This window comes from Polaromonas sp. YR568, assembly GCF_943372955.1.
In the GTDB taxonomy this organism is placed as follows: Bacteria; Pseudomonadota; Gammaproteobacteria; order Burkholderiales; family Burkholderiaceae_C; genus Polaromonas.
The window spans coordinates 730,356-786,370 of sequence record NZ_CALSAL010000002.1 but is presented as its reverse complement, the minus strand read 5'-3'; the positions used below and the strand labels follow the sequence as shown (position 1 = coordinate 786,370).

Below are 56,015 nucleotides of genomic sequence, written 5' to 3'. Positions count from 1 at the left end.
TGGGCGGCATGTCACTGCACAACGGCAAGATTTCCGAGATGCGCACTGGTGAAGGCAAGACGCTGACCGCCACGCTGCCGGTTTACCTCAACGCACTGACGGGCAAGGGCGTCCATGTGGTCACCGTCAACGACTACCTGGCCAGCCGTGACGCCCGGTGGATGGGCAAGCTCTACAACTTTCTCGGGCTGACAGTCGGCATCAACCTTCCCAATCTGTCGCGTGAGGAAAAGCAGGCCGCCTACAAATCCGACATCACTTACGGCACCAACAACGAGTTCGGCTTTGACTACCTGCGCGACAACATGGTGTACGAGGTGGCTGACCGCGTACAGCGCGGCCTGAACTACGCCATCGTCGACGAGGTGGACTCCATCCTGATCGACGAGGCGCGCACGCCCCTCATCATCAGCGGACAGGCGGAAGACCACACCGAGATGTACCTGGCCATGAACAAGGTGGTCCCCTTGCTCACCCGCCAGGAAGGCGAAGCCGATCCCCGCACCGGCGAAGGCGTGACCAAGCCGGGTGACTACACGATTGACGAGAAATCGCACCAGGTCTTCCTCACCGAGCAGGGCCACGAGAACGCCGAGCGCCTGCTCTTTAGCCTCGGCCTGATCGCCGAGGGCGCCACGCTCTATGACCCAGCCAACATCTCGCTGATGCATCACCTGTATGCCGCATTGCGGGCCAACCTGCTGTACCACCGCGACCAGCACTATGTGGTGCAGGAGGGTGAGGTGGTCATCGTTGACGAGTTCACCGGACGCCTGATGTCGGGCCGCCGCTGGAGCGATGGTTTGCACCAGGCCGTCGAGGCCAAGGAAGGCGTGCAGATTCAGGCTGAGAACCAGACGCTGGCCTCCATCACCTTCCAGAACTACTTCCGCCTCTACGGCAAGCTGGCCGGCATGACCGGTACAGCCGACACCGAGGCGTACGAGTTCCAGGAGATCTATGGTCTCGAAACCACCGTCATCCCGCCGAACCGCGTCAGCCGGCGCGACGACCAGCTGGACCGTGTGTATAAAACCACCCGCGAGAAATACGAAGCCGCCATCAAGGACATCCGCGAGTGCTATGAGCGCGGCCAGCCCGTGCTGGTGGGCACCACGTCGATTGAGAACTCCGAGATCATCGATCAGCTGCTGAACAAGGAAAACCTGCCGCACCAGGTGCTCAACGCCAAGCAGCACGCGCGCGAAGCAGACATCGTCGCGCAGGCGGGCCGGCCCAAGATGATCACCATCGCCACCAACATGGCCGGCCGCGGTACCGACATCGTGCTCGGCGGCAATGTGGAGAAACTGGTCGAGGCGGTCGAGGCTGACGAATCCCTCGACGCAGCGGCCAAGCAGGCAGAGATTGCGCGCCTGCGCGCCAACTGGCAGCAGGAGCACGAACAGGTGACGGCACTGGGCGGTCTGCGCATCATCGCGACCGAGCGACATGAGTCCCGCCGCATCGACAACCAGCTGCGTGGCCGCTCCGGCCGGCAGGGTGACCCGGGCTCGTCGCGTTTCTACCTGAGCCTTGACGATCCGCTGATGCGCATCTTCGCGGGCGACCGCGTCAAGTCCATCATGGAACGCCTGAAGATGCCCGATGGCGAGGCCATCGAAGCCGGCATCGTGACGCGCAGCATCGAGTCCGCGCAGCGCAAGGTGGAAGCGCGCAACTTCGACATCCGCAAGCAGCTGCTGGAATACGACGACGTTGCGAACGACCAGCGCAAGGTGATCTACCAGCAGCGCAACGACATCATGGACGCGACCAACCTGCAGGCCCAGATCGCTTCGTTGCGGGAAGGCTGCTTCACCGACCTGACGCGCCAGTACGTCCCCGTCGAGAGTGTGGAAGAACAGTGGGACCTGGCTGGACTGGAAGCCGTGCTGCGCGACGAGTGGCAGATCGACCTGGCCCTGCGCCAGGAGCTCGAGAGCGCCACTGCGATGACGGATGAAGACATCCTCGAGAAAGTCGTCGCAGCAGCCCATGCGGCTTTTGCCGACAAGGTGGAGAAGATTGGCGAGGAGAACTTCACCGCGTTCGAGCGTATCGTGCTGTTGCAAAGCATCGACAGCCACTGGCGTGAGCACCTGAGCGCACTGGATTACCTGCGGCAGGGCATTCATCTGCGCGGTTACGCCCAGAAGCAGCCGAAGCAGGAATACAAACGCGAGGCCTTCGAACTTTTCGGCCAGTTGCTGGACAGCGTGAAGAACGAGGTCACCAAGGTGCTGATGACGGTGAAGGTGCAGTCCGGCGAGCAGCTGGAGCAGGCTGCCGAAGAGATGGAAAGTCGCGCCGAGAACATTGCCAATGTGACCTACACCGCGCCGACGGAAACCGGCGAGGTCGAAACCACGGTGGACGAGGACACCCGGCGCACGACTCTGGCCGCATCGATGGCAGCAGCCGGTGCTGTTGGTGTGAGTGGTGGGGTTGTGCCCCGCGCTGGGCGCAACGATCCCTGCCCGTGTGGTTCGGGCAAAAAGTACAAGAATTGCCACGGCCGCCTGAGCTGAGTCTGCGCGATTCGCCCAAGGGGTTGGGCTGAGGCCTGCCCCGTTTTTCTGTGGGGTTCGCCCCGATTCGTGGAGTCAAGACGATGCCTGTCAATTTGGTCGCAACGCCCGCCGCAGCCCTTTTCCCCGTGCCGGGTGTTCGGTGGGGCATCACCGAGGCGGGCATCCGCAAGGCCAACCGCAAGGACCTCGCCGTGATGCTGCTGGACGAGGGCGCCAGCGTCGGTGCCGTCTTCACACAGAACCGCTTTTGCGCGGCGCCAGTGCAGATCTGCCGCGAGCATCTCGCCAAAAACAGCGGTCAGAGTCTGGGCATCCGGGCGATGCTGATCAACACGGGCAATGCCAACGCGGGCACCGGCGACGACGGCCTGCACCGCGCCCAGTCCAGCTGCATTGCGCTGGCGCGCCTGCTGGAGCTCTCGCCCGAGCAGATCCTGCCTTTCTCGACTGGCGTGATCATGGAGCCTCTGCCGCACGACCGCATTGCCGCAGGCCTGCCAGCCGCGCTCGCCGATGCGCGCGCTGACAACTGGGCCGCCGCAGCCGAAGCCATCATGACGACCGATACAGTCGCCAAGGCCTTCTCGGCGCGCGTGAAGATCGGGGATGCTACCGTTACCGTCACCGGCATCAGCAAGGGCGCGGGCATGATTCGTCCCAACATGGCCACCATGCTGGGCTTCATGGCGACTGACGCCTGCGTGGCGCAGCCGCTCATGGCGCAGCTGGCACGGGAGCTGGCCGAGGGCTCATTCAACCGTGTCACAGTCGATGGCGACACCTCCACCAACGATTCCTTTGTGGTGGTGGCCACCAACCAGGCAAAGCATGCGCCGGTGACCTCGCTGGACAGCCCTGAGGGTCAGGCGCTGCGCAAGGCCATGCTGGACATTGCCCGTCAGCTCGCCCAGGCCATCGTGCGTGACGGTGAAGGTGCGACCAAATTCATCACCGTGACGGTTGAAGGCGGTAAGACCGGCGAGGAATGCCGTCAGGTCGCCTATGCGATTGCCCACTCGCCGTTGGTCAAGACCGCGTTTTTTGCCAGCGACCCGAACCTGGGCCGCATTCTGGCCGCTGTGGGCTACGCGGGCATTGCCGACCTGGACCAGACCCGGATTGATCTGTACCTCGACGATGTGCTGGTGGCCAAGAACGGCGGGCGGCATGTGGATTACGTCGAGGCCGACGGCCAGCGCGTGATGAAGCAAAGCGAGATCACGGTGCGCGTGGTGCTGGGTCGCGGCGCGGCCACCGACACGGTCTGGACCTGCGACTTCTCGTACGACTACGTCAAGATCAATGCGGACTACCGCAGCTGAACCGTGAAAACAAACGGCGCCAGTATTTGCCCATCCACCACGCACACCATCCAGCCCCATGAATGAGCATTTTGAACGCCTCCTGAACCGGGCCGAGTCCCTCATGGCCCGGATTGAGCTGGTGCTGCCGCAGCCGCTGACTGCTCCTGACTGGACTACAGCCGTGGCCTGGCGCTATCGCAAGCGCAGCTCGGGCCACGGCACGCTGGAGCCAGTGAAGCATCTGGGTGCGATGCGGCTTGGCGACCTGAAGGAAATTGAAGACCAGAAAGAAAAAATCCGCCGCAACACCGAGCAGTTCGTCAATGGCAAGCCGGCCAACAACGTGCTGCTGACCGGCGCACGGGGCACGGGCAAATCGTCTTTGATCAAGGCCTGCCTGAACGAGTATTCGCCTCGCGGTCTGCGGCTGATTGAGGTGGACAAGGCCGACCTGACCGACCTGCCCGACATTGTGGATGTGGTGTCCAGCCAGCCTGAAAAATTCATCGTCTTTTGTGACGACCTGAGTTTTGAAGAAGGTGAGCCGGGCTACAAGGCGCTCAAGTCCATCCTTGATGGATCGGTGGCTGCTGCCACGCCCAACGTGTTGATCTACGCCACCAGCAACCGGCGCCACCTGCTGCCCGAGTACATGACGGAGAACCTCACGTACACGCACAGCGAGGATGGTGAGGTGCATCCGGGCGAAGTGGTGGAGGAGAAGATTTCTCTCTCCGAGCGGTTTGGCCTGTGGGTGAGCTTTTACCCTTTCAGCCAGGAGGAATACCTGACCATCGTCGCCCAGTGGCTCTCGTCGTTCGGTGTGAGCCAGGAGGCGATTGCGGTTGCGAAGCCTGCGTCCCTCGTCTGGGCTCTGGAGCGTGGCTCGCGCAGCGGCCGCGTGGCCTACCAGTTCGCCCGCGACTTTGCGGGCCGCGATGGCGCGGCCACGGCGGTGGCGACCCAGGTTATTCTGCCCTATGAGCGTGGCAGCGCGTCGGCCGCCGTGCCCTCCGATCAGGCGCCAGACCACTCCACATGAGCGTGCTGGTCGCTGACGGTGAGCAGCCGCGCGAGGGCGGTGCCGACCGCAAGGTGGTCGATGTGGCTGTGGGCGTGCTGATTCGGCCCAATGGCGAATTTCTGCTGACCTCACGCCCACCCGGCAAGGTGTACGAAGGCTACTGGGAGTTCCCGGGCGGTAAGCTGGAGCCCGGTGAAACCGTCGAGCAGGCCTTGCGCCGGGAGCTGCAGGAAGAGATCGGCATCACCATCGGCACGGCCCATCCCTGGAAAGTCGAGCTGGTCGATTACCCCCACGCGCTGGTGCGGCTCAATTTCTGCAAGGTTTTTGCCTGGACCGGGGAGTTACAGATGCATGAGGGTCAGGCGTTTGCATGGCAGACATTGCCTGTTGAAGTAAATCCGGTTTTACCGGGCACTGTACCGGTGCTGGGGTGGTTTGCAGAGGAACGTGGCAGCGCTGACCTTAAGCGCTGAATTCCCATCTTTTAGTGGCAGCCATCACGGCATTGGGGTAGGGCGATTTGCCGCGCGAGCCGTTGTAGCGGCCCAGACCCATGAAAAGGTCACCGCGTTCCCGATCAAGATAATGCCGCAGGATCACGCAGCCAAAGCGCAGGTTGGTCTGCATGTGAAACAGTTTGCTCGGGTCTCCGTCACCGATCACGCGGGTCCAGAAGGGCATCACCTGCATATAGCCGCGGGCGCCGACCACGCTGACCGCAAATTTGCGGAAGTTGCTTTCCACCTGGATCAGGCCCAGCACCAGTGTGGTGTCGAGTCCGGCGCGCTTGCTCTCGTACCAGACGGTCTGCAGGAATTCCTTACGCACCTGCCATTCGGGTTTCTTCGGCCGGAGCCGGTCGCTCATCGCCCCCAGCCAGCGCAAATACGCCAGCCGGCTTTCAGTGTCGCGGAATTCAGGAATCGGTGGTGCCTGGTTGGCGATGGCCGAGCTCAGCGCGGTGCGCACCGAGTCGACCAGCGGTTCCTCCAGTTGACCACCGGCCATCGCCTGCCCGGGCATCCACAGTGGCGTGGCCCCACAAGCAGCCGAGACCAGCCAGCTCCTGCGGGAAACCCCGCTTCGCGCTTCTGCGGGGCCAGTGGCTACGGCTGGCAGGGTGACACGCGTCATGGCCGCTTCACAGGCCCAGTTTTCCCTTGAGACAGGTCAGCGCCGAGGCGGCATCGATGGGGGTGGATGCAGCCTCGCGGCGATGCTGGTATTCCATCTTCCCTTCCTTGAGGCCGCGGTCGCCGATGGTCACGCGGTGTGGCACACCGATGAGCTCCCAGTCGGCAAACATGGCCCCGGGGCGCTCATTGCGGTCGTCGAGAATCACATCGACGCCGGCAGCGCGCAGCTCGCCGTAGAGTTTTTCGGCGGCGGCCTTGACCTCGGGGAAGCGGTCGGGGCTGATCGGGCACAGCACCACGGTAAACGGCGCGATGGCGTCGGGCCAGATGATGCCTCGCTCGTCGTGGTTCTGTTCAATCGCCGCCGCAGGTAGGCGGGTGATGCCGATGCCGTAGCAGCCCATTTCCATGAATTGGGGCTTACCGTTCTCACCCAGAAAGGTGGCGTTCATGGCCTGGCTGTACTTGGTGCCGAGATAGAACACATGGCCCACCTCGATGCCGCGCTCAATCGCCAGCACGCCTTTGCCGTCCGGTGACAGGTCACCAGCCACGACATTGCGCAGGTCGGCAATCAGGTCAGGCTCTGGCAGGTCGCGGCCCCAGTTGACGCCGGTGATGTGAAAGTCCACTTCGTTGGCACCGCAGACCCAGTCGGCCATCACGGCGACCTCGCGGTCCACCACCAGTTTCACCGGCTTTTTCAAATGGAGCGGGCCGAGGTAGCCAGGCTTGCAGCCGAAGTGATCTTCAATCTCCGGCAAGGTGGCAAAACGGAAACCCGCCAGACCGGGCACCTTGCCCACCTTGACTTCATTCATGTCGTGGTCACCGCGCAGCAGCAGCAGCCAGACCTGTGTCTTGTTGGCCTTGCCGGTCTCATCCGTCGTATCAGTGGCCAACACCAGCGACTTGACCGTATTCGATAGGGGCAGTCCGAGGAGTTCAGCCACCTCTGCGCAGGTCGCCTTGCTGGGTGTCGGCGTTTTCGCCATGGCCTGTGTTGCAGCGGGTCGGGCGCCCTGCGGTGGCAGAGCCTCGGCTTTTTCCATGTTGGCGGCGTAGTCGCTGCCGGGGCAGTACACGATGGCGTCTTCACCGGTGGCGGCGATCACCTGGAACTCTTCGCTCAGATCGCCGCCGATGGCACCGCTGTCGGCGGCCACAGCGCGGTAGGTCAGGCCAAAACGGTCGAAGATCCGGCGGTAGGCGGCAGCCATCACCTGGTAGCTGGCTTTGGCGCCGGCCTGGTCACGGTCGAAGCTGTAGGCGTCCTTCATGATGAACTCGCGACCACGCATCAGGCCAAAGCGCGGACGGCGTTCATCGCGGAACTTGGTCTGGATCTGGTACAGGTTCTTCGGTAACTGTTTGTAGCTCTTGATGTCCTGGCGCATCACGTCGGTGATGACTTCTTCGCTGGTAGGCTGCACCACGAAGTCGCGGCCATGGCGGTCCTGGATGCGGAGCAGCTCCGGGCCCATTTTTTCAAAGCGCCCGGTTTCCTGCCAGAGCTCTGCGGGCTGGATCACCGGCATCGTCATTTCAATGGCGCCTGCGCGGTTCATCTCGTCGCGCACGATGGCTTCTACCTTGCGGATGACCCGCAGGCCCATGGGCATGTAGTTGTAAATGCCGGCGCCCAGCTTCTTGATCATGCCGGCCCGCATCATCAGCTGGTGGCTGACCACTTCGGCGTCGGCCGGGGCTTCCTTGAGGGTGGAAATGAGGAACTGGGAAGCTTTCATGGGGCGATATTCGAGACGGCAGGAGGGTTTTGGGGGCGTTCGCCCGGGGTGCGCTTGGCTCTGAGCATTCTGCTGTGCATAATGGACTCAGTTTAAAAAATTTGAGGTTTGATTATGCTTGACCGGGACGGCTTTCGGCCCAACGTCGGCATCATCTTGCTCAACCAGCGAAGTCAGGTATTTTGGGGCAAACGTATCCGTACCCACTCGTGGCAGTTTCCGCAGGGTGGCATTGATCGGGGCGAAAATCCCGAGCAGGCCATGTACCGCGAGCTGCATGAAGAGGTGGGGTTGTTGCCGCAGCATGTGAATGTGCTGGCCCGAACCCGTGACTGGTTGCGCTATGAGGTGCCTGACCGGTTTATTCGCCGTGATGCACGCGGACACTACAAAGGCCAGAAACAGATCTGGTTCCTGTTGCAACTGGTCGGTCACGACTGGGACCTGAACCTGCGCGCCACAGACCACCCCGAGTTCGATGCCTGGCGATGGAACGACTACTGGGTTCCTCTGGATGTGGTGGTCGAGTTCAAACGCGGCGTTTACGAGATGGCGCTGACGGAGTTGGCCCGCTACGTGCCGCGCGCGGACCCACGTGCAGACTCTCGACTGGATGCGCGTCCTGACCATCGCAACCGCTACCTGCGCGGTGGTTTGCACCAGCGCGATCTGGCGCACGGCCAAGTGTCGCACCGCGGCCTGGATGGCGAATCGCGCGGGCAGGGGCCGATTGAAACCTCCTCAAACCACGGCCGGGCCGGGGCTTTTTTCGAGCTGCCTCCCGGAGCCACTTTTGAACCCGATCCACAGACCAGTCTGAATGCGGATGTCCCCGCACCCAAACCATGAAAATCAAACTGGCCTCCCTTGCCGCATGCGTGTGGCTTGCCTGCATGACGGGCGCCGCATTCGCGCAGCCCACATCAGACGACCCGGAATGGAAGGAGTCGGAGGCGCCACCGCCGCCCGCCTTCGACATGGGTAAAGTGTTGCCCTTTGACGTGTCGATCAACTCCGCGCTGACTTATGGTGTGGACCCTGCGTCCATCACCATTTCACCCAGTGACGGTATCGTGCGTTACGTGGTGGTGGCCACCAGTGCCAGTGGCGCCCGCAACGTGATGTACGAGGCCATCCGCTGCGCCACTGGTGAATTCAAGACCTACGCCCGCTACACACCGGACAACAAATGGGTTCCGGTGGCCAAAGCCGAGTGGCGCTCGATGTTTGACAACATGCCGTCAAGGCATCCCTTGCGTTTCGCACGCGTTGCGGCTTGCGACAACGCCGCACCTGTTTCCACTGTGGCGCAGATGGTGTACCGTCTGAAGAACCCGGCCTTGGTCAATAGCCGCTAGCGGCGGCACCGCTCGGTCGCCGTGACCGGCGGCTGACCGGATTCTTGCAGGCTCAGCAACTGAGCAATTTAGCAACTGAGTAGTTCAGCGACTGAGAACCAGATTGGTCCGGTGAACCATCTCCGGCTCACCCGTGTAGCCCAGCAGTTTTTCAAACTCGGACGAGGCCTTGCGGCAAATCATCCGGGCTTCTGCGCTCGAGTAATTGGCCAGTCCGCGGGCGATCTCGGTGCCTTCGGTGTCGAGCACGGCAATCACATCGCCGCGCGAGAATTCGCCCTGAACGCTCATCATGCCGATGGGCAGCAGGCTCTTGCCTTCATCGCGCACCTTGGTGGCGGCGCCGGCGTCCACCGTCACCGAGCCGCGCATCTGCAGGTGATCGGCCATCCACTGCTTGCGGGCCTGGTTTTTCTGGGTTTGCGCCACCAGCAGGGTGCCGATGGCCTCGCCTTGCGTCAGCCGCACCAGCGCCTGCGGCTCGCGTCCCCAGGCAATCACCGTGGAGGCGCCTGAACCAGCCGCACGTTTGGCGGCCAGGATCTTGGTGATCATGCCGCCCTTGCCGATGCTGGAGCCTGCTCCGCCCGCCATGGCTTCCAGTGCCGGATCGCCCGCCTCGGCTTCATGTACAAACTGTGCGGCGCTGTCCTTGCGGGGGTCGGCGGTGTAGAGGCCGCGCTGGTCGGTGAGGATCACCAGCGCATCGGCCTCGACCAGGTTGGCGACGAGTGCGCCCAGGGTGTCGTTGTCACCAAACTTGATCTCGTCGTTGACGACGGTATCGTTCTCATTGATGACCGGCACCACGCCCAGCTGCAGCAGCGCAAGCAGGGTAGAGCGTGCATTGAGGTAGCGCTCGCGGTCGGCGAGATCGGCGTGTGTCAACAGCACCTGCGCGCTGCCGATGCCGTTTTCACGCAGCTTGGTTTCATACACCTGCACCAGACCCATCTGACCAACTGCCGCTGCCGCCTGCAGTTCATGGATTGCCTTGGGGCGCGCGCTCCAGCCCAGGCGTTTCATGCCTTCGGCGATGGCACCGCTGCTGACCATGATGACTTCGCGGCCGTCCTTGACCAGCGCTGCCAGCTGCTCGCACCACAAGCCGATGGCGTTGGCATCCAGCCCTCGCCCTTCATTGGTGACCAGGCTGGATCCGACCTTCACCACAATGCGTCTGGCGTTGCGCAGAACTGTCGAAGCAGTGGGGTCTTGCATGTCGGTAGGTCTCTGGCCGAAAAAGAAGATGACGGGTTGTTTGGCTCGCTGGGTCCTGGCGCCGGGGCGCCAACAGAAGTCGAACGGTCAGGTTTCTGGCGGTAGTTCGATGAAACGCGGGTCGACTTCTTCCACCACCTGTTCACTCTTCTGGACTTCCTTGACATGCTGATAAATCGTCTTGACCAGCTGCTCGCAGCCCTCGCGTGTCAGTGCCGAGATTTCGAACACAGGGCCCTTGAACTTGAAGCGCTTGACGAAATCCTTGACCACGGCCGCGCGCTGGTCTGCATCAATCATGTCCAGCTTGTTCAGCACCAGCCAGCGCGGCTTTTTGTAAAGGGCTTCGTCGTATTTCTTCAGTTCACCGACGATGGCCTTGGCTTGCGCGACCGGGTCCACGCCCTCGTCGAACGGGGCCAGATCGACAATGTGCAACAGCAGCCGGGTGCGCTGCAGGTGGCGCAGGAACTGGTGGCCGAGACCGGCGCCTTCCGAGGCGCCCTCGATCAGTCCGGGAAGGTCAGCCACGACGAAGCTCTGTTCCGGGCCGACGCGCACCACACCCAGATTGGGGTGCAACGTGGTGAAGGGATAGTCGGCGATGCGCGGGCGCGCATTTGAGACAGCTGAAATAAAAGTGGATTTACCGGCATTGGGCATGCCCAGCAGGCCCACGTCTGCCAGCACCTTGAGTTCGAGCTTCAGGCTTTTGCGCTCGCCGGGCCATCCGGGTGTCTTGCTGCGGGGGGCCCGGTTGGTCGAGCTTTTGAAGCGCAGGTTGCCAAAACCGCCATCACCGCCTTTGGCGATCAGCACCTGTTCGCCCGGAACCAGCAGCTCATAGAGCACTTCGCCGGTTTCCGCGTCCGTCAGGATGGTGCCAACCGGCATCTTGAGAATGACGTCATCGCCCTTGGCGCCGAACATGTCGGAACCCATGCCGTGCTCGCCGTTGCGGGCTTCATGCCGGCGCGAAAACCGGAAGTCGACCAGGGTGTTCAGGTTGACGTCGGCCACGGCATAGACATGCCCGCCTCTTCCACCATCGCCACCGTTGGGTCCGCCGAATTCCTTGTACTTCTCGTGGCTGAAGGAGACGCAGCCGCTCCCGCCATCGCCAGCGGCGATGTCAATAAAGGCTTCGTCAACAAATTTCATGGTGTGGAGCCGTCGGCAGGACGTTGTTTACCGGAAAGTTTACAAACAAAAAAGCCCCGACATGTCGGGGCTTCGCTTCAGTCCTGATGACTGGTCGAAGTGATGTGCCTGCGCCCGTTCAGGCGGGAGTCACGCTCACGGTGTGCTTGTTCAGCGCACCCTTGACGGCAAAAGAGACCTGACCGTCCACCAGTGCGAACAGGGTGTGGTCCTTGCCGATGCCGACGTTGTCGCCAGGATGGAACTTGGTGCCGCGCTGGCGCACGATAATGCTGCCTGCGTTGATGACTTCACCGCCAAATTTCTTGACGCCGAGCATTTTGGGCTGCGAATCGCGCCCGTTTCGCGTAGAGCCGCCGCCTTTTTTCTGTGCCATTTCTCGTTACTCCTGGTACTTTGCTGCTGAACCAGTTCAACCGGCGATGGCGCCGATTTGCAGTTCAGTGAAGTTTTGCCGGTGACCTTGGCGCTTCTGGTAGTGCTTGCGACGACGCATTTTGAAAATGCGCACTTTGTCGTGCCTGCCGTGAGCCAGCACAGTGGCTGTAACAGTTGCGCCGGAAACCAAGGGCGTACCCACCGTGATAGAGCTGCCTTCTCCGACAGCCAGAACCTGGTCGATAACGATCTCTTGGCCTACGTCCGCAGCAATCTGTTCTACTTTAATTTTTTCTCCAGCAGCAACCTTGTATTGTTTGCCACCGGTTTTTATGACCGCGTACATGTAAGACCTCGTGAATTGAGTTCTGCAGACGAATTTCCGCAGAGCCTTGTAGTCTAGCATATTGGGTCCGAATTGGCCAGTCCGGGCGCCCGCGCCCACTGCCGGTGTGGTCTGGCTGCTGCGTTTTGCCTTCGGTCGACCCCATCCAGGACTTTACTGGACGGGGGGTCGGCTGGGGCCATCCAAGGCGCTGCGACGGGTTTTGCACCTGCTTTTCTATAATCAGGGCCGAACTCTCCGTCTGGATGCCCTTTTTGTCTGCCAATTCATCAAGCACCGCCGCTGCCCTCGCCCTGATTGCCGACGACATGCGGGGAATGGACGCCGTGATCGATCTCCGGTTGAAGTCCGAGGTGCCACTGGTCAGTCAGGTCTCCCAGTACATCGTGGCGGCGGGCGGCAAGCGACTGAGGCCGGCTCTCCTGCTCCTGATGTGCGGGGTTCTGGGTTACCGCGGCGAGCAGCGCTTCAATCTGGCCGCCGTGGTCGAGTTCATCCACACCGCCACACTGTTGCATGACGACGTTGTGGACGAGTCCACCCTGCGTCGCGGGCGAGCCACCGCCAATGAGGCTTTTGGCAACCCTGCCAGCGTTCTGGTGGGTGATTTCCTTTATTCGCGTGCCTTCCAAATGATGGTCGAGGTGGGCGACATGCGGGTCATGCAAACGCTGGCCGAAGCCACGAATGTGATTGCCGAGGGGGAGGTGCTGCAGCTGATGAACATGCACGACGCCGGCCTGTCCGAGGCGGATTATTTGCGTGTGATCCGTTCCAAAACGGCCCGGTTGTTTGAAGCTAGCGCGCGTCTGGCCGCTTTGCTGGCAGGATCTTCGGCGCCCGTCGAGCAATGCTGCGCCGACTATGGGCAGGCGCTGGGAACGGCATTTCAGGTGATTGACGATGTGCTGGACTACGACGGCGATGTGTCCGAAATGGGAAAAAACCTGGGCGACGACCTCCGTGAGGGCAAGGCCACGCTGCCATTGATCATTGCCATGCAGCGCGGCACGCCGGAGCAGCAGGAGATCATCCGGGAGGCCATTGAAACCGGGGGGACAGACCGCATGCCGGAAATCATCACCATCGTGCAGCAGACCGGTGCGCTCGGAGCGACCCGGGACGCCGCTGCACAGGAGGCCACGCGCGCGCTTGAGGCCTTGCAAGTGTTGCCCCAAAACCAGTACAGTATTGCCCTGCGCGATTTGGCCTCACAACTGCTGGAGAGGCGGTCTTAGGGGTCTTGTGTGTTCTGGGTGTCCTAGGGCCTTGGTAAGTCGTAGGTCAACAGTTCAATCGAATCAGTGACCGGCCGGTACGCCAATCGTCTTAACGGCCAACATGTGCAGCGTCTGACCTTGCAGGGTCGGATCATCGGGGTGTAGCTTAGCCTGGTAGAGCGCTACGTTCGGGACGTAGAGGCCGGAGGTTCGAATCCTCTCACCCCGACCAGATTGCACAGCGTCAGGGCCCGTGGTGGCCGCTTTGACTCCGACGGTGCGGATATTTTTTGTTGACGGCTTTCACACCTGCGGCTGGTGTCGGGTCAGTTTCGATTTACACCGCTTGCCCGATAGGCGATGATGGCGCTTTGAGTCAACGCTTTCACCATGGCTGCTGTCGATACCGCGATCAATCAATCTCCCGCCATAGCGCTGCCTGGCCTCGGACGAGCGCTGGTGGTGGCAGGAAAGCTGGGGCAAAAGGCCGCCGAAGACATTTTTCGTAAAGCCCAGACCGGGCGGACCAGCTTCATTGCCGAGTTGACCGGCTCGGGCGCGGTGTCCGCGTTTGATCTGGCGCACACCATGTCCAGTGCGTTTGCCGCACCCGTGCTGGACCTCGAAGCCATCGACGTTCAGCGTCTGCCCAAGGGGCTGCTGGACAACAAGATCTGTACCACTTACCGCATCGTGGTGCTGAGCAAGCGTAACAACCGGCTGATCGTGGCGACGGCAGACCCGTCCGACCAGGAGGCCGCCGAGAAAATCAAGTTCTCGACGCAGATGGGCGTCGACTGGGTGATTGCGGAATACGACAAGCTCTCCAAACTGGTGGAGGCGGCCAACACCACGGCCGCTGAAGCCATGGAAAGCATCATCGGTGACGACTTCGAGTTCGATGAGTCCGCGACGGACGCTTCGCCTGACGACGGTGATGCGGCAGTTTCCGAGGTTGAAGACGCGCCCGTCGTCAAGTTCCTCCAGAAAATGCTGCTTGATGCGTTTAGCATGCGCGCGTCGGATCTGCATTTCGAGCCGTTTGAGCACACCTACCGCGTGCGCTTCCGTGTGGACGGTGAACTGCGCGAGATCGCGTCGCCGCCGGTGGCGATCAAGGACAAGCTGGCCGCACGCATCAAGGTCATTTCCAAGCTTGATATTTCCGAGAAACGCGTGCCGCAGGACGGCAAGATGAAGCTCAAGGTCGGACCAGACCGCGTGATCGATTTCCGTGTCAGCACCCTGCCCACGATGTACGGCGAGAAGATCGTGATCCGTATCCTGGACCCGAGCAGCGCCAAGCTGGGTATCGATGCGTTGGGCTACGAGCCTGCCGAAAAAGAACGGCTGCTCGCCGCCATCCAGAGGCCTTACGGCATGGTGCTGGTCACCGGCCCGACGGGCTCCGGCAAGACGGTGTCTCTCTACACCTGCCTGAACATTCTCAACAAGCCGGGCGTCAATATCGCCACGGCGGAAGACCCGGCCGAGATCACCTTGCCGGGGGTCAACCAGGTCAGCATGAACGACAAGGCCGGCATGACCTTTGCCGTCGCGCTCAAGGCTTTCCTGCGGCAGGATCCGGACATCATCATGGTCGGTGAGATCCGCGATCTGGAGACGGCAGACATTGCGATCAAGGCGGCGCAGACCGGTCACATGGTGATGTCGACGCTGCACACCAACGACGCGCCAACCACGCTCACGCGCATGCGCAACATGGGTATTGCACCCTTCAATATTGCGTCCAGCGTGATCCTGATCACGGCGCAGCGGCTGGCCCGCCGCCTGTGTCCGAATTGCAAGGCGCCTGCCGATATTCCCCGGGAGACCCTGCTCGAAGCCGGTTTCAAGGAAGACGACGTGGATGGCTCCTGGACCCCTTATCGTCCGGTTGGATGCAACATGTGCACAAACGGTTACAAGGGCCGTGTCGGCATCTACCAGGTCATGCCGATCACAGAGGAAATCCAGCGGATTGTGTTGCGTGATGGCACCGCACTGGAGATTGCCGAGCAGGCCCGCGCCGAGGGCGTCAACAGCCTGCGCGAATCGGGCCTCTATAAAGTTAAACTCGGAATGACTTCGCTGGAAGAGGTGCTCAGTTGCACCAACATGTAGTGTCAAGCGTGGCTTCTCATTCGTCCGGCCTCCTGCAGCCGCCAACAAACGATTGATCGCTGTCCCGTTAACGAGAAGGCAATATGGCAACAGCAGCAGCATCCAAGGACGTGAAGGAATTTGTCTTCGAGTGGGAGGGCAAGGACCGTGCTGGCAAACAGGTCAGAGGTGAGACCCGTGCGGTTGGGGAAAACCAGGTCAAGGCGGCCCTCAGGCGCCAGGGCGTCACGCCCAGCAAGATCAAGAAGCGCCGCATGCGGGGCGGCAAAGCCATCCGGCCGAAAGACATTGCGATCTTCACGCGACAACTCGCGACGATGATGAAGGCCGGTGTCCCACTGCTCCAGTCTTTCGACATTGTCGGCCGTGGCAACCCCAACGGGAGCGTGACCAAACTGCTCAACGATGTGCGTACGGATGTGGAGACGGGGACGTCGCTGAGCGCCGCATTCCGCAAGTACCCCATGTATTTCAATGCGCTGTACTGCAACCTCGTCGAAGCCGGTGAAGCCGCCGGTATTCTGGAGTCGTTGCTGGACCGGCTGGCGGTCTACATGGAAAAGACCGAAGCCATCAAATCGAAGATCAAGTCAGCGCTGATGTACCCGACCTCGGTGGTGGTGGTTGCATTTGTAGTGGTTGCGGTGATCATGATTTTCGTGATTCCTGCCTTCAAGACCGTCTTTTCGTCCTTTGGTGCTGATCTGCCTGCACCCACGATGTTCGTCATCATGTGCAGCGAGTTTTTTGTGGCGTATTGGTGGCTTATTTTCGGGGGCCTGGGCGGCGGGTTCTACTTCTTCATGCAAGCCTGGAAGCGCAGCGAGAAGGTTCAGAAGTTCATGGATCGACTGATGCTGAAGATACCGGTGTTCGGCGCCCTCATCGAGAAGTCATGCATCGCCCGCTGGACTCGCACCCTGTCCACCATGTTTGCTGCAGGTGTGCCACTGGTCGAAGCGCTAGACTCTGTCGGCGGTGCTTCAGGTAATTCGCTGTACGCCGATGCCACAGAAAAAATTCAGCAGGAAGTTTCCACCGGCACCAGCCTGACGGCGGCGATGACCAACGCCAACCTGTTTCCGACCATGGTGCTTCAGATGTGCGCCATCGGTGAAGAGTCCGGCTCGGTGGACCACATGCTGGGCAAGGCCGCGGACTTCTACGAGGCCGAGGTGGATGAAATGGTGGCGGGTCTCTCCAGCCTGATGGAGCCCATCATCATCGTGTTTCTTGGCAGCCTGATTGGCGGCATTGTGGTGTCCATGTACCTGCCCATCTTCAAATTGGGTCAGGTGGTTTGATGGGGGGTGGTGCAGAGCTGCCGCCCTGGGCGTTGGTTGCCGCGGTTGGTCTCTTCGGGCTGCTGATCGGCAGTTTCCTCAATGTGGTGATCTACCGTCTGCCGAAGATGATGGAGCGGCAGTGGGCCGAAGAGTGTGCGGATCTCTCCGGAACGCCGTTGGCGCCTGCCGACAAATTCAACCTGCTGGTGCCGCGTTCGCGCTGCTCCAGTTGTGGTCATCTGATCGCATGGTATGAAAACATCCCGGTGCTCAGCTACCTGTGGCTGCGCGGTCGCTGTTCGGTGTGTGGCACCGGCTTCGGAGTGCGCTACCCGGTGATCGAGCTGCTGACCGGCGCCTTGTTCGCGTTCTGTGCCTGGCGATGGGGATCAACGCCAACCACGGTGGCCTGGGCCGCCTTCTGCGCGGCCCTGCTGGTTCTGGCCGTGATCGACTGGGACACCACCCTGCTGCCCGACGACATCACCCTGCCCTTGCTCTGGGGCGGACTGATCGCTGCGGCGCTGCAATGGAATCCTGCTGTCAATCTGGCATCGGCCTTGTGGGGTGCGGTGGCGGGTTATCTGTCACTGTGGCTGGTGTACTGGGCGTTCAAGCTGGCGACGGGCAAGGAAGGCATGGGGCATGGCGACTTCAAGCTGTTTGCTGCGCTGGGCGCGTGGTTTGGCTGGTCTGCGCTGGTCCCCATCATCCTGATGGCCTCGGTGATCGGTGCCCTGGTGGGCATTGGCCTGAAGCTGTCTGATGGATTGCGCGAGGGAGGGTATGTGCCTTTTGGCCCCTTTCTGGCGGGCGCGGGTTTCACCGCCATGTTCTTTGGCCCTCAGACGATCCTGCGTGTGATCGGCCTCTGAGGCAAGGCATAGCGCGACGGCACCGATGTCTCCCCTCTGTATCGGATTGACCGGCGGAATCGGCAGTGGCAAGAGTACGGTGGCCGCCATGCTGTCGGAGTGCGGCGCCACCTTGATTGACGCCGATGCAATCTCAAGATCGGCCACAACCGCAGGCGGTCAGGCGATGGCGCCAATTGCCGCAGCCTTCGGTGCTGACTTCATGGCGCCCGACGGGTCGCTGGACCGTGACCGGATGCGGCAACTGGTTTTCACCAATCCGTCTGCCCGGCAGCGGCTGGAGGCCATCGTCCACCCCGTCGTTGGCGAGGTAATCCAGTTGCAGATGCGTCGGGCTACCGAAGCTGGATCGCGCTGTGTGGTGGTGGACATTCCGTTGCTGGTCGAATCTCTGCGGTGGCGGCCCGTGCTACACCGCGTGCTGGTGGTGGACTGCAGCGAAGCCACCCAAAAGGCCCGGGTGGCCGCTCGTGAGTCGGGTCGGCCGGGCTGGACGCCAGAGGCCACCGACAGGGTCATGGCCAGTCAGGCCAGCCGGACACAGCGCCTGGCGGCGGCCGATATCTGCATCCATAACGACGGCATCAGCCTGCCCGAACTGCAAGACCTCGTGCGTCGGCTGGCGCCGTGCTTCGGGCTATGATGCGCAAAGATTTCACCACGTCAGCCAAGTAGCCGTTAGCCTTTAGAGCCCAGCAAGTCCTGTGATCCTGTACGAGTATCCTTTCAACGAACGCATTCGCACCTACTTGCGGCTGGAGCACCTGTTCCACCGCCTGGGTGAGCTGGTCGAGAGGGAAAGTCCGACCGACCATCACTTTGCGATCACCACGATTTTCGAGATCATGGATGTGGGTGCCCGTGCCGACCTCAAGACGGATGTGCTGAAAGACCTTGAAAAGCAGAAGCACGTGCTCAACGGCTATCGCGGTAACCCGGCCATTTCCGAGGCGGTGCTGGACGAAGTCACTGCCCAGCTGGAAGGCTGCTTCGCGGCGCTGAACAATCTGCCGGGCAAGGCCGGTCATTCCCTGACTGAAAACGACTGGCTGATGAGCATTCGCAGCCGCGTCGGCATTCCGGGCGGCACCTGCGAGTTTGATTTGCCGGCCTATTTCGCCTGGCAGCAACATGCACCCGCCGCTCGCCAGCAGGACCTGCAGCGCTGGATTGCCCCGCTGGTGCCGCTGGCTGAGTCCATTCGTGTGCTGTTGACGCTGTTGCGCGATTCCGGTGCGCCGCAGAAAGTGGTGGCGCCTGCCGGGCAATACCAGCAGACCCTGCCGCAGGGCCGCACATTCCATTTGCTGCGTCTGCGCATCGACCCCGGGCTCGGGTTGATTCCCGAAATCAGCGGGAACCGCCTGATGGTGTCTGTGCGTCTGATGCGCCATGAAAGTGACGACCGCCTGCACGCCAGCACCGACGATGCCACGTTTGAGCTGACGCTCTGCTCTTGAGTGGATGAGTTTCCCGAGCAGACCTGCGCCAGATTGAAATTGAGACTGAGCCGAGATTGAGACCGAGATGAGCCAAGATCCCCTGCCCGTCAAACAGGTGGTGTGTCCGGGTTGTGGCGGCCCCAGCATTTACGCCCCCAGCAACCGGTTTCGCCCCTTTTGCAGTGAGCGCTGCAAGAGCGTCGACTTCGGTGCGTGGGCCAGCGAGGGCTTCCGCCTCCCGGCCGACACCCCGCCAGACGACGAAGTCTACGGCGACCCCAAATTGCAGTGAATCACGGCTCTCGCGCGGAGCGTGAGGGAGCCACAAGAACAAACGAAAAAAGCGAACAAACGGCAGGCAATCGGGCCCAGCCGTGGTCAAGAGGGAGGAAAAAACATGAAATTCCGGAACACGGGATGGGCAGTCGGCATGGCGCTTGCCATTTTGTGGAGCGTGCCTGCCAGATCGGCACAGGCTCAGAACACGCTTGCCGGTGGTGGCGCTGACACTTCGGCGGCCAAGCCTGCCAAAAAGCAGAAATCCGGCAAGTCCGGCAGCGTCAAGTTTCTGCCGGGCTCGGCAGAAACACGCTCGGAGCGGGCCACCCGCCTGAAGCGCGAGTGCAAAGGTCGCGTGAACGCGGGTGCTTGCGAAGGCTACGCCAGCTGAGCAGCCAGCGCCGTCGGCTCCCGCTGGAGCCTTCAGTTGGCTGGTGCGCCCAGCACCTGCTGCAGTTCACCGTTCTCGTACATCTCCATCATGATGTCCGAGCCGCCGATGAATTCGCCCTTGACGTAGAGCTGCGGAATGGTCGGCCAGTTGCTGAATTCCTTGATGCCTTCGCGGATCTGCGGATCTTCCAGCACATTGACCGTGGCAGGCTTGGTCACGCCGCAGGCCTTGAGCAACTGGATGGCCCGGCCTGAAAAACCGCACATCGGGAACTGGGCGGTGCCCTTCATGAACAGGACGACATCGCTGGATTTGACGATGTCGGCGATGCGTTGCTGGGTCGGGTCGGTGGTGCTCATGGTGAAATCCTCTGGAATTCTTCGGGGATAGGCCGTTGGCCTGCGCAAGGGGCCTGTGTTCACAGGACCGTTAATTACATGGACTCTGGAAACCAGAATTCAACGACCCGATTATCTCGCCGTTTGCAGTGGCCGTGTCTGCGCCGGGCCAGGCGCTTAACCGCCCGGCCATTGGCCGCCACTGCAGCGCTCAATGCCGGCCAGGTCTTTGCGGCTCTGGACCTGCATGAAACCCTGCTGGACCAGCAGCCCGCGCACGGCTGTGGCCTGGTCGTGGCCGTGCTCCAGCAACAGCCAGCCGCCTGCAAGCAGGTGCCTGGGGGCGTTCTGGACGATATTTTGCAGGTCGTCCAGCCCGTTCGGCCCCGCCGCCAGGGCTTGCAGGGGCTCGTGAACCAGCGCGTCGAGATGAGGGTCACCGCTTGCGACGTACGGCGGATTACTGACGATCACGTGAAAGTGTCCACTGACTTCATTCAGCCAGTGGCTCTGCATGAACTCGACCGGCAGACCCAAGCGGGTAGCGTTGCTGCGGGCGACCTGCAGGGCATCCGCACTCGCATCGACAGCGACGACCCGCGCCCGGTGACTGCCGGACTGGCACACGTGGCAGATGGCCAGCGCGATCGCGCCGCTGCCAGTGCCCAAGTCCAGCACCTCATGTGGAGGGGTGTGCTCACTGATCGCCAGGACATCCAGCGCCCATTGCACCAGTGTTTCGGTGTCGGGGCGGGGCACCAGCACCCGTGGGTCCACCTGCAGATCAAGGCCGAAGAATTCCTTGTGTCCGACGAGATAGGCCACCGGCTCGCCTTGGGCCCGGCGCAGACAGAGGGTCTGGTAGCGGGCGGCTTGTTCGTCAGCGAGCAGGTCGGTGTCGTGGGCCAGCAGCCATGCGCGCTCGTCTGCGGACTTGCCGAGTGTGTGCAGCAGAAGCAGCTGCGCGTCCAGCCGGTCCAGCCCGAGCGTCTGGGCGGATGTCAGCGCTTGCGAAAGCGTGGGCTGGTTCATCATGGGGTGATGCCGCTCACACGCCCTGGCTGGCGCTTTCCAGATCCGCCAGTTGCTCGGCACCGCGCGCGACCTGTAGGGCGGTCACCACATCACCGAGGTCACCTTCCATCACGGCCAGCAGTTTGTAGAGGGTGAGGTTAATGCGGTGGTCGGTGAGGCGGCCCTGCGGGAAGTTGTAGGTGCGGATGCGGTCGCTGCGGTCGCCGCTGCCGACTAGCCCCTTGCGCGTGGCGGCGTCTTTAGCGGCGCGCTCGGCACGGTCTTTTTCGACGATGCGGGCCGACAGCACCTGTAGCGCCTTGGCCTTGTTGCGGTGCTGGCTGCGGTCGTCCTGACATTCGGCCACGATGCCGGTCGGGATGTGCGTGATGCGCACTGCCGAGTCGGTCTTGTTGATGTGCTGGCCACCCGCACCGCTGGCGCGGTAGGTGTCGATGCGCAGGTCGGCCGGGTTGATCTGGATGGCTACCGCCTCGTCGGGCTCGGACAGCACGGCCACGGTGCAGGCGCTGGTGTGGATGCGCCCCTGGGTCTCGGTGGCAGGCACCCGCTGCACGCGGTGGCCGCCAGACTCGAAGCGCAGCTTGCCGTACACGCCCACGCCGGTGACATCGACCGGTCCGTCGATGCGCAGCACCACTTCCTTGTAGCCCCCTAGCTCGCTGGGCGATTCGCTGATGATCTCGACCTGCCAGCGACTGCGTTCGGCGTAGCGGGTGTACATGCGGCACAGGTCGCCTGCAAAAAGCGCTGACTCGTCACCACCGGTGCCGGCGCGGATTTCCACGAAGGCGGCTCGCGCGTCGTCCGGGTCTTTGGGAATCAGCATCAGCTGCAGGGCTTCGTCGAGCTGCACGATGTCGGTTTTGGCGGCGGCGATCTCTTCCTCGGCCATGGCGGCCATCTCGGGGTCGTTGCGCGCGTCGAGCAGCATGCCTTCGGCGCTGGCCAGATCGGCCTCGCGGCTGGTGAGGCGGCGGTAGTGTTCGGCCACCACGCTGGCCTCGGCATGCTCACGGGTGAGCGCGCGGAAGCGGTCAAGGTCGCTCACCACGTCGCTGGCTGAGAGCAGGGCGTCCAGCTCATGCAGGCGGAGCAGCTGGCGCTCCAGGGTCTGGCGAAGAAAAGGCTTCATGGCTCGGGTGGGGCTCGGGAAACTTCAACGGGGGAGCCACGGCAAGGTGGCAATGGCGTAGTCCCGCGCGGCTTGCGGGGACGGGCGAGGGGCAAATCACGCGTTTGCGCGTTTGCCCGGGCGCTAATGTTCTTTGCCGTCCTGCGGCGCAGGCGCGGTGGGGCGCACCTTGGGAGTCTGCCCGCGCAGGAACAGCCGTGACACGGCCTGTGCTGTGGCGTCGTGTGTGGTGGCGTCGCTGGCATGCAGCTCGGCCATCGCGCCATGCATCATCTTTTGAGTCAGGCCGCGGGTCAGGGCTTCGAGCACCGAGTCGATGCTTTCACCTTTGGCCAACAGCTTTTTGGCGCGGCTGATTTCCAGTGCCCGCCATTCATCGGCCTGCGCATTGAGCTGCTGGATCAGGGGCACGGTGCGCCGTTGGTCCAGCCAGTGCATGAAGTTCTGTACACCGGCGTCGATGATGACTTCAGCCTGCGCCACTGCCGCTTGGCGGTTGTCCTTGCCGGTCTGCACCACCTGGGCCAGATCGTCGACGGTGTAAAGGTAAATATCCGGCAGCGCCTTGACCTCGGGCTCGATGTCACGCGGCACTGCAAGGTCGACCATGAACATCGGGCGGTGCTTGCGGCGCTTTACCGCACGCTCCACGGCACCCAGGCCGATGATGGGCAGGGTGCTGGCGGTGCAGCTGATGATGGCGTCGAACTCATGCAGCCGGTCGGGCAGGTCGGCCAGGCGCATCACTTCGGCACCGAAACGGCCGGCCAGCTTTTCACCGCGCTCCAGTGTGCGGTTGGCAATCGCCATGGACTTGGGGTTTTTGGCGGCGAAATGTGTGGCGGCCAGCTCGATCATCTCGCCGGCGCCGACGAACAGCACCTTGATGTCGCCGAGGTCTTCAAACAGCTGTCCGGCCAGCCGCACGCTGGCTGCGGCCATGCTGATGCTGTGGGCGCCGATTTCGGTGCTGGTGCGAACTTCCTTGGCCACCGCAAAGGAGCGCTGGAACAGCTGGTGTAGCGTGGTACCCATGGCGCCAGCATCTTCTGCGGCACGCACGGCTTCCTTCATCTGACCCAGGATCTGCGGCTCGCCGAGCACCATGGAATCGAGGCCACTGGCCACGCGGAAAGCGTGCCGTGCGGCCTGGTCGTCATGCAGGGTGTAGGCGTGGGAGCGGAGCACGTCGATGTGCACGCCACCGTTCTGGGCCAGCCAGTGCAGGGTTTGCTCCAGATCGTTGTGCTCGCCGGCGCAATAGATTTCGGTGCGGTTGCAGGTGGATAGCAGCGTGGCTTCAGGCTGGCGCACCAGCGACTCGCGCAAGCCCCGCAAGGTCGGTACGATCTGGTCTACCGCATAGGCAAAACGCCCGCGCAGATCGAGCGGCGCCGTGTGATGGTTTAGCCCGAAGGCCCATACTGACATGCCTCATTATAAAATTGATCTGCCGTTGCGGGTTTGGGCTCTGTCAATGACTTCTGATAGTTTTCCCTACGCCAAAGCAGGACTTTCTGCAGGCCGCTACCGCTCACTCCGGCACTGTTCATGACCGCCTACCTTCTTCTCAATCACCTGCTGAACTTTGTGGCACCTGCGGCCATGGTGGCGTTGCTGCTGGTTCTGGCAACGCGATTGATGCCGGGTTTTTTGGGGGCCAAGCGATCCATGGTGCCGTCGATGCGGTCCCAACTGGCCGTCACCTTTCTGACCGGTCTGGTGATTCTGGTGGCCGGGTTGCTGGTGTTCGGGCGAGACGGCAAATTGCTGACCTACGCCGCACTCGCAGGCGGCGCGGCACTGAGCCAGTGGCTGCTGCTTCGCGGCTGGAAACGCTGATTCGCCTCCTGGCCCTGGCCTGCGCCGGGGAGTTCAGCGATCCGGCCGGAACACATCCACCCGGTCGGTGATGATGCCGTCAATGTCCAAATCAAGCAGCCGCTGCACATCGGCGGCTTCATTTACGGTGTAGCTCAGCAACCTGAAACCCGCGTTTTTTGCCTGCGCAACGGTATCGGCAGTCCAGAGCGGGTGGTGGCACACGATGGCCACGCAGCGCAGCGCTGTGGCGATACCCAACCAATCTGGCGGCAATTTGTGCAGCAGCAATCCGCGCGGTAACTGAGGTTGTGCCGAAGCGGCAGCGGCCAGAGCCTCTGGCTCGAAGGAGGTCAGCAGCGGAGGCACGGCAGCGCCTTGCCACAGCCGAGCTGCCATGTCGGCCACGTGCTGCCCGGTGCGCGCCGCCAGTCCCGGCGAGGGCTTGATCTCGATGTTCAGCAAGTGCCCCTGCTCGCGGCACCAGCCGGCAATCGACTCCAAGGTGGGCAAGGGTTCGCGTGCATAGCCTGTGGAATGCCAGCTGCCGGCATCGAGCGCGGCGAGGGCGTGCCACGGCTGGTCGCCGGCCACGCCGGTGCCGTTGGTGGTGCGCTCCAGCGTCGCGTCGTGAAGCAAAAAAGGCACATCGTCTGCGCTGAGCTTCACGTCGCATTCGAACATGCGGTAACCGTGACGCGCGCCGAGCTGGAAGGCGGCCAGCGTGTTTTCAGGCGCCAGCTTGCCGGCGCCGCGGTGTGCAATCCAGCGCGGGTAGGGCCAGGCAGATGTTGCCCCCACGCTCCCCACTGCGTGTGGTTCGCTGCCCCCCGGGGGGGCGTGTTCCGGCTTGGGGCGGCCCGGCGCCGAAACTGTGGCGTCTATCATATCCGTTGACCCGTCTGTGCGTCGAAGTAATGCATGCGATCTTCGCGCGGCAGCGCATGGATGATGCTGCCCACGGCGGGTGCGGGCTGGTCTTCGTGGGTGCGGATGATGAGCCGTTCTTCGCCCAGTCGTGCGTGAACCAGTCGCTCGGCGCCGAGTAGTTCGACGGTTTCGACCTGCAGCGCCCAGCCGCTGGGGCCGATGTCCAGATGTTCGGGCCGCACACCAGTGATCTGGCCCGGCTTGCCGCCAGGGGCGGACTTCAGCAGGTTCATCGGTGGGGAGCCGATGAAGCTGGCCACAAAGGTGGTGGCGGGGCGCGAGTAAACCTCTTCCGGCGTGCCGAACTGCTCCATGTTGCCGGCATTCATCACGATCATTCGCTGCGCGAGCGTCATTGCCTCGACCTGGTCGTGCGTGACGAACAGCGAGGTGATGCCGAGTTCGCGGTGCAACTTCTGGATCTCCAGCCGGGTCTGTGCGCGCAGCTTGGCGTCGAGATTGGACAGCGGCTCGTCGAACAGGAACACCTGTGGCTGGCGCACGATGGCGCGGCCCATGGCGACGCGCTGGCGCTGGCCGCCGGAGAGCTCGCGCGGTTTGCGGGCCAGCAGGTGGCCCAGCTCGAGGATGCCTGCCGCCTTGTCCACGCGCTGCTTGATCTCGGCGATCGGCACCTTCTTGATCTTCAGGCCGTAGGCCATGTTGTCGAACACCGTCATGTGCGGGTAGAGCGCGTAGTTCTGGAACACCATGGCGATGTCACGCTCGGCGGGCTCCAGGTTGTTCACCACGCGGCCACCAATGCTGATCTCGCCGCCGGAGATGTCTTCCAGGCCGGCCACCATGCGCAGTAGTGTCGATTTGCCGCAGCCCGAGGGGCCGACGATGACGATGAACTCCCGGTCGGCGATGTCGGCGTTGACGCCGTGAATGACCTGCAGTTCGGTTTTGCCGCTGCCGTACTTTTTGATGACGTTTTTGAGTTGTATGGATGCCATGAAGACTGTCTTTGGTGTATGAATTCAAGCGGACGCCGCAGAACCGGCTCTGCCGGGCTGCTGGCGTCGCCCCCTTGAGGGGGAGGCGCCGAAGGCGCTTCGGGGGTGGTTCATTTCTCTGTGTCCACGAGACCCTTGACGAACCAGCGCTGCATCAGAATCACCACCAGCGCTGGCGGCAGCATGGCGAGGATGGCAGTGGCCATCACCACGTTCCACTCGGTGTAGGACTCGCCGGCGATCAGGCGCTTGATGCCCATCACCACAGGGTACATGCTCTCCTCGGTGGTCACCAGCAGGGGCCACAGATACTGATTCCAGCCGTAGATGAACTGGATGACGAACAGTGCCGCAATCGAGGTGCGGGACAGCGGCAACAGCACATCCTTGAAAAACCGCATCGGACCGGCGCCGTCCATGCGCGCCGCCTCCACCAGTTCATCCGGCACCGTCAGAAAAAACTGGCGGAACAGAAAGGTGGCGGTGGCCGAGGCAATCAGCGGCACGGTGAGGCCAGCGTAGGAGTTCAGCATGCCCAGATTGGCCACCACCTCATACGTCGGCCCGATACGCACCTCGACCGGCAGCATCAGCGTGACAAAGATCATCCAGAACACCAGGTTGCGTAGCGGAAAACGGAAATAGACAATCGCAAAGGCCGACAGCAGCGAAATGGCAATCTTGCCGATGGTGATGATCAGCGCGCTCATCAGGCTCACCCACATCATGGGTGCAGCGGCCGGTATCTTGCTGCCAGCGCTGGTCTCACCGCCGAAGAGGGCGGTCCGGTAGGTTTCCAGCATGTTGGTGCCCGGCAGCAGCGACATCGGGAAGGACTGGGCAATCTGCTCCGCTGTCTGCGTGGAGGCGACAAGCGTGAGGTAGAGCGGAAAACCCACCACCAGCACGCCCAGAATCAGGACGGCATGCGACAGGATGGTGAGGCCGGGGCGTTTTTCAATCATGGCTGGGCCTCAATACTGCACTTTCTTCTCGACGAAGCGGAACTGGATCACCGTGAGCGTGATAACCACCACCATCAGCACCACCGATTGCGCGGCTGAACCACCCATGTCGAGCGCCTTGAAGCCGTCGTAATAGACCTTGTAGACCAGAATGGCGGTGTCCTTGCCAGGCCCGCCTTGTGTGGTGGCGTCGACGATGCCGAAGGTTTCAAAGAAGGCATAGACGATGTTGATCACCAGCAGGAAGAAGGTGGTGGGCGAAAGCAGCGGGAACACGATGGACCAGAAACGGCGCCATGGGCCGGCGCCGTCAATGGCGGCCGCTTCAATCAGCGATTTGGGAATGGACTGCAGACCCGCCAAGAAGAACAGGAAGTTGTAGGAAATCTGCTTCCACACCGCTGCGGCCACGATCAGCGTCATGGCGTGGTCGGCGTCCAGCAGGTGATTCCATTCGATGCCCATGGCCCGCAGGTAAAACGCCACTACGCCCATCGGCGATGCAAACATGAAGATCCACAACACGCCGGCGACCACGGGAGCCACGGCATAAGGCCAAATCAGCAGGGTCTTGTAGACAGCGGCGCCCTTGAGCACACGGTCGGCAAACACGGCCAGCATCAGCGCAATCGACAGGCCGATCACCGCCACCAGAATCGAGAAAACAGCCGTGGTCTTGAACGATGCGAGGTAGGTGCTGTCAGACCACAGGCGCCTGAAGTTCTCCAGACCCACGAACTCGGTGGACAGGCCAAACGGGTCCTGGGTGAGCAGGCTCTGGTACAGCGCCTGTGCGGCCGGCCAGAAGAAAAACACCAGCACCACCGCCATCTGCGGTGCAATCAGCACCCAGGGCAGCCAGCTTGACTTGAACCGAACGCGTTTTTCCATGGGGATTCAGCTCAGTAGCTCAGTAGAAGGAACAGGGAACAGCAGCGAGGAACAGGCTTCAAAAGCAAAAACCGCCCTGGCCCGTGGTGTCGGTCGCAGGGCGGGTGGGGCCGGGCCCGGTCAGAGAGCCGGGCCGCCCGGTCAGGACTTGTTAGCCTTCTCGAAACGCTCGAGCTGCTCGTTGCCGCGCTTGACCGCGGAGTCCAGCGCATCCTTGGCCGACTTCTTGCTGGCCCAGACCTGCTCCAGTTCCTCGTCATTGATGGTGCGGATCTGCACAAAGTTGCCCAAGCGGATACCGCGCGACTTGTCGGTCGTCTTGCGGATCATCTGCGTCACCGACACATCGGTGCCCGGGTTCTGCTTGTAGAAGCCGCTGCTGTCGGTCAGCTTGAACGACTCGATGGTGACTGGCAGGTAGCCAGTGCGCTGGTGGCTCTTGGCGGCTTCTGCCGGCTTGGACAGGTGCGCGAAGAACTGCGCTACGCCTTTGTATTCGTCGGCCTTCTTGCCGGACATCACCCACAGGCTGGCGCCGCCGATCACGGTGTTCTGCGGTGCACCTGCCACATCCGGGTAGTAGGGCAGGGTGCCGATACCGGCAGCGAACTTGCTGTTGCGCTTGATGTTGCCGTAAAGCGCCGAGGAACCTGTGACCATGGCGCATTCGCCCGACACGAAAGTGGCGTCTGCCGCGTTGCCGCGACCTTTGTAGACGAACAGGCCGGTCTTGGCCATGTTGGCCAGGTTGTCGATGTGGCGAACGTGCAGCGGGCTATTGAAATTCAGGCGGGCATCAATGCCGCGCATGCCGTTGCCCTTGGTGGCGAACTCGGTGTTGTGCCAGGCGGCGAAGCTTTCCAGCTGCGTCCAGCTCACCCAGCTGGTGGTGAATGGGCACTTGTGGCCCGCTGCCTTGAGCTTGCCGGCGGCCAGCGCCACTTCAGGCCAGGTTTTGGGTGGGTTCTCGGGGTCCATGCCGGCCGCCTTGAACGCGTCCTTGTTGTAGTGGAACACTGGCGTGGAGCTGTTGAACGGGAAGCTCAACATCTGGCCGTTGGGGGCGGTGTAGTAGCCAGCCACTGCTGGCACGTAGGCGGCCGGGTCGAACTTCACGCCGGCGTCGTTCATGATTTTGCCCACCGGAACAATGGCGCCCTTGCTGGCCATCATGGTGGCGGTACCGACCTCGAACACCTGCAGGATGTGCGGCGCATTGCCGGAGCGGAAGGCCGCGATGGCGGCCGTCATCGATTCGTCGTAGCTGCCTTTGAACGTGGGCACGATCTTGTACTGGGACTGGCTGGCGTTGTAGTCCTTGGCGAGGTCGTTGACCCATTCGCCGAGGGCGCCACCCATGGAATGCCACCACTGGATTTCAGTCTGGGCGTGGCTGGACAGCGGAAGGGCCAGCGCCAGGGTGGAGAAGGCGAGGGCGGAAAGACGTTTTTTCATGCAGGCTCCTGAGTAAAGGGGGAAAAAGGTCGCGGATAAAGTCGCGGATTAAGGCATTTCAGGTTAAACCCATGAGGGTAGGCACTGTTTGTGACAAACAGATTTAAGTCACTTGCCAACAGGTCCACAACGGGGGTTTCCATGAGAACCCAAGGGGTCATGTGGTGCCAGACCGGGCAAATGAGCCCCCTGCGGTAACATAAGCGACTGCTCCAGTCACGCACGGATACGCGTGAAAAGGGGTGGCTTTTCCCAATGAATGCCCCTACTACCCTTCAAGAACTGAACGTTTTTGCCGACCCGGCAAAAGCAGGTGAAACCCGCATCCGCGAGATTCCCTACAACTACACCTCGTTCTCAGACCGCGAGGTGGTCATTCGCCTGCTCGGCGCGCCCGCCTGGGACCTGCTGAACCGCCTGCGTGACGAACGCCGCACTGGTCGCTCGGCCCGCATGCTCTACGAGGTGCTGGGTGATATCTGGGTGGTGCAGCGCAACCCCTATCTGCAGGACGACCTGCTGGACAACCCCAAGCGCCGCAAGCTGCTGGTTGACGCGCTGCTGCACCGCCTCGGTGAGATTGAAAAACGTCGCACACCCGATGACGACGCCCAGCGCGACGGCATCGTCGGGGAACTGCTGCACGCCGCGCGCGGTGCTGTCAGCCGGTTTTCTGCATCGTTTGAAGACATGGCCGCCCTGCGCCGCCAGACCGAGCGCAAGCTGCGCAAGCTGACGCTGAAAGACAACATCAAGTTCGACGGCCTGTCGCGCGTCTCGCATGTCACCGACGCGACAGACTGGCGCGTGGAGTACCCCTTTGTGGTACTTACCCCCGACACCGAAACCGAGATGGCGGGCCTCGTCAAGGCCTGTATCGAACTCGGACTGACGATTGTTCCGCGTGGCGGCGGTACCGGCTACACCGGCGGCGCGATTCCGCTGACCTGGAAGTCGGCGGTGATCAACACCGAGAAGCTCGAAGCCATGACGGAAGTCGAGATGGTCTCGCTGCCCGGCCTGCCAGAGCCTGTGGCTACCGTCTGGACCGAAGCCGGCGTGGTGACCCAGCGCGTGGCCGATGCCGCAGAGCGCGGCGGCTTTGTGTTTGCGGTTGATCCGACCTCGGCCGAGGCGTCCTGTATCGGCGGCAACATCGCGATGAATGCGGGCGGCAAGAAAGCGGTGCTCTGGGGCACGGCGCTGGACAATCTCGCCTCCTGGCGCATGGTTACGCCCGAGGCGCAGTGGCTGGAAGTCACGCGCCTGAACCACAACCTGGGCAAGATCCATGACGCCGAACTGGCTAGCTTCGAGCTGAAGTATTTCGAAGCCGACGGCAAGACGCCGGTGCGCACCGAGCGGCTCGATATCCCGGGCAAGAGCTTTCGCAAGGAAGGCCTGGGCAAGGACGTCACCGACAAATTCCTCAGCGGCCTGCCCGGCATCCAGAAAGAAGGCTGTGACGGCCTGATCACCAGCGCCCGCTGGATCGTGCACCGCATGCCGGCCCACACGCGCACGGTGTGCATGGAGTTTTTCGGCAACGCCCGCGACGCTGTCCCGAGCATTGTGGAAATCAAGGATTTCATGTTCGCCGAGCACAAGCGCGGCGGCGCCATCCTGGCTGGGTTGGAGCACTTGGACGACCGCTACCTGCGCGCCGTCGGCTACGCCACCAAGTCCAAGCGCGGCGGCCTGCCCAAGATGGTGCTGATCGGCGACATCGCCGGTGACGACGCCGATGTGGTGGCGCGCGCCACCAGCGAGATCGTGCGCATTGCCAACTCCCGCAGCGGCGAGGGCTTTGTGGCCATCAGCGCCGAAGCCCGCAAGAAATTCTGGCTGGACCGCAAGCGCACTGCTGCCATTAGCCGCCACACCAACGCCTTCAAGATCAATGAAGACGTGGTGATTCCGTTGCCGCGCATGGCCGAGTACACCGACGGCATCGAGCAGATCAACATCGAGCTCAGCCTGCGCAACAAGATTCGCCTGTGCGACGAGCTGGAGACCTTCTTCCGCCATGGCAACCTGCCGCTGGGCAAGTCCGACGATGCCAACGACATTCCTTCGGCCGAGTTGCTGGAAGACCGCGTGTCGCAGGCGCTGGCGGTGATTGCCGATGTGCGCATGCTCTGGAGCGGCTGGCTGGCCGGGGTCAATGAATACTTCCCGCAGCTGCAGGACCACACCCTGCGCGCCAGCTGGAAAACCCAGATCCGCGCGCCGCTGCAGGCCATCTTCACCGGCGGCGCCTTCCTGCCGATTCTGGACGAGTGCAACACCATCCATCAGCGCGTGCTCAAGGGCCGCGTCTGGGCGGCGCTGCACATGCATGCCGGTGACGGCAATGTGCACACCAACCTGCCGGTCAACAGCGACGACTACGAGATGCTGCAGACGGCGCACGAAGCGGTGGCCCGCATCATGGTGCTGGCCCGCTCGCTTGACGGCGTGATTTCCGGCGAGCACGGCATCGGCATCACCAAGCTCGAATTCCTGACCGACGCAGAATTGAAGCCGTTCAGCGATTACAAGCAGCGCGTCGACCCCGAAGGCCGCTTCAACAAGGGCAAGCTGCTGCGCGACGCCGACCCGGACATGCATGCCGACTTGACCAATGCCTACACCCCCAGCTTCGGGTTGATGGGTCATGAATCGCTGATCATGCAGCAGTCTGACATCGGCGCGATTGCCGACAGCGTGAAGGACTGCCTGCGCTGCGGAAAGTGCAAGCCGGTCTGCGCCACGCATGTGCCGCGCGCCAACCTGCTGTACAGCCCGCGCAACAAGATCCTGGCCACTTCGCTGCTGGTCGAGGCCTTTCTGTATGAAGAGCAGACCCGACGCGGCGTGAGTATCAAGCACTGGGAAGAGTTCGAAGACGTGGCCGACCACTGCACGGTGTGCCACAAGTGCCTCACGCCCTGCCCGGTGGACATCGACTTTGGCGATGTCTCGATGAACATGCGCAACCTGTTGCGCAAGATGGGCCAGAAGTCCTTCCGGCCCGGCAACGCGGCGGCGATGTTTTTCCTGAATGCCACCAGCCCGCAAACCATCAAGGTGATGCGCAGCGCCATGGTCGATGTCGGCTTCAAGGCACAACGCCTGGCCAACGACCTGCTGCGCAAGGTCGCGCGCAAGCAGACCAACAAGCCGCCCGCCACCGTGGGCAAGGCGCCGGTGAAGGAACAGGTCATCCACTTCATCAACAAGAAGATGCCGGGTGGCCTGCCGAAGAAGACCGCGCGCGCCCTGCTGGACATCGAAGACAAGGACTACGTCCCCATCATCCGCAACCCGAAAAACACCACCGCGGAAACCGAAGCGGTGTTCTATTTCCCCGGTTGCGGCTCGGAGCGCCTGTTCAGCCAGGTGGGCCTGGCCACGCAGGCCATGCTGTGGCATGCGGGGGTGCAAACGGTGCTGCCACCGGGCTATCTGTGCTGCGGTTACCCGCAGCGCGGCAGTGGCCAGTTCGACAAGGCCGAGAAAATCATCACCGACAACCGGGTGTTGTTCCACCGCGTGGCCAACACACTGAACTACCTCGACATCAAGACGGTGGTGGTGAGCTGCGGTACCTGCTATGACCAGTTGCAGGGCTATGAGTTCGACAAGATATTCCCGGGCTGCCGCATCATCGACATCCACGAGTACCTGCTCGAAAAAGGCATTACCCTGCGCACCGATCAGCCCGGGGCCGGTTACCTCTACCACGACCCCTGCCACAGCCCGATGAAGTTGCAGGAGCCGATGAAAACCGTCAAGGCGCTGCTGGGCGACAACGTGCTGAAGAATGAGCGCTGCTGCGGCGAATCTGGCACGCTGGGCGTGACACGGCCCGACATTTCAACGCAGATCCGTTTCCGCAAGGAAGAAGAACTGCAAAAAGGCGAAGCGCAGCTGCGCGCCTCCGGCGCTGTCGGCGCCCAGGACAACGTGAAGATTCTCACCAGCTGTCCGAGTTGCCTGCAGGGCCTGTCGCGCTACGGCAATGACCTGCAGAACGGCCTGCTCGAAGCCGATTACATCGTGGTGGAAATGGCCAACCAGATTCTCGGCAAGGACTGGCTGCCGACGTATGTGGAGGCAGCCAACCACGGCGGCATCGAGCGGGTGCTGGTGTAGTGGCGGTGGCCATGACGGCGAAGGTGGAAGGCTGTGCACTGTGTGATGCCGACGGCGGGCGCGTGGTATTCCGCTGCGACGACTTCCGCGTCATCCAGGCCGACGAGAAGGGCTTTCCGGCTTTCTACCGTGTCATCTGGAACCGCCATGTGCCCGAGTTTTCGGACCTGACGGATGCCGCACGCGACACCTGCATGCGCGCCGTGCTCCACGTCGAGAAGACGCTCAGGCAGGAGCTGCAGCCGACCAAGATCAACCTCGCCGCGCTGGGCAATGTGGTGCCGCATCTGCACTGGCACGTGATTGCCCGGTTTGACTGGGACAGCCATTTCCCGGCGCCGGTGTGGGCGGCGGCCGTCAGGCCCCTCGACGACGCCCGGCTGGGCGAAATCGCCAGGCGTTGCGAGACCGTCAACGGTAAGCTCGCCAGCATGGCGGCCGTTACCTGACAGTGCGTCAGCCTCGTTTGTCTCATTTGATTTCAGAAAGCAGCATCCACCATGGCCGGACTTCAAGCAGGCGCCCCGACACCCACAGCACTCACGGTGCACAACCAGTCCCGTGTGCTCGAGATTGATTTTTCTGACGGTGCGAGTTTTCGCATTCCGCTGGAGCTGATGCGGGTGTATTCGCCGTCTGCCGAAGTGCAGGGCCACGGCCCCGGGCAGGAAGTGCTGCAGACCGGCAAGCGCAACGTCACGCTGCAGGAACTGGAAGCCGTCGGTAACTACGCGGTCAAGCCGGTGTTTTCGGACGGCCACGAAAGCGGGATTTTTTCGTGGGACTACCTGTACCACCTCGGCGCCGACCAGGACAGCCTGTGGGCTGAGTACCAGCGCCGCTTGCAGGCCGCCGGCGTGGACCGCGACGCGCCTATGGTTCAGGCTGGGGGCCACGCCTGCGGCAGTCATTGATCGGACGCTGGTCCCTTTGCGTCGGGGGCTCTTTGGCGTGGCCGCTGTACAGCGCCTTTGAGCGACCTTCCTGTTGTGATCGTCCTGTTGTTTTTCGGGGATAAATCCCGGCAATGCCCCGGGTGAAAACGGGGTTGTCGCGGCTCCAAATGCCTTTGCCCTCTAGCATTCATCTTATGAGCACCACCCATTTCGGTTTCGAGTCGGTTGACGAGCGCGAGAAAGCCAGTCGCGTGCGCCATGTGTTCGACTCCGTGGCGCCAAAGTACGACGTCATGAACGACCTGATGTCCATGGGGCTGCACCGCGCGTGGAAGGCCTACACCGTCAGGGTGGCCAACGTAAAGGAAGGCCAGCAGGTGCTGGACATCGCTGGCGGCACCGGCGACCTCGCACTGGCGTTTGCCCCCCAGGTCGGGCCCGGTGGCCGCGTTGTGCACACCGACATCAATGAAGCCATGCTGCGCGAAGGCCGCAACCGCCTTCTCGACGCTGGCGTGTCCCTGCCCACCCTGGTCTGCGATGCCGAGCACCTGCCGTTTGCCGACGCCAGCTTTGATCTGGTCACCGTTGCCTTCGGCCTGCGCAATATGACACACAAGGACGAAGCCCTGCGCGAAATGAACCGCGTGATCAAGCCGGGCGGCAAGCTGATGGTGCTGGAGTTTTCCAAAGTGGCCAAGCCCATGGAGAAGATTTACGACTGGTATTCCTTCAAGGTGCTGCCCCAACTGGGCAAGCTGGTGGCCAACGACGCGGCCAGTTACCAGTACCTGGCGGAATCCATCCGCATGCATCCGGGCCAGGACGAGCTGAAAGCCCTTATGCACAAAGGTGGTTTTGGCCATGTGGACTATCACAACATGACGGGTGGTCTAGTAGCATTGCATGTTGGAATCAAGTGTTGAGCAGGTTTTGAACGGTTTGTTTTGAATTGTTTTGTGCGTTGCATCAGGCGCGCACTTCGCGCAGAGTAGTCATCAAGGAGACGGTATGAGAAAAGTCTGGACTGGAATCATTTCTTCGGTGTTCGCCATCACCCTGGCATTCGGAAGCCACGTGGCCGAGGCCAAGCGCCTGGGCGGCGGCTCGTCTTTCGGCAAGCAATCGTCGAACGTGACCAAGCGTGACGCGGCGCCTGCCGCGCCCGCCACGGCGACCAACTCGGCCGCCAAGCCTGCCGCACCAGCGGCCGCAGCCGCGCCCAAGAAGCCTTGGGGCGCGATGCTCGGCGGTCTCGCGGCTGGCCTGGGTCTGGCCTGGCTGGCATCGTCTCTGGGACTTGGCGAGGAATTTGGCCAGATCATCATGTTCGCGCTGCTGGCCCTGCTGATCATGGTGGTGGTCGGCTTTGTGATGCGCAAGCTCAAGGGTGGAGCGGCTGGCGCCGGTGCGGCGCGGTCGCCACTGGCCTTTCAAGGCGCAGGTGGCCCCAACGCAGTGACGCCACGCAACTACAGCCCTGAGAACGTGGGCAATGACTCGTCCGCACGCCCCTGGGAGCGCAACAGCACGGCGTTCGAAGCCAGCAAGTACGCGTCGGGCTCCTCCGGTTCTGGATCCATCATTGGCTCCTCGCTGCTGGGCAACCAGTCCTGGGGCATTCCTGCAGGCTTTGACGCAGAAGGCTTCCTGAGCGCCAGCAAGAAAAATTTCGTGACGCTGCAGGACGCATGGGACCGTTCCGACATTCAGAGCCTGCGCGCCATGATGACCGACGAGATGCTTGAGCAGATCAAGACCCAGCTTGCTGATCGCGAGTCGCACACCGGCGGTGTCGTGAACAAGACCGATGTCGTGATGCTCGATGCCCAACTGCTTGGCATCGAAGAGCTCAGCGACGTCTACATGGCCAGCGTCGAGTTCTCCGGCATGATCCGCGAAGATGCATCGGCGGGCGCCAGCCCGTTCCGCGAAGTCTGGAACATGACCAAGCCACGCACCGGCAGTGGTGGTTGGCTGGTGGCGGGCGTGCAAGCACTGCAATAAAACACCCCCGTCCGGGCTCACTTCGTGTAGCCCGTTCCCCCCCTCAAGGGGGCGGTGCCTGCGGCCCGGCGGAGCCGGTTCCGCGGCACCTGCTGGTGAAATACCCCACGCTGCTCAGCTCACTGAGCTCTTTAACCCGGCGTGAGTCGTGAACCGGCTTTGCCGGGCGATCAACAGGCGATCGTCTTTCCAGTGCAAGGCACAGGCATCTGCCACAGGCGCCAAGCCAAGTGCGCGACCGCGGGGGCCATGTCAAAATCGGCGGTCGTATGAACACCACATCCCCCCTTTCATTTCTGGAATCCCTCGCCTCCCGCTTTCAGCCGCCTGCATGGGCTGTGGATGAGGGGCAGCACCGGCTGGTGCTGTTCCTGAACCATGTGTTGATGCAGGAGAAACAGGCCCAGGACCGGCTGGTGCGCCAGAAGGGCCGGGTGGTTCATCTGCAGTGGGGCGTTTTCTCTCTTGATTTGCTGATCACACCTGCCGGGCTGGTGGACCGTGCTTCCCCATCAGTGACCCCCGATTTGCGTCTGGTGGTGGAGGGCGACTCGCCGCTCAGCGCGGTTCAATCGCTGCTGTCTGGCCAGCGCCCGCCAGTGACCATCGAAGGCGACGTGCAACTCGCTGCCGACATCGGCTGGCTGGCGGAAAACCTGCGCTGGGATGTGGAAGAAGACCTCTCCCGCGTGATCGGTGATGTGCCTGCCCATGCGCTCGGCGATTTTGGCCGGCGTGCGGTGTCGGGCCTGCGAGACTTTTTGCGCAAGACGCCGTTTGCACAAGGTGCAGGTGGCACGGGTGTCTCGGTGCCCCCTGTTGACCCGGCAGCGCCAGCCTCGACCAGGGCGTCTGCATGAACCGGTTTTTCAGGGGGGTGTTCATCGTCTGGACCGTGCTGCGGTTCGGACTGGATGAACTGGTTCTTTCCAGCTTCGCGCACCCCTGGCTTCGGCGCCTGACCCGTATCGTTTCGCTTGGGCGCAATCTGCGCGCACCGCGCGGCGAGCGCTTGCGTCTGGCGCTGGAGGCGCTGGGGCCGATTTTCGTGAAGTTCGGTCAGGTGATGTCCACCCGCCGCGACCTGCTGCCCGCCGATATTGCGGACGAGCTGGCCCGCCTTCAGGACCGTGTGCCGCCGTTCGAGTCGTCGCTGGCCGTGGCCATCATCGAGAAAGCCTTCGGGCGCCCGCTGGACCGCATTTTTGCGTCATTCGAGCAGACGCCGGTGGCCAGTGCATCGATTGCCCAAGTGCACTTCGCCACCCTGCCCGGTGGGCGGGAGGTGGCCGTCAAGGTGCTGCGCCCCAACATGCTGCCGGCGATCGAGAAAGACCTGGCTCTCATGCACATGATGGCTGGCTGGGTCGAGCGCGCATCGGCAGATGGCAAGCGCCTGAAGCCCCGCGAGGTGGTCGCTGAGTTCGACAAGTACCTGCACGATGAGCTTGATCTGCTGCGCGAGGCGGCCAATGCCGCGCAGCTGCGGCGCAACATGCAGGACCTCAATCTGGTGATGATTCCCGAGATGGTCTGGGACTTCTGCATGCCCGACGTCATGGTGATGGAGCGCATGAAGGGCGTGCCCATCAGCCACACGCAGCGCCTGCGCGATGCGGGCGTGGACATGAAGAAGCTGGCGCGCGATGGCGTGACGATCTTTTTCACCCAGGTATTTCGCGACGGGTTTTTCCACGCCGACATGCACCCGGGCAATATCCAGGTCAGTCTCGCGCCTGCCACCTTTGGGCGCTACATCTCGCTGGACTTCGGCATTGTGGGCACGCTCACCGAGGTGGACAAGGAGTACCTGGCGCAGAACTTCAGCGCCTTTTTCCGGCGCGACTACAAGCGTGTGGCCGAGCTGCACCTGGAGTCGGGCTGGGTGCCGGCCACCACACGGGTCGACGAGCTGGAAGCCGCCATTCGCGCCTGCTGTGAGCCTTACTTTGACCGGCCACTGAAGGAAATCTCTTTGGGTCTGGTGCTGATGCGGCTGTTCCAGACCTCGCGGCGCTTCCACGTGGAGATCCAGCCGCAACTGGTGCTGCTGCAGAAAACCCTGCTCAACATCGAAGGGCTTGGCCGTGACCTGGACCCGGACCTCGACCTGTGGAGCACGGCCAAGCCGTTTCTGGAGCGCTGGATGCTGGAGCAGGTCGGGCCCGAGAAGCTGCTGGCCCAGCTCAAGGCCGAGGCACCGACCTACGCCAAGCTGCTGCCGGGATTGCCGCGGTTGATCACCCAGTACCTCAAGGCCCCGCCCGGGGTGTCGCGGCAGGAACTCGACGCCCTGCTGGCCGAACAGCGGCGCACCAACCGGCTGCTGCAGGCGCTGATCTATGGCGGGCTGGGTTTTGCGCTGGGCCTGATGGTGATGCAGTTCATCCTGCGGATTCGTCTGTTCTGAGTCTGGGCTGGAGGGCAGCTGCAAGGCAACTGAAGAGGTGCACAGCGCCTATAATTGAGGGTTTTGCATCTGGCAGGCTTTTTCTGCCAGTTTCCGCCGGAGACCTGTCCGGAAACTCGCCAAAACTCGCCAAAAACCCTTCAGCACTATGCCAATCTACGCTTACAAATGCGGGTCCTGTGGGCATGCCAAGGACGTTTTGCAGAAAATCTCGGATGCGCCCCTGACCGACTGTCCGCAATGCGGGGCGTCCACATTCAGCAAGCAAGTCACTGCTGCCGGCTTTCAGCTCAAAGGCTCCGGCTGGTACGTGACGGATTTTCGCGGCGGCAACACGGCGGCTGTGCCACCGGCCAATCCGGTGGAAAGTCCGGCTGGCGGCGACAGCAAAGCCGATTCCAGTGCACCCGCGGCCACGCCTGCGGCAGCCACTTCCGCTGCGGCAGCGCCCGCACCAGCCGCCCCGGCTGCCACCTCCACGGCATCCACAACCAGCAGCACGTCGACTGCCAAACCATCGTGATGAGCGCTGTCCGAAGGTGGTTGCTCGCGGGTCTGCTGGTGCTGGTGCCACTGGCCATCACCCTGTGGGTGCTTGACTGGATTGTCGGAACCCTCGACCAGACCCTGCTGATCCTGCCCAGCCACTGGCACCCGGACAAGCTGATCGGCTTTCACCTGCCCGGCTTTGGGGTGCTGCTGACGCTGCTCATCGTGCTGGTCATGGGCGCGATCACGAGCAATTTCTTCGGCAAGAAGCTGGTCAGCTGGGGCAACTCATTCCTGAGCCGCATTCCCATCGTGCGCTCCATTTATTCGAGCGTGAAGCAGGTCTCCGACACGCTGTTCTCCGAGAACGGCAATGCCTTCCGCAAGGCATTGCTGGTGCAGTGGCCACGTGAAGGCGTCTGGACCATCGGGTTCCAGACCGGGCAGCCCGGCGGCGATGTGGCCAACCACCTGCAGGGCGACTATCTCAGCGTGTATGTGCCTACCACGCCCAATCCCACTGGTGGCTACTTCGTCATGCTCAGGCGCAGCGACTGCATCGAGCTGCACATGAGCGTGGACGAGGCGCTCACCTATGTCATTTCCATGGGGGTGGTTGTGCCCAAGCAGACCGTCCGTCCGCCGCTTCCTCCTGTCTGATTCCGTCTGAACCACGGCATAGCGCCGCGATATTTGCAACACCGCGCCCCAGGCGCTGAAAGTCCGAGATTTTTATGGCCATCGCTGATACCCAAGTTGCTCCCATGCGTTCCAGTTACTGTGGTCTGGTGACCGAAAGCCAGCTGGGCCAGACCGTGAGCCTGTGCGGCTGGGTGAACCGTCGCCGTGACCACGGTGGCGTGATCTTCATCGACCTGCGCGACCGCGAAGGCTATGTGCAGGTCGTCTGCGACCCGGACCGCGCCGAGATGTTCAAGACCGCCGAAGGCGTGCGCAATGAATTTTGCGTGCAGGTCAAAGGTGTGGTGCGTGCCCGGCCCGAAGGCACCACCAACGACAACCTGAAAAGCGGCAAGATCGAGGTGCTGTGCCACGAGCTGATCGTGCTCAACCCCAGCGTCACGCCGCCGTTCCAGCTGGACGACGACAACCTGTCCGAGACGACCCGCCTCACACACCGCGTGCTGGACCTGCGCCGCCCGTACATGCAGAACAACCTGATGCTGCGTTACCGCGTGGCGATGGAAACCCGCAAGTTCCTCGACGCCAACGGCTTCATCGACATCGAGACCCCGATGCTGACCAAGAGCACGCCCGAAGGTGCGCGCGACTACCTGGTGCCCAGCCGTGTCAATGAAGGCATGTTCTTCGCGCTGCCGCAGAGCCCGCAGTTGTTCAAGCAGCTGCTGATGGTCTCGGGCTTTGACCGCTACTACCAGATCACCAAGTGCTTCCGCGACGAAGACCTGCGCGCTGACCGCCAGCCGGAGTTCACCCAGATCGATATCGAAACCTCGTTCATGGGAGAGCAGGAAATCCGCGATCTGTTCCAGGGAATGATCAGCAACATTTTCAAGACCGTGTTGAACACCGATCTGGGCGAGTTCCCGGTCATGGCCTACTCCGAAGCCATGCACCGCTACGGCTCCGACAAGCCGGACCTGCGCGTGAACCTCGAATTCACCGAGCTCACCGATGTGATGGCAGGCGTGGACTTCAAGGTGTTCAGCACGCCTGCGACGACGCCGGGTGGCCGGGTCGTGGCCCTGCGCGTACCCGGTGGCTCCGAGATGAGCCGCGGCGAGATCGATGGTTACACCGAGTTCGTCAAGATCTACGGCGCCAAGGGTCTGGCGTGGATCAAGGTCAATGACGTCAGCCTGGGGCGTGATGGCCTGCAGAGCCCCATTGTGAAGAACCTGCACGATGCGGCGATTGCGCAAATCCTGGAGCGCACCGGCGCGAAGAATGGTGACATTCTGTTCTTCGGTGCCGACAAGGCCAAGATCGTGAACGACAGCATCGGCGCGCTGCGCCTGAAGATCGGTCACAGCGAGTTCGGCAAGAAGACCGGTCTGGTCACCAAAGGCTGGAAGCCGCTGTGGGTGGTGGACTTCCCGATGTTCGAGTTCGACGATGAGGCCCAGCGCTGGAGCGCGGTGCACCATCCGTTCACGGCGCCCAAGGACGGCCATGAAGACTGGATGGACACCGACCCGGGTCGTTGCATCGCCAAGGCCTATGACATGGTGCTCAACGGCTGGGAGCTGGGCGGTGGCTCGGTGCGTATCCATCGCGCCGATGTGCAGAGCAAGGTGTTCAGTGCGCTGAAGATCGGCCCCGAAGAAGCGCAGCTGAAGTTCGGCTTCCTGCTCGACGCGCTGCAGTACGGCGCGCCGCCGCACGGGGGTCTGGCCTTCGGTCTGGACCGCATCGTCACGATGATGACAGGCGCTGAATCCATCCGCGACGTGATTGCCTTCCCCAAGACCCAGCGCGCGCAAGACCTGCTCACGCACGCGCCGAGTCCGGTGGACGAGAAGCAGCTGCGCGAACTGCACATCCGGCTGCGCAACCCCGTCGCGTGATGCTGGCGCGGGAATGTGGGGGCGATCTGCAATGAAAGCCTTCAAGATTCCCGAGTCTGTGCTGGTGGTGATCCACACCCCGCAGCGCGAGGTGCTGCTGATTGAGCGTGCTGACCAGCCCGGCTTCTGGCAGAGCGTCACCGGGTCCCGCGACAGCCCCAGCGAAGCGCTGCATGACACCGCTTTGCGCGAAGTGTATGAAGAAACCGGCATCCGCGCAGACCCGCATGCCCTGGCGGACTGGGGGCTGTCGAATGTGTACGAGATTTACCCGGTGTGGCGCCACCGCTATGCGCCGGGCGTTACCCACAACACCGAGCATGTTTTCGGGCTCTGCGTCGCGCCAGACACTGAGGTTCGACTGGACCTGCGGGAGCACACCGCCTGGCAGTGGCTACCCTTTCAGCAGGCGGCTGACCGGTGTTTCTCACCTTCCAATGCCGAAGCGATCTTGCTGCTGCCGCGGTTTACTGGCTGAATGCGCTGGTGCTTGCGGTGCAAAGGTGTCTTTACAGCGCCGGAATCGGGCTTTTCCCCGTGGGCGGCAGGGCGTATCCGGGTTCCAATGCATGCCTCATGAGTTTTTCACCCGACGCACCAGCAGGCGATGCGATGGTCATCATGCCGCTGCACGTCATGTCGGCCTTTCTTGATGTCCGCGCTTCACAAGTCTGATTCCCTTCGCCTGCTGCAAGGCGGGGAGGCGCTGTTCCCCGCGTTGGTGGCGGCATTTGATGGCGCCCAGCGCTGGATCCAGCTGGAGACCTACATCTTTGATTTTCATGGTGCAGGTGCCGAGGTGGCTGAGGCCTTGATGCGCGCGGCGCAGCGCGGTGTGAGTGTGCAGGTGCTGGTCGATGGGGTGGGCACCGAAACACTGCCTGATGAGTGGCTCGACAAGTTGCGCGGCGCGGGTGTGGAGTTGCAGACCTACTCGCCGCTGGGCTCGGGCCTGATTGGTCTGCTGGTTCCGGAGCGCTGGCGCCGGCTGCACCGCAAGTTGTGCGTGGTGGATCTCACGACCCTGTTCTGCGGCGGCATCAACATCCTCGATGATTTTTACGACCCCAACCACGGTGAGCTGAGCGCGCCACGGTTTGATTTTGCGGTGGCTGTGACTGGCCCGCTGGCCACCCAGGCGGCTGACGCGATGGCGCTGCTCTGGTGGCGCGTGCAGGCCGGCTACAGCGCGCGGCAGCGGCATCTGAGCGCGGCGTGGGAGAGCTTCAAGGCCGGTGGTTATGGCGGGCGTACCGCGGCAGAACTGAGACCGCTGTCCGTGCGCCGGGGTACCGGTGCAACCGGCACAACCGGGGTAGGGCCCGGTCCCAAGGCGGCGCTGTTGTTGCGCGACAACCTGCTCAATCGCCGTGCCATCGAGCGGGCGTACCGCAAGGCCATCGGTCGTGCGCGCGATGAGATCATCATTGCCAACGCCTACTTCCTGCCGGGCGGCAAACTCCGGCGTGCGTTGATGGCGGCATCGCGCCGCGGCGTGAAGGTCACCTTGCTGCTGCAGGGCAAGTACGAGTACTTCATGCAGTACCACGCGGTGCGTCCTGTCTATGGCGCGCTGCTGTCGGCGGGCATTGCCATCCACGAATACGAGGCCAGCTTCCTGCATGCCAAGGTGGCCGTGATTGATGGGCATTGGGCGACGGTCGGGTCTTCCAACCTCGACCCGCTCAGCCTGCTGCTGGCCCGCGAGGCCAATGTGGTGGTCGAGGACAAGGTGTTCGCGGCCGACCTGCGCGCCCGACTGGTTCATGCCATGGACACACAGGGGCGGTTCATCGACCCGGCCATCTACAGCGACCGGCCTTTCGGCCAGCGTGTGCGCGGCTGGATGGCCTATGCCCTGATGCGGCTGGCCCTGATGCTCACAGGGCAGCGGTACTGAGCCGTGTGCGGGCTGGGCAGGCACTTTTTCACGATTTTTGAAGCTCCTGAATTGATAGCTGCGAGCGAACATCCTGCAAGGGTTTGATTCCAAAACCCCTGTCATGATGGTTGGAGGTTTGGACTGTTAATATCTGACATGCTTATGAAATCAACCACACCCCTGCCAAATGCAGATGCAGATGTGACCGACGAAGGCACGCCGGTATCGGTCAAGATCCGCGAACGTCTGAAGCAGTCGCGCAAGCGTTTCAATGCCAACGACAACATCTCCAGGTTCATCGAACCAGGCGAGCTTGAAAAGCTGCTTGATGAAGTCGAGGTCAAGATGCAGGGCGTGCTCGACAGTCTGGTGATCGACACCGAGACCGACCACAACACCCAGAACACCGCCCGACGGGTCGCCAAGATGTACCTGAACGAGGTGTTCAAGGGGCGTTACCTGCCAGCGCCCACCATCACCGAATTCCCCAACGCCGAGCATCTCAATGAGCTGATGATTGTCGGCCCCATCACTGTGCGCAGTGCCTGCTCGCACCACTTCTGCCCGGTGATCGGCAAGATCTGGATTGGCGTGCTGCCGAACGAGCACACCAATGTGATCGGCCTGTCCAAGTACGCGCGTCTGGCCGAGTGGGTGATGGGTCGCCCGCAGATCCAGGAAGAGGCCGTGGTGCAACTGGCCGACCTGATCATGGAAAAAACCCAGCCCGATGGCCTGGCCATCGTGATGGAAGCCAGCCACTACTGCATGTCGTGGCGCGGCGTGAAGGACATGGACAGCAAGATGATCAACTCCGTCATGCGCGGCGTGTTCCTGAAAGACTCGACCCTGCGCCGCGAATTCCTCGCACTGATTCCCCAAAAAGGTTAACCATGTTGGTCCGTTTACTCTACGCAAGCCGCGCGGTCGATACCACTCCGGAGGCCATTGAAGGCATCCTGTCGCAGTCCCGCCAGCACAACCCTTCGTCCGGCATCACGGGCATCCTGTGTTACGGCGGCGGCATTTTCCTGCAGGCGATTGAAGGCGGCCGCATGGCCGTCAGCACGCTGTTCGGACACATCCAGAAAGACGCCCGCCACAAGGATGTGGTGCTGCTGCACTTCGAGGAAATTTCGGAGCGTCGCTTCAGTGGGTGGACCATGGGCCAGGTCAACCTGTCCAAGCTCAACCACTCCATCCTGCTCAAGTACTCGGAGAAGGCAGAGCTGGACCCGTACGCGGTTTCCGGCAAGGTGTCTTTCGCGCTGCTCGAAGACCTGATGGCCACCGCGTCCATCTGCGGTCGGGTCTGAGCGAGGGCGGTTGCGCGCACTGCCGTCTGGCAGACTGCGCCTGCAGCGATTAACTGTTCCCGGAAGTGACTGCTGTGATGTCCTCCTCATCAGCAGTCACACTGGTCGGCTGCGATTTTTCCAGTCGCCCCGACCGGCGTAAACCCATCGTGATGGCCATCGGCTCGGTGGATCGCGGGCGGGTGCTGCTCGAAAAACTGGAGCGGCTCGAATCGCTGGAGGCTTTTGCACACTGGCTGCAACAGCCCCGTTCCTGGATCGGTGCTTTTGATTTTCCCTTCGGCTTGCCGCGTGAACTGGTGCTGCAGCTGGGATGGCCAACTCAGTGGGCCGAGTTGATACGTCATTACGCCAGCCTCAGCCGTGCAGAGATCAGGGATACCTTTGCCGCATTTTGCGATGCCCGCCCCGCAGGCGGGAAGTTTGCCCACCGCGCGACCGACCGGCCCGCAGGCGCCAGCCCCTCAATGAAATGGGTGAACCCGCCAGTGGCCTACATGCTTCATGCGGGTGTGCCGCGTCTGCTGGATGCCGGTGTGCATTTGCCCGGCCTGCACAGCGGAGACGCGAGCCGTGTGGCACTGGAGGCCTATCCGGGCTTTCTGGCCCGCGAGGTGCTCGGCGCAAGGTCGTACAAAAGCGATGACCGCGCCAGACAGACACCGGAGCGCCTGATTGCCCGCAAAGACCTCATCACCGCACTGGAGCACGGCCAGACCCGCCTGGCGCTTCGCCTGAAGCTCAGCCATGCTCAGCGCGACACCCTGGTCGCCGATGCCAGTGGCGACAGCATGGATGCAGTGCTTTGTCTGATGCAGGCGGCGTGGGCGCAGCAACAGGGCACGCCGCTTTTCGGACTGCCGCCGCAGATGGACCCGCTGGAGGGCTGGATTGTGACCGCAGCCTGGCCAGATGCCGCCCCACAGGAATGACATGACGCAGTGGTCGTGGCGGGTTTCGCCGTCCGTGTTCAGGCTCATCGTGGTGCTGAGCCTCTGGCCGGCGGTGGTGGTGGGCGCACAGCCGCGGCACGACTGGACCGGTGTGGTGACCCATGTGGTGGACGGTGACACCGTCTGGGTGCGGGCGATGGACGGCAGCAAGCCCGTCAACGTGCGCCTCGAGGGGCTGGACGCGCCTGAAATTTGCCAACCCGGCGGAGTGGCTGCCCGCAAAGCCCTGCAGCGACGCGTGCAGGGGCGTCAGGTGCTGGTGCGTGGCGTGCGGCAGGACGACTATCAGCGCCTGCTGGCCCGCATCGAACTGGAGGGAGAGGATGTCGGCGCCGGGCTGGTTCTCGCAGGGCACGCCTGGTCGTACCACCGACGCGGCAACCCCGGCCCCTATGCGGCCGAGCAGCGCAAGGCCAGAGCCGAGCGGGCCGGTCTTTTTGCCATCCGTCATCCGCCGCCGGTGTACCCGGGGCGCTTCCGGCGCGAGCACGGCAGCTGCTACACCCCCCAGAAGCGCTGAGGGGTCAACGCAGAAACAAAAAAGCGGGCTGCCAGAAAACCGGCAACCCGCTTCGCACCAACCCGGCGGCCGGCAGGTCATGCCTGCCGGCCGCCGAGGTCAGACGGCTGGAACGATCAAGGGCGAACGACGATGTCGTTGCGCACCGCGCGGACACCTTTGGTGCTGCGGGTGATGTTCTCAGCCTGCATCTTCTCTGCAGAAGATTTGGCGAAGCCGGACAGCTGCACCGTGCCGTTCAGCGTTTCCACGCTGATGGCCATGGCAGAAACGGTTTTGTCTTCGACGAACTTGGCCTTCACGGCGGCGGTGGTGGTTGCGTCATCGACGTAGGCGCCGGCCGTTTCCTGACCACGCCCGACGGCGCAGCCGGTACCGATGATGGTGATTCCGGCCAGAGCGGCGAATGCAAGTGCGCGAGCGTATTTCATAGGAGTTCCTCTTGATTGAATAGTTTGGATTTGGTGCAAAGTGGACAGGCTGGCAGGTCGGCGGCACCACGCTGACTTGCCAGCAACGGTTTATTTCTCGAGCCAGTCCGCCAGCTCGTCGGCATGTGTTTCTTCGTCGGCCAGGATGTCTTCCAGCATGCGGCGCGTGGTCGGGTCCTTGTCGCCCAGCAGCGAAATCATCTGCCGGTACGCTTCGACGGCCACGCGTTCAGCCACCAGGTTGGCGCGCACCATGGCCTTCAGGTCATTGGCGGCGTCGTAGCTGGCGTGGCTGCGGGCCATCAGGGTTTCAGGGTTGAAGTCGGGCTCACCGCCCAGCTGGACGATGCGCTTGGCCAGCCGGTCGGCATGAGCCGCTTCTTCGTTGGCATGCACCATGAACTCCTCGGCGATGCCAGCTGACGACACGCCGCTGGCCATGAAGTGGTGCCGCTTGTATCGGAGCACGCATACCAGCTCGGTCGCGAGTGCATCGTTCAGAAGTTTCACGATGGCCTCGCGATGTGGCCCCAGGGCGGCCGTGACGGCGCCGTCCTCCAGGCTTTTTCGTGCGGCGGCGAGGCCGCGCTGATCGAGGGTCAGGGTGTCGGTGGTGGTGTCAGAGTGGGTCATGAAGTGGTGTGTCTGTAGAAGAAGGTGTGTGTGAGGGGCGGCGCGATACCAGCGACATCACGACTGAAGACAGCCCGGACGACTTGACAGTCGCCAGCAGCAAGCCGCCGATGGAAACAAGACGCCAGGGTTTGATGATCACCACGGCCGCACCGGCCGCCGCTGCAATGCCCAGCAGCTTGACCGGATGCTGCCTGGCATAGCCTTGAACGACGGGGCGCGCAAGGTCGACCGCTGCGTTGTAGGGGTGGTGCCGCCACCACATGCTGAGCGCATGGCTGACTGTGGAAAAGATACTGTTGCCATCCAGGTCGCCAGTGCCGTCTGAGTCGGCCGCATGCTCTCCGGCAGAACGCTGCTGATCAGCGCTCCTTGCTGACGGTTCGCCATTCATGTGGCGCACCAGCGCGTGGCGGCTTTGCGCCAGACGCAGCACGGGGTTGTCCGGCGTGGCGTTGGGGAGAAGCGAAGGGGGAACAAAGTCTGGCATGGGATTCCTGTCAACCGGTCGAGCCAAGCACACGCAGTGCTTGCATGTCGCTGTCCAGCTGGGACTTCAGTTCAACGAAATCCTGTGACGTCTGTGGCTTGCTGGCCAGTCGCCAGGCCAGCAGCGCGGCTGCGAGCACACAGCCAGGCACCAGCACCAGCACCCAGTGGAACCGGTCTTGCAGGACACCCAGCATCAGCGCGGTTCCCGTCAGTCCCAGAAACACCACCAGCAGCAAGGCCGTCAGAACCCAGGCCATCGCACGCGTCAACCATTTGCCACTCGCGCTGGAGGCTTCCTGCCTCGCCAGCGCCGCATAGGCCGACAGGTGTTCAACCACCAGGTCGGGCCGCTGCGCAAGAGTGGAAAAAATCGGATGCAACATGGTCAAAGGTGATGTTCTGGCGTCAGTTCAGAAATTTCAGTAACCCGACTTGCTGTGCTTGCGCGATGCCACCACCAGCGCAGCGATTGCGGCACCCACTGCAGCGGCAATCAGCACCGAGCGCATGGGTTGCTCGGAAACGTAGCGGGTGGTCACGTCAGCGGCGTGCGTCAATGACTTCTGTGCACGGTCTTTCGCCTCGGAAGCCATGTCCAGGCTTTGGCGAGCAAGCTTCTGTGCTTTCGATGCGAGCATGTCCACCATCGGGTCCACGTTGCCGCGCAATTCACGCACCTTGTTCTCGGCGGCGTCCAGTGCCTCGTTGGCATGGTCGCGTGTCGAGCTCACGGCGCGTCCTGCGGACTGCAGCACGTCGTCGGTGACCTGGCGTACAGCGGGCATGGCATCGTGGGCGGAGGGGGGAACGGTCTGGTGATTCATGGTGAGTCCTTGGGTTGGAAATCCGGGAAGGGAAAAGGCGGAAGGTGAAGGGAGGCGCGGTGTCTGAAGGCGTTCAGGAATCTGGTTCCAAAACGCTGACGGACGTCAATGGCACCCCGCAGGGCGCTGTCAGTTCTTGCGAAGCAGGCTGACCACGAAGCTCACGATGGCCATCAGTGCGAAGATGAAAAAGAGGATCTTGGCGATCTCCACCGCACCTGCTGCAATGCCGCCGAATCCGAAGACGGCAGCGATCAATGCAATGACGAGAAAAACAACTGAATAGTGCAGCATCTGGGCTCCTTGCTCTGGTGAGGTGCGCTTCAAACTGAAACTGAAGCACATGCAGCAAGGTTATCCAGCGGGTGCCTGATGCGTCATCGGCTGTGAGCGTGCACCCCTGTCAGTTTCCAGTGGCAGGGGTTGTAGGTGATGGCTTACGGTGTGCAGCAATGAAGCACGGGGTGAGTGCGTAATGAACGCATGGCGTGCTTTGCATGCCACGCGACATCGCACCGCGTCAGGAGGGCAGTGGCAACACGGCAGAAATTCGCGTGCCGCGACCTTCCTGGCTGGTGACCGTCAGTCTCCCGCCGGCGGCCTCCACGCGGTGGCGCATGCCTGCCAGCCCGTGGCTGCCGGCCCCGACACTGCTGACCTGAAAGCCTTTGCCGTTGTCGCTGACTTCGACCAGGATGTAGCTGTCAAAGTTGTGCAGGCTGATGGTGGCCTCGCTGGCTTCCGCGTACTTGCCGATGTTGGTGAGCGACTCCTGCACCAGACGGTAGACGGTCAGCTGTGCCGAACCGCCCAGATCGGCTGTTTCCAGATCGGTCGTGATGGCCAGGCCCGAACGCTCCTCGAACTCACGTGCAAGGATTTCGAGCGAGGCCACCAGTCCAAGATGGGACAGTGACGACGGCCGCAGGTCTTCGACAATCCGGCGTTTGAGCGCGATGCCGTTGTTCAGTGTGGCGGTGAGGTGTTCCAGCCGCTCATGCGCTTCCGGAAACTGCCCGGCCAGGCGTGACTTGAGCCTGGCAACATCGAGTTTGGCCGCGGTGAGCAGTGCACCGAGTTCGTCATGCAGCTCACGGGCCAGGTGACCACGCTCGTCTTCGCGCACGTTCTGCAGGTGGGTCGCCAGCTCAGCCAAGTTGGCGGTGCGCTCGCGGACCTGTTTTTCAAGGAAATCGCGTTCCCGCTGCAGCGACTCCTGCTCGCGCAGCCCCGAGTCCAGCAGGGCTTTGGTCTGGCGCAGGTACATGTAGAAGGCCAGCAGGCCGGCCAGTGCCATGATGGCCACACCGATGCGCGCGAGCTGCAGGGTTTTCTGAATCTGGGCCTGGCCCTGCTCCATTTTCTGGATGCTGTTGGAGGCCAGTTTGGACGACTGGTCGCGGATGGCGTCCATGTGCTCCTTGCCGACGTCGGTGGTCAGCACGAACTTCCAGGCGTCTTCGTTGCCATCCTTGCGCATGCGCACGCTCAGGTCCATCTCCGCCAGTTTGCGCGACACGTGCCGCGACAGCAGGTCGAACTCGTCGAGCTGCTGCCGGTAAGGTGTAAAAAGTTGTCTCAGCGTGTCCAGGTTCTGGTTGATCTCCGCGGTGGCCATGTTGTAGGGCTCAAGATAGCGCGGGTCGCCAGTCAGCAGGAAACCGCGCTGTCCGGTCTCTGCGTTGAGCACCTGCTGGAGCAGCTTGTTGATGGCACCCCGGGTCAATTGCGCCTCTTCGATGCGCGCCGCAGCCTCGGTGGACTCCTGGTAACTCGCCTCGTTGATGAAGATCAGGATGGCTGCAGCCAGCACCGCCAGCGGAAGGCTGATGGCCATTTTGGGAATCGATAATTTTTTCACTGCCTGCTCCGTTCCATACTTCGTCCGTTAATTCGTCAATAATGGGGATCACATTTCAGTGACAGAGCGCCCGTGTCGGGCGCTCATTGCAGTGCGATGCCAGTGTGCGCTGGCGCACAGAAAGACAGCGACATGATCAAGATCGGAATTGTGGACGACCACGCCATTGTGCGTTCGGGCCTGCGGCAGTTTTTCTCGGAGCAGGTGGACCTGCGTGTGGTCGGCGAGGCCGGCAGCGGACGCGAAGCCATCGACCTGGTGCGCAACGTGGAGCTCGACATCCTCGTGATGGACCTCTCGATGCCTGGCCAGAGTGGCATCGATGCACTGGCCATGATCCGCGCCAAGGCGCCGGATGTGGGCATTCTCATTCTCAGCGGCTACCCCGAAGAGCACTACGCCGTGAACCTGATCCGTCAGGGCGCCAGTGGCTACTTGAACAAGGAGTGCGAGCCCTCGCAGATCGTTGACGCGATCCGGGTGATTTCGCTCGGCAAGCGCTACATCACACCAGCCGTGGCTGAGCTGCTGGCGCAGCAGCTGAACCGGCCCAACGATGTGGCAGCGCATGAGCAGCTCTCCGAACGTGAGTTCCAGGTTTTCCTCAAGCTGGCCAAGGGTGAGACAGCGGGTGACATTGCGAAGGCGCTGTCGCTGAGCGTGAAGACGGTGAGCACCTACCGCACGCGCGTGATGGAGAAAATGAGCTTGTCGTCCAACAGCGACCTGACCTACTACGCGCTGAAGAACAAGCTGATCGACTGAATTCAAGCGCCCTTGACGCTCTGCTCGCTCTGCTGGAGACAGTAGTCGACCAGTGCGTCAATCTCGTTGGATTTGTCGAACACAGCATCGACGCCCAGCTGGGCACACCGCCGGCGAATGTCTGCCGTTGCATAGTTGCTCAGCACCACCACCTTTTGACGCGGCGGCCGGTCCCGGCATGCGGCGAGAACACCGAGCCCGCTGCCCTGTTTCAGGAACAGGTCAACAATCGCCAGATCCCAGGCGTTGCCGTTCTCCGAAAGCCATGCCTTGCCTTCGTTTTCAGTCTCCGCCGTGCCGACGGCACTGACGCACGCCAGCTCCTCGAGCGTACCGATCAGGTTCTCCCGGATGGTGGGGTTGTCTTCAACGATGTAAGTCTTCAGTCTCACTGATCAAGTCCAGATGGTGTGACATTCTTCCGGAAGATGTCGGAGAGCCGGCAAGGGGAGGGGCGGTAAACGCTCTGTTTCCTAATGTATCTTCGATCCATGACTGATTCTGCCAGCGACTGCGGCCATCGCCTGTAGGCCTTGTCCTACCGGGGCTCCCGTTGCCACGGGACTTGCCGATTACTTTGTAGGCACCCGCTCACACCGCTTGCTCGCTGTTCCCGACGGACCAGCGCCTCCGGCGCCTTCATAGTGGGAGTCTCGTCAAGAGGCGTCTTCGCGCCTTGCCGGTGGGCTGCCCTGTTGGGTGGCCATGCGCACCGGGCCATGGGGCTGCCAGTGGGGTCGCCAGGTCGGCGCGATGCGGGTTACTCGGGGTCTGCAGGTATGAACAAGCTTTCGTTTTCATCTCACAAGCTGCGCTGGGCGTTGGGGAGTGTGGCCGCGCTGCTGGTGGTCATGCTGCTGGTGATTGTCTTTTTTCCGTGGAACCTGGTGCGTGAGCCGCTGAACCGCTATGTGTCCGCGCAGCTCGGACGCCGGTTCGAGATCACCGAGCGACTTGACGTACAGGTCGGCAGGACCGTGACGGTGCGCATGCAGGGTCTGGAGGTCGCCAATCCGGAATGGGCCACCGATCCGTACCTGGTCAAGGCCAGTGCGGCCGAATTTGACGTCGAGTTCCTGCCGCTGCTGGTGGGCAGGCTGGTCATGCCGCGGGTGGTGCTGACCAAACCCCGGATCGGCCTTCAGAAAGAGGCCGACGGCCGCATGACCTGGGTGCTGGCGCGGGACACCTCGCGAACCGACATGGCGCCGCAGATTGGCTCGCTGCAGGTCGACGACGGCTCGCTCGTCTACCGGGCCGAAGCCGAGGGTGCGAATATCGTCGTGCAGTTCTCGCTGGCCGATGGCTCGACCGGCTTTGCGCCCGCTGATGCATCTGCAGCACAGTTGCCGTTGAGCTACAAGGCGTCGGGCACCTGGAAGAAAGAGGTGTTTTCAGCCTATGGCCGTACCGGTGGCGTGCTGCAATTCGGCGCCGATGAACCCCAGCCCTTCCCGGCCGAGATCAATGCCATGGTCGGTAAAACCCGGCTCAAGGCGGCGGGCACCGTGGCCAGTCTCAAGCCGCTGACAGGCATGGACGCCACCTTCGACCTGCAGGGGCGCAATCTCGACGAACTCTACAAGCTGGTGGGCGTCGTCCTGCCGTCAACGCCCCCCTACCGCCTGCGCGGCAAGCTGACCCAGCAGGGCCGGGTCTGGGCCGCCAGCGAGATCCGGGGCACGCTTGGTGACTCTGACCTCAATGGCGAGCTGGCTTTCGATCCGACACCCAGCCTGCCCCTGCTGACGGGCAAGCTGAACTCCAGAGTGTTGGACTTCGCCGATCTGGGACCAGTGATTGGCGTGGGAACGCAAACCGCTGCCGCGCGTGACCCATCCCCGACGCGCAAGGTGCTGCCCACCGCGACGCTGGACGTGACACGGCTCAAGGCCATGAATGCTGACGTCACCTACAGCGCTGCTGCGATTCGCCACGTGAAGGCGTTGCCGCTGGACAAAGGCAGCGCGCGCATCCTGCTGAAAGAAGGCGTGCTGACACTGGACCCGCTGGCCCTCGGCGTGGCGGGCGGCACCATCAATGGCCGGGTGAAGATTGACGCGAACGTGGTGCCTGCGGTCTTCAGCACGCGGCTCGACGTGCGTGCACTGCAACTCGGACAAATACTGCCTGCCGTTGAAACCTCCCGCAGCAGCCTCGGAAAAATCAGCGGTCAGGTGGCGCTGGACGGGAGGGGAAATTCCGTCGCGCAGATGCTGAGTTCTGCCTCCGGCGATGTCTCGGTGCTCACCGGGCGCGGCCAGATCAGCAACATCCTGCTGGAGTACATGGGGCTGGACGGCGGCGAGATCATCAAGTTCCTGGTCAGCGGTGACCGCAACGTGAACCTTCGTTGCGCCGCTGTGGCCTTTGGCGTGAAGAAAGGGCTGATGACCAGCCGGGCCATCGTGCTCGACACCACCGATACCGAGATCCACGGGGAAGGTCAGATCAGTCTGGCCGATGAAACCCTGGATCTGGTGCTCAAGCCGCAGCCCAAGGACCAGAGCATTCTCAGTCTGCGCTCTCCGCTGCTGATCCGCGGCACGTTTGCAGCGCCAACCGCTGGCCCTGACAAGGCGGCCCTTGCCGGGCGTGTGGGCCTGGCCGTGGCGCTGGGCTTCATCAACCCTTTGCTGGCACTGGCAGCGACGGTTGAAACCGGACCCGGGCAGGATGCGGATTGCCAGCAAGTCCTGGCGCAGGCGGCCAAAAAAGGTGGCGTGGTGCCGTCACCCTCTGCTGCAAAACCTTGAGTTTCTTAGGGGTGCCCGGAGCACCGATGCACTGAACGTGGCAGCGGGTTCCGGGAAACTGAGATGTGCTGTCAGCCGTGCCCAGGGCCCGGCCCGCACACCGGGCAATGCGCATCTTTGGCGACAGACATTTCATTCCATTCCATGCTGCGCCCATCCAGCATCAACAGCCGACCCGTCAGAGGGCGGCCCACGCCGCACAACAGCTTCAGGGCCTCGGCAGCCTGCACCGTGCCGATGATGCCGACCAGAGGCGCAAACACGCCCATGGTGGCGCACTGGGTTTCCTCCAGATGGCCCGACTCCGGGAAGATGCAGGCGTAGCACGGTGACTGCGCGTCACGCATGTCATAGACCGTGATCTGACCATCAAACCGGATGGCCGCACCCGACACCAGCGGTTTGCGGTGCGTGACGCAGGCCCGGTTGATGGCATGCCGCGTGGCGAAGTTGTCGGTGCAGTCGAGCACCAGATCGGCGTCAGCGACCAGCGTGTCCAGCAGCGCTGCGTCGGCACGCTGGGTGACTGGCACAACTTTCACATCCGGATTGATGGCCGCAATCGAATGCATGGCCGATACCGCCTTGAATTCGCCGATGCGCGCCAGGTTGTGCGCGATCTGCCTTTGCAGGTTGGTGGCGTCCACGCGGTCCGGGTCCACGATGGTGATCTGGCCGACCCCGGCGCTGCCAAGGTACAGGGCGACCGGTGAGCCAAGCCCGCCCGCGCCAATCACCAGCACGCGTGCAGCAAGAAGCCGCTCCTGGCCTTCAATGCCAAGTTCATCAAGCAGGATGTGCCGGGAGTAGCGAAGCAGCTGTTCGTCGTTCATGCAGGGCCGGCGGCGGAAATGGGTAACTCAGGGTCTGCGCAAGGTGCTCAGACCCGGCCGTTCAGTGCGCAACCTGACTTCGGTCGCGCACCTGCCAGGCTCAGTTTTCTTTCTTCTCGGTTTTGTCTTCCACCACGGCGGTCTTGCTGACCAGCACTGGGCGGCCCTTGAGCTTGTTGAGGGCCTGTGTCAGCTGGAAGTCCTTGTCGCTGCCCAGCTCCGGCGGACGGCGCTGTTCAGGGGTTTTCTTGGCGTCTTCTTCCAGTCGCTTCAAGGCCTCTTCTCGCGCTTTCTCGCGTGCCGGGTCCTTGGCTTCGGCGCCCTGACCACTGTTGAGGTGCTTGTCCAGGTCGGCCTCACGGGTGCGCAGGGCGGCAAACGGACTGCCTTCAGCGGTCTCGTCGACCAGCACGTCCGGCACAATGCCGCGCGCCTGGATGGATTTGCCGCTTGGCGTGTAGTAGCGCGCCGTGGTCAGTTTGATGCCGGTGTCGGGGCCCAGCGGACGCACCGTCTGCACCGAGCCCTTGCCGAAGGTCTGCGTGCCCATGATGATGCCGCGCTTGTGGTCCTGCAGGGCGCCGGCGACGATCTCGCTGGCCGATGCAGAACCTTCATTGACCAGCACCACCAGTGGCACGGTTTTCATGGCGGCCGGCAGGCGCTTCAGCGGATCAGAGCCGTTGCGACGCTGGTAATACTCGGGTGATGCCTTGTAGGTGAACTTGCTTTCCGCCAGCTGGCCGTTGGTGGACACCACCGTCACGTTTTCCGGCAGGAAAGCTGCCGAGACGGCCACTGCCGCATCGAGCAGGCCGCCCGGGTCGTTGCGGAGGTCGAGCACCAGACCCTTGAGGTTGGGCTCCTGCTTGTAGATCTGTTCCATCTTGGTGACGAAA

58 protein-coding genes and 1 tRNA gene (2 of these 59 cut by a window edge) are annotated in these 56,015 nt (G+C 62.5%); 34 read left to right on the top strand and 25 right to left on the bottom strand.

The window, feature by feature from the left end; translation table 11 throughout:
- The 4 genes from secA to AAG793_RS09650 form a co-directional block, all read left to right on the top strand.
- Positions 1-2,531: the 3' portion of a preprotein translocase subunit SecA gene (gene secA / locus AAG793_RS09665; protein WP_341907287.1), read on the top strand. 265 nt of this gene lie to the left of the window's left edge; 2,531 of the gene's 2,796 nt are visible here — the last part of the coding sequence; its start codon lies beyond the left edge, outside the window; its stop codon occupies positions 2,529-2,531.
- 83 nt (positions 2,532-2,614) lie between these two features.
- Entirely contained in the window at positions 2,615-3,856 is a 1,242-nt protein-coding gene (gene argJ, locus AAG793_RS09660; RefSeq protein WP_341907283.1) for a bifunctional glutamate N-acetyltransferase/amino-acid acetyltransferase ArgJ, read from the top strand.
- 58 nt (positions 3,857-3,914) lie between these two features.
- A complete protein-coding gene (locus AAG793_RS09655) occupies positions 3,915-4,880 on the top strand; it encodes an ATP-binding protein (protein WP_341907281.1) in 966 nt (321 codons plus the stop codon).
- On the top strand, positions 4,877-5,338 hold the full coding sequence (locus tag AAG793_RS09650) for an NUDIX domain-containing protein (protein WP_341907278.1): 462 nt from the start codon (positions 4,877-4,879) through the stop codon (positions 5,336-5,338). Before AAG793_RS09655 ends, AAG793_RS09650 begins: the two co-directional genes overlap by 4 nt.
- Here AAG793_RS09650 and AAG793_RS09645 read toward each other — a convergent pair.
- Entirely contained in the window at positions 5,328-5,999 is a 672-nt protein-coding gene (locus AAG793_RS09645; RefSeq protein WP_341907275.1) for a lytic transglycosylase domain-containing protein, read from the bottom strand. The two genes, AAG793_RS09650 and AAG793_RS09645, sit on opposite strands and share 11 nt — an antisense overlap.
- A gap of 7 nt (positions 6,000-6,006) precedes the next feature.
- Complete coding sequence (locus AAG793_RS09640; protein WP_341907272.1) at positions 6,007-7,749, bottom strand: proline--tRNA ligase; 1,743 nt, start codon at positions 7,747-7,749, stop codon at positions 6,007-6,009.
- Between the two features lie 114 nt (positions 7,750-7,863).
- Here AAG793_RS09640 and AAG793_RS09635 point away from each other — a divergent pair, with 114 nt between their 5' ends.
- Both AAG793_RS09635 and AAG793_RS09630 read left to right on the top strand, forming a co-directional pair.
- Entirely contained in the window at positions 7,864-8,598 is a 735-nt protein-coding gene (locus tag AAG793_RS09635) for an RNA pyrophosphohydrolase (RefSeq protein ID WP_341907269.1), read from the top strand.
- Positions 8,595-9,107, top strand: a complete 513-nt coding sequence (locus AAG793_RS09630) for a CNP1-like family protein (protein ID WP_341907266.1) — start codon at positions 8,595-8,597, stop codon at positions 9,105-9,107. The genes AAG793_RS09635 and AAG793_RS09630 overlap by 4 nt, the downstream gene beginning before the upstream one ends.
- Positions 9,108-9,191: 84 nt before the next feature.
- Here AAG793_RS09630 and proB read toward each other — a convergent pair whose 3' ends face one another.
- The 4 genes from proB to rplU all read right to left on the bottom strand — a co-directional run bounded on the left by proB (position 9,192) and on the right by rplU (position 12,213).
- Entirely contained in the window at positions 9,192-10,328 is a 1,137-nt protein-coding gene (gene proB / locus AAG793_RS09625; RefSeq protein WP_341907262.1) for a glutamate 5-kinase, read from the bottom strand.
- An 87-nt stretch (positions 10,329-10,415) separates the two neighbouring features.
- Entirely contained in the window at positions 10,416-11,489 is a 1,074-nt protein-coding gene (gene cgtA / locus AAG793_RS09620) for an Obg family GTPase CgtA (protein ID WP_341907259.1), read from the bottom strand.
- Positions 11,490-11,607: 118 nt separating this feature from the next.
- Positions 11,608-11,865: a 50S ribosomal protein L27 gene (rpmA, locus tag AAG793_RS09615; RefSeq protein WP_341907256.1), complete on the bottom strand. Its 258-nt coding sequence runs from the start codon at positions 11,863-11,865 to the stop codon at positions 11,608-11,610.
- A 36-nt stretch (positions 11,866-11,901) separates the two neighbouring features.
- Positions 11,902-12,213, bottom strand: coding sequence for a 50S ribosomal protein L21 (gene rplU, locus AAG793_RS09610; RefSeq protein ID WP_341907253.1), 312 nt, complete (start codon positions 12,211-12,213; stop codon positions 11,902-11,904).
- Positions 12,214-12,467: 254 nt separating this feature from the next.
- Here rplU and AAG793_RS09605 point away from each other — a divergent pair, with 254 nt between their 5' ends.
- The 9 genes from AAG793_RS09605 (at position 12,468) to AAG793_RS09565 (ending at position 19,830) form a co-directional block, all read left to right on the top strand.
- Positions 12,468-13,451: a polyprenyl synthetase family protein gene (locus tag AAG793_RS09605; RefSeq protein ID WP_341907251.1), complete on the top strand. Its 984-nt coding sequence runs from the start codon at positions 12,468-12,470 to the stop codon at positions 13,449-13,451.
- 137 nt (positions 13,452-13,588) lie between these two features.
- A tRNA-Pro gene (locus AAG793_RS09600) sits at positions 13,589-13,665 on the top strand.
- A gap of 158 nt (positions 13,666-13,823) precedes the next feature.
- Positions 13,824-15,557 (top strand): type IV-A pilus assembly ATPase PilB, encoded by a 1,734-nt coding sequence (gene pilB, locus AAG793_RS09595; RefSeq protein ID WP_341907248.1) that lies wholly within the window; start codon positions 13,824-13,826, stop codon positions 15,555-15,557.
- Between the two features lie 83 nt (positions 15,558-15,640).
- Positions 15,641-16,861, top strand: coding sequence for a type II secretion system F family protein (locus tag AAG793_RS09590; protein ID WP_341907246.1), 1,221 nt, complete (start codon positions 15,641-15,643; stop codon positions 16,859-16,861).
- Entirely contained in the window at positions 16,861-17,718 is an 858-nt protein-coding gene (locus tag AAG793_RS09585) for an A24 family peptidase (RefSeq protein WP_341907243.1), read from the top strand. Before AAG793_RS09590 ends, AAG793_RS09585 begins: the two co-directional genes overlap by 1 nt.
- A 25-nt stretch (positions 17,719-17,743) precedes the next feature.
- Positions 17,744-18,361 (top strand): dephospho-CoA kinase, encoded by a 618-nt coding sequence (gene coaE / locus AAG793_RS09580; RefSeq protein WP_341907240.1) that lies wholly within the window; start codon positions 17,744-17,746, stop codon positions 18,359-18,361.
- Positions 18,362-18,422: 61 nt separating this feature from the next.
- The gene (zapD, locus tag AAG793_RS09575; protein WP_341907238.1) at positions 18,423-19,178 is read left to right on the top strand and encodes a cell division protein ZapD; all 756 of its coding nucleotides are present in this window, start codon (positions 18,423-18,425) and stop codon (positions 19,176-19,178) included.
- 67 nt (positions 19,179-19,245) lie between these two features.
- Positions 19,246-19,452 (top strand): DNA gyrase inhibitor YacG, encoded by a 207-nt coding sequence (locus tag AAG793_RS09570; protein WP_341907235.1) that lies wholly within the window; start codon positions 19,246-19,248, stop codon positions 19,450-19,452.
- Between the two features lie 105 nt (positions 19,453-19,557).
- On the top strand, positions 19,558-19,830 hold the full coding sequence (locus tag AAG793_RS09565) for a hypothetical protein (RefSeq protein ID WP_341907233.1): 273 nt from the start codon (positions 19,558-19,560) through the stop codon (positions 19,828-19,830).
- A gap of 32 nt (positions 19,831-19,862) precedes the next feature.
- On the opposite strand, the gene grxD is transcribed toward AAG793_RS09565, so the two are convergent.
- From grxD to hemA, 4 genes are all read right to left on the bottom strand, one after another.
- Positions 19,863-20,192, bottom strand: a complete 330-nt coding sequence (grxD, locus tag AAG793_RS09560) for a Grx4 family monothiol glutaredoxin (RefSeq protein WP_341907231.1) — start codon at positions 20,190-20,192, stop codon at positions 19,863-19,865.
- Positions 20,193-20,348: 156 nt separating this feature from the next.
- The gene (prmC, locus tag AAG793_RS09555; RefSeq protein ID WP_341907695.1) at positions 20,349-21,203 is read right to left on the bottom strand and encodes a peptide chain release factor N(5)-glutamine methyltransferase; all 855 of its coding nucleotides are present in this window, start codon (positions 21,201-21,203) and stop codon (positions 20,349-20,351) included.
- A 16-nt stretch (positions 21,204-21,219) separates the two neighbouring features.
- A complete protein-coding gene (gene prfA, locus AAG793_RS09550) occupies positions 21,220-22,341 on the bottom strand; it encodes a peptide chain release factor 1 (protein WP_341907229.1) in 1,122 nt (373 codons plus the stop codon).
- Positions 22,342-22,464: 123 nt separating this feature from the next.
- Positions 22,465-23,772, bottom strand: a complete 1,308-nt coding sequence (gene hemA / locus AAG793_RS09545; protein WP_341907226.1) for a glutamyl-tRNA reductase — start codon at positions 23,770-23,772, stop codon at positions 22,465-22,467.
- A 120-nt stretch (positions 23,773-23,892) separates the two neighbouring features.
- Between hemA and AAG793_RS09540 the strand changes: the two genes are divergently transcribed.
- A complete protein-coding gene (locus AAG793_RS09540) occupies positions 23,893-24,183 on the top strand; it encodes a hypothetical protein (protein WP_341907222.1) in 291 nt (96 codons plus the stop codon).
- Positions 24,184-24,216: 33 nt separating this feature from the next.
- On the opposite strand, the gene ugpQ is transcribed toward AAG793_RS09540, so the two are convergent.
- The 5 genes from ugpQ to ugpB all read right to left on the bottom strand — a co-directional run bounded on the left by ugpQ (position 24,217) and on the right by ugpB (position 29,362).
- The gene (ugpQ, locus tag AAG793_RS09535; protein WP_341907220.1) at positions 24,217-24,963 is read right to left on the bottom strand and encodes a glycerophosphodiester phosphodiesterase; all 747 of its coding nucleotides are present in this window, start codon (positions 24,961-24,963) and stop codon (positions 24,217-24,219) included.
- Positions 24,964-25,046: 83 nt separating this feature from the next.
- Complete coding sequence (ugpC, locus tag AAG793_RS09530; protein ID WP_341907217.1) at positions 25,047-26,051, bottom strand: sn-glycerol-3-phosphate ABC transporter ATP-binding protein UgpC; 1,005 nt, start codon at positions 26,049-26,051, stop codon at positions 25,047-25,049.
- 110 nt (positions 26,052-26,161) lie between these two features.
- Complete coding sequence (ugpE, locus tag AAG793_RS09525) at positions 26,162-27,016, bottom strand: sn-glycerol-3-phosphate ABC transporter permease UgpE (RefSeq protein WP_341907214.1); 855 nt, start codon at positions 27,014-27,016, stop codon at positions 26,162-26,164.
- Positions 27,017-27,025: 9 nt separating this feature from the next.
- A complete protein-coding gene (gene ugpA / locus AAG793_RS09520; protein ID WP_341907212.1) occupies positions 27,026-27,907 on the bottom strand; it encodes a sn-glycerol-3-phosphate ABC transporter permease UgpA in 882 nt (293 codons plus the stop codon).
- A gap of 141 nt (positions 27,908-28,048) precedes the next feature.
- Positions 28,049-29,362: a sn-glycerol-3-phosphate ABC transporter substrate-binding protein UgpB gene (gene ugpB / locus AAG793_RS09515; RefSeq protein WP_341907209.1), complete on the bottom strand. Its 1,314-nt coding sequence runs from the start codon at positions 29,360-29,362 to the stop codon at positions 28,049-28,051.
- Positions 29,363-29,617: 255 nt separating this feature from the next.
- Between ugpB and AAG793_RS09510 the strand changes: the two genes are divergently transcribed.
- The 16 genes from AAG793_RS09510 (at position 29,618) to AAG793_RS09435 (ending at position 46,521) form a co-directional block, all read left to right on the top strand.
- Entirely contained in the window at positions 29,618-33,499 is a 3,882-nt protein-coding gene (locus tag AAG793_RS09510; protein ID WP_341907206.1) for an FAD/FMN-binding oxidoreductase, read from the top strand.
- Positions 33,500-33,510: 11 nt separating this feature from the next.
- Complete coding sequence (locus tag AAG793_RS09505) at positions 33,511-33,948, top strand: HIT family protein (RefSeq protein ID WP_341907205.1); 438 nt, start codon at positions 33,511-33,513, stop codon at positions 33,946-33,948.
- A gap of 51 nt (positions 33,949-33,999) precedes the next feature.
- Positions 34,000-34,413, top strand: a complete 414-nt coding sequence (locus AAG793_RS09500) for a DUF971 domain-containing protein (RefSeq protein ID WP_341907202.1) — start codon at positions 34,000-34,002, stop codon at positions 34,411-34,413.
- Between the two features lie 176 nt (positions 34,414-34,589).
- Positions 34,590-35,321, top strand: coding sequence for a bifunctional demethylmenaquinone methyltransferase/2-methoxy-6-polyprenyl-1,4-benzoquinol methylase UbiE (ubiE, locus tag AAG793_RS09495; RefSeq protein WP_341907199.1), 732 nt, complete (start codon positions 34,590-34,592; stop codon positions 35,319-35,321).
- Between the two features lie 85 nt (positions 35,322-35,406).
- Positions 35,407-36,402, top strand: a complete 996-nt coding sequence (locus AAG793_RS09490) for a Tim44-like domain-containing protein (protein WP_341907197.1) — start codon at positions 35,407-35,409, stop codon at positions 36,400-36,402.
- Positions 36,403-36,671: 269 nt separating this feature from the next.
- Positions 36,672-37,262, top strand: a complete 591-nt coding sequence (locus AAG793_RS09485) for a hypothetical protein (protein ID WP_341907194.1) — start codon at positions 36,672-36,674, stop codon at positions 37,260-37,262.
- Positions 37,259-38,812, top strand: coding sequence for a ubiquinone biosynthesis regulatory protein kinase UbiB (ubiB, locus tag AAG793_RS09480; protein WP_341907192.1), 1,554 nt, complete (start codon positions 37,259-37,261; stop codon positions 38,810-38,812). The genes AAG793_RS09485 and ubiB overlap by 4 nt, the downstream gene beginning before the upstream one ends.
- Before the next feature lie 148 nt (positions 38,813-38,960).
- On the top strand, positions 38,961-39,335 hold the full coding sequence (locus AAG793_RS09475; RefSeq protein ID WP_341907188.1) for an FmdB family zinc ribbon protein: 375 nt from the start codon (positions 38,961-38,963) through the stop codon (positions 39,333-39,335).
- The gene (locus AAG793_RS09470) at positions 39,335-39,961 is read left to right on the top strand and encodes a DUF502 domain-containing protein (protein ID WP_341907186.1); all 627 of its coding nucleotides are present in this window, start codon (positions 39,335-39,337) and stop codon (positions 39,959-39,961) included. Before AAG793_RS09475 ends, AAG793_RS09470 begins: the two co-directional genes overlap by 1 nt.
- A gap of 104 nt (positions 39,962-40,065) precedes the next feature.
- Positions 40,066-41,850, top strand: coding sequence for an aspartate--tRNA ligase (gene aspS, locus AAG793_RS09465; RefSeq protein WP_341907184.1), 1,785 nt, complete (start codon positions 40,066-40,068; stop codon positions 41,848-41,850).
- Positions 41,851-41,881: 31 nt separating this feature from the next.
- Entirely contained in the window at positions 41,882-42,328 is a 447-nt protein-coding gene (nudB, locus tag AAG793_RS09460) for a dihydroneopterin triphosphate diphosphatase (RefSeq protein WP_341907182.1), read from the top strand.
- 174 nt (positions 42,329-42,502) lie between these two features.
- Positions 42,503-43,750: a cardiolipin synthase ClsB gene (gene clsB, locus AAG793_RS09455; RefSeq protein WP_341907178.1), complete on the top strand. Its 1,248-nt coding sequence runs from the start codon at positions 42,503-42,505 to the stop codon at positions 43,748-43,750.
- Positions 43,751-43,888: 138 nt separating this feature from the next.
- Positions 43,889-44,623: a GTP cyclohydrolase I gene (folE, locus tag AAG793_RS09450; protein ID WP_341907175.1), complete on the top strand. Its 735-nt coding sequence runs from the start codon at positions 43,889-43,891 to the stop codon at positions 44,621-44,623.
- Positions 44,624-44,625: 2 nt separating this feature from the next.
- Positions 44,626-45,048, top strand: coding sequence for a BLUF domain-containing protein (locus tag AAG793_RS09445; RefSeq protein WP_341907172.1), 423 nt, complete (start codon positions 44,626-44,628; stop codon positions 45,046-45,048).
- Positions 45,049-45,125: 77 nt separating this feature from the next.
- Positions 45,126-45,980 (top strand): DUF429 domain-containing protein, encoded by an 855-nt coding sequence (locus AAG793_RS09440; protein ID WP_341907170.1) that lies wholly within the window; start codon positions 45,126-45,128, stop codon positions 45,978-45,980.
- Between the two features lies 1 nt (position 45,981).
- The gene (locus AAG793_RS09435) at positions 45,982-46,521 is read left to right on the top strand and encodes a thermonuclease family protein (protein ID WP_341907168.1); all 540 of its coding nucleotides are present in this window, start codon (positions 45,982-45,984) and stop codon (positions 46,519-46,521) included.
- 116 nt (positions 46,522-46,637) lie between these two features.
- On the opposite strand, the gene AAG793_RS09430 is transcribed toward AAG793_RS09435, so the two are convergent.
- The 7 genes from AAG793_RS09430 to AAG793_RS09400 all read right to left on the bottom strand — a co-directional run bounded on the left by AAG793_RS09430 (position 46,638) and on the right by AAG793_RS09400 (position 50,762).
- Entirely contained in the window at positions 46,638-46,952 is a 315-nt protein-coding gene (locus AAG793_RS09430) for a BON domain-containing protein (protein ID WP_341907166.1), read from the bottom strand.
- A gap of 90 nt (positions 46,953-47,042) precedes the next feature.
- Complete coding sequence (locus AAG793_RS09425) at positions 47,043-47,585, bottom strand: ferritin-like domain-containing protein (RefSeq protein ID WP_341907165.1); 543 nt, start codon at positions 47,583-47,585, stop codon at positions 47,043-47,045.
- Entirely contained in the window at positions 47,572-48,075 is a 504-nt protein-coding gene (locus AAG793_RS09420; protein ID WP_341907161.1) for a hypothetical protein, read from the bottom strand. The genes AAG793_RS09425 and AAG793_RS09420 overlap by 14 nt, the downstream gene beginning before the upstream one ends.
- Positions 48,076-48,085: 10 nt before the next feature.
- Positions 48,086-48,460, bottom strand: a complete 375-nt coding sequence (locus tag AAG793_RS09415) for a hypothetical protein (RefSeq protein WP_341907157.1) — start codon at positions 48,458-48,460, stop codon at positions 48,086-48,088.
- Between the two features lie 36 nt (positions 48,461-48,496).
- The gene (locus tag AAG793_RS09410) at positions 48,497-48,901 is read right to left on the bottom strand and encodes a hypothetical protein (protein ID WP_341907155.1); all 405 of its coding nucleotides are present in this window, start codon (positions 48,899-48,901) and stop codon (positions 48,497-48,499) included.
- A 129-nt stretch (positions 48,902-49,030) separates the two neighbouring features.
- Positions 49,031-49,195, bottom strand: coding sequence for a DUF1328 domain-containing protein (locus AAG793_RS09405; RefSeq protein ID WP_341907153.1), 165 nt, complete (start codon positions 49,193-49,195; stop codon positions 49,031-49,033).
- A 226-nt stretch (positions 49,196-49,421) separates the two neighbouring features.
- Positions 49,422-50,762, bottom strand: coding sequence for a CHASE3 domain-containing protein (locus AAG793_RS09400; protein WP_341907151.1), 1,341 nt, complete (start codon positions 50,760-50,762; stop codon positions 49,422-49,424).
- 132 nt (positions 50,763-50,894) lie between these two features.
- On the opposite strand from AAG793_RS09400, the gene AAG793_RS09395 reads away from it, so the two are divergent.
- The gene (locus tag AAG793_RS09395) at positions 50,895-51,527 is read left to right on the top strand and encodes a response regulator transcription factor (RefSeq protein ID WP_341907148.1); all 633 of its coding nucleotides are present in this window, start codon (positions 50,895-50,897) and stop codon (positions 51,525-51,527) included.
- Positions 51,528-51,529: 2 nt separating this feature from the next.
- Here AAG793_RS09395 and AAG793_RS09390 read toward each other — a convergent pair whose 3' ends face one another.
- On the bottom strand, positions 51,530-51,919 hold the full coding sequence (locus AAG793_RS09390) for a response regulator (RefSeq protein ID WP_341907143.1): 390 nt from the start codon (positions 51,917-51,919) through the stop codon (positions 51,530-51,532).
- Positions 51,920-52,306: 387 nt separating this feature from the next.
- Here AAG793_RS09390 and AAG793_RS09385 point away from each other — a divergent pair, with 387 nt between their 5' ends.
- Positions 52,307-54,283, top strand: a complete 1,977-nt coding sequence (locus AAG793_RS09385; protein WP_341907141.1) for an AsmA family protein — start codon at positions 52,307-52,309, stop codon at positions 54,281-54,283.
- A gap of 71 nt (positions 54,284-54,354) precedes the next feature.
- On the opposite strand, the gene moeB is transcribed toward AAG793_RS09385, so the two are convergent.
- Together moeB and AAG793_RS09375 are read right to left on the bottom strand one after the other, a co-directional pair.
- Complete coding sequence (gene moeB / locus AAG793_RS09380) at positions 54,355-55,116, bottom strand: molybdopterin-synthase adenylyltransferase MoeB (RefSeq protein ID WP_341907139.1); 762 nt, start codon at positions 55,114-55,116, stop codon at positions 54,355-54,357.
- A gap of 100 nt (positions 55,117-55,216) precedes the next feature.
- A protein-coding gene (locus tag AAG793_RS09375) for a S41 family peptidase (RefSeq protein ID WP_341907136.1) crosses the window boundary here: on the bottom strand, positions 55,217-56,015 show its 3' portion. 641 nt of this gene lie beyond the right edge of the window; the window shows 799 of its 1,440 coding nt (coding positions 642-1,440); the start codon falls outside the window, past its right edge; the stop codon is at positions 55,217-55,219.

Coding starts and splice junctions, on each gene's coding strand:
- argJ (WP_341907283.1), top strand. CDS start 2,615: ATGCCTGTCAATTTGGTCGCAACGCCCGCCGCAGCCCTTTTCCCCGTG.
- AAG793_RS09655 (WP_341907281.1), top strand. CDS start 3,915: ATGAATGAGCATTTTGAACGCCTCCTGAACCGGGCCGAGTCCCTCATG.
- AAG793_RS09650 (WP_341907278.1), top strand. CDS start 4,877: ATGAGCGTGCTGGTCGCTGACGGTGAGCAGCCGCGCGAGGGCGGTGCC.
- AAG793_RS09645 (WP_341907275.1), bottom strand. CDS start 5,999: ATGACGCGTGTCACCCTGCCAGCCGTAGCCACTGGCCCCGCAGAAGCG.
- AAG793_RS09640 (WP_341907272.1), bottom strand. CDS start 7,749: ATGAAAGCTTCCCAGTTCCTCATTTCCACCCTCAAGGAAGCCCCGGCC.
- AAG793_RS09635 (WP_341907269.1), top strand. CDS start 7,864: ATGCTTGACCGGGACGGCTTTCGGCCCAACGTCGGCATCATCTTGCTC.
- AAG793_RS09630 (WP_341907266.1), top strand. CDS start 8,595: ATGAAAATCAAACTGGCCTCCCTTGCCGCATGCGTGTGGCTTGCCTGC.
- proB (WP_341907262.1), bottom strand. CDS start 10,328: ATGCAAGACCCCACTGCTTCGACAGTTCTGCGCAACGCCAGACGCATT.
- cgtA (WP_341907259.1), bottom strand. CDS start 11,489: ATGAAATTTGTTGACGAAGCCTTTATTGACATCGCCGCTGGCGATGGC.
- rpmA (WP_341907256.1), bottom strand. CDS start 11,865: ATGGCACAGAAAAAAGGCGGCGGCTCTACGCGAAACGGGCGCGATTCG.
- rplU (WP_341907253.1), bottom strand. CDS start 12,213: ATGTACGCGGTCATAAAAACCGGTGGCAAACAATACAAGGTTGCTGCT.
- pilB (WP_341907248.1), top strand. CDS start 13,824: ATGGCTGCTGTCGATACCGCGATCAATCAATCTCCCGCCATAGCGCTG.
- AAG793_RS09590 (WP_341907246.1), top strand. CDS start 15,641: ATGGCAACAGCAGCAGCATCCAAGGACGTGAAGGAATTTGTCTTCGAG.
- AAG793_RS09585 (WP_341907243.1), top strand. CDS start 16,861: ATGGGGGGTGGTGCAGAGCTGCCGCCCTGGGCGTTGGTTGCCGCGGTT.
- coaE (WP_341907240.1), top strand. CDS start 17,744: ATGTCTCCCCTCTGTATCGGATTGACCGGCGGAATCGGCAGTGGCAAG.
- AAG793_RS09570 (WP_341907235.1), top strand. CDS start 19,246: ATGAGCCAAGATCCCCTGCCCGTCAAACAGGTGGTGTGTCCGGGTTGT.
- AAG793_RS09565 (WP_341907233.1), top strand. CDS start 19,558: ATGAAATTCCGGAACACGGGATGGGCAGTCGGCATGGCGCTTGCCATT.
- grxD (WP_341907231.1), bottom strand. CDS start 20,192: ATGAGCACCACCGACCCGACCCAGCAACGCATCGCCGACATCGTCAAA.
- prmC (WP_341907695.1), bottom strand. CDS start 21,203: ATGAACCAGCCCACGCTTTCGCAAGCGCTGACATCCGCCCAGACGCTC.
- prfA (WP_341907229.1), bottom strand. CDS start 22,341: ATGAAGCCTTTTCTTCGCCAGACCCTGGAGCGCCAGCTGCTCCGCCTG.
- hemA (WP_341907226.1), bottom strand. CDS start 23,772: ATGTCAGTATGGGCCTTCGGGCTAAACCATCACACGGCGCCGCTCGAT.
- AAG793_RS09540 (WP_341907222.1), top strand. CDS start 23,893: ATGACCGCCTACCTTCTTCTCAATCACCTGCTGAACTTTGTGGCACCT.
- ugpC (WP_341907217.1), bottom strand. CDS start 26,051: ATGGCATCCATACAACTCAAAAACGTCATCAAAAAGTACGGCAGCGGC.
- ugpE (WP_341907214.1), bottom strand. CDS start 27,016: ATGATTGAAAAACGCCCCGGCCTCACCATCCTGTCGCATGCCGTCCTG.
- ugpA (WP_341907212.1), bottom strand. CDS start 27,907: ATGGAAAAACGCGTTCGGTTCAAGTCAAGCTGGCTGCCCTGGGTGCTG.
- ugpB (WP_341907209.1), bottom strand. CDS start 29,362: ATGAAAAAACGTCTTTCCGCCCTCGCCTTCTCCACCCTGGCGCTGGCC.
- AAG793_RS09510 (WP_341907206.1), top strand. CDS start 29,618: ATGAATGCCCCTACTACCCTTCAAGAACTGAACGTTTTTGCCGACCCG.
- AAG793_RS09505 (WP_341907205.1), top strand. CDS start 33,511: ATGACGGCGAAGGTGGAAGGCTGTGCACTGTGTGATGCCGACGGCGGG.
- AAG793_RS09500 (WP_341907202.1), top strand. CDS start 34,000: ATGGCCGGACTTCAAGCAGGCGCCCCGACACCCACAGCACTCACGGTG.
- ubiE (WP_341907199.1), top strand. CDS start 34,590: ATGAGCACCACCCATTTCGGTTTCGAGTCGGTTGACGAGCGCGAGAAA.
- AAG793_RS09490 (WP_341907197.1), top strand. CDS start 35,407: ATGAGAAAAGTCTGGACTGGAATCATTTCTTCGGTGTTCGCCATCACC.
- AAG793_RS09485 (WP_341907194.1), top strand. CDS start 36,672: ATGAACACCACATCCCCCCTTTCATTTCTGGAATCCCTCGCCTCCCGC.
- ubiB (WP_341907192.1), top strand. CDS start 37,259: ATGAACCGGTTTTTCAGGGGGGTGTTCATCGTCTGGACCGTGCTGCGG.
- AAG793_RS09475 (WP_341907188.1), top strand. CDS start 38,961: ATGCCAATCTACGCTTACAAATGCGGGTCCTGTGGGCATGCCAAGGAC.
- AAG793_RS09470 (WP_341907186.1), top strand. CDS start 39,335: ATGAGCGCTGTCCGAAGGTGGTTGCTCGCGGGTCTGCTGGTGCTGGTG.
- aspS (WP_341907184.1), top strand. CDS start 40,066: ATGCGTTCCAGTTACTGTGGTCTGGTGACCGAAAGCCAGCTGGGCCAG.
- nudB (WP_341907182.1), top strand. CDS start 41,882: ATGAAAGCCTTCAAGATTCCCGAGTCTGTGCTGGTGGTGATCCACACC.
- clsB (WP_341907178.1), top strand. CDS start 42,503: ATGTCCGCGCTTCACAAGTCTGATTCCCTTCGCCTGCTGCAAGGCGGG.
- folE (WP_341907175.1), top strand. CDS start 43,889: ATGCTTATGAAATCAACCACACCCCTGCCAAATGCAGATGCAGATGTG.
- AAG793_RS09445 (WP_341907172.1), top strand. CDS start 44,626: ATGTTGGTCCGTTTACTCTACGCAAGCCGCGCGGTCGATACCACTCCG.
- AAG793_RS09440 (WP_341907170.1), top strand. CDS start 45,126: ATGTCCTCCTCATCAGCAGTCACACTGGTCGGCTGCGATTTTTCCAGT.
- AAG793_RS09435 (WP_341907168.1), top strand. CDS start 45,982: ATGACGCAGTGGTCGTGGCGGGTTTCGCCGTCCGTGTTCAGGCTCATC.
- AAG793_RS09430 (WP_341907166.1), bottom strand. CDS start 46,952: ATGAAATACGCTCGCGCACTTGCATTCGCCGCTCTGGCCGGAATCACC.
- AAG793_RS09425 (WP_341907165.1), bottom strand. CDS start 47,585: ATGACCCACTCTGACACCACCACCGACACCCTGACCCTCGATCAGCGC.
- AAG793_RS09420 (WP_341907161.1), bottom strand. CDS start 48,075: ATGCCAGACTTTGTTCCCCCTTCGCTTCTCCCCAACGCCACGCCGGAC.
- AAG793_RS09415 (WP_341907157.1), bottom strand. CDS start 48,460: ATGTTGCATCCGATTTTTTCCACTCTTGCGCAGCGGCCCGACCTGGTG.
- AAG793_RS09410 (WP_341907155.1), bottom strand. CDS start 48,901: ATGAATCACCAGACCGTTCCCCCCTCCGCCCACGATGCCATGCCCGCT.
- AAG793_RS09405 (WP_341907153.1), bottom strand. CDS start 49,195: ATGCTGCACTATTCAGTTGTTTTTCTCGTCATTGCATTGATCGCTGCC.
- AAG793_RS09395 (WP_341907148.1), top strand. CDS start 50,895: ATGATCAAGATCGGAATTGTGGACGACCACGCCATTGTGCGTTCGGGC.
- AAG793_RS09385 (WP_341907141.1), top strand. CDS start 52,307: ATGAACAAGCTTTCGTTTTCATCTCACAAGCTGCGCTGGGCGTTGGGG.
- moeB (WP_341907139.1), bottom strand. CDS start 55,116: ATGAACGACGAACAGCTGCTTCGCTACTCCCGGCACATCCTGCTTGAT.